We start from the raw sequence: 57671 nt of genomic DNA, 5'->3' as shown, positions 1-57671 counted from the left end.
CGAAGATGATCAGCAGGCCGCCCGCCGCGATCGGCAGGAGCTCGCCCAGCGCCTCCTGCTCGTCGGCCGCCGACTGCACCGCCGTCGTGGCGGCCGCCACCGTCTCGCCCAGGACGATGATCGTGAACAGCCCGTAGCGCTCGGAGATATGGTGCGGATGCCAGGCCGTCGGGCGGCTGAGCTCGGCCCAGACCGGCACGGCCATCTCCAGCAGGGCCATGGCGAGAAACACCCACGGCCTCGCGGGACCCGGCAGCACGACCAGACCCAGCCAGCCCACCTGGCACAGGCACACCCCGATCGCATACCGCCGGGCGGTACGCCGCTCGGAACCCGTGGCGCCATGGGCGGCGCGCAGCCACTGGGAGACGAGGGCGAGCCGCATCACCAAGTAGCCGAACCACACCATCGTGAAGTCGCTCGCGGAGAAGGCCCGGGGGACGCCCGCCGCGAGGACGAGCACCCCGGCGATCTGCACCAGCGTCACCACGCGGTAGAGCGCGTCGTCGGTGTCGTAGGCCGAGGAGAACCACGAGAAGTTGACCCAGGCCCACCAGATCGCGAAGAAGACCATCAGGTAGCCGGGGATGCCGTGCCCCGGATGCCCCTCCGCGAGCGCGTGCACCAGCTGCCGCCCGGCCTGGGCCACCGCCACCACGAAGCACAGATCGAAGAACAGCTCGAGCGGGGTGGCCGTGCGGTGCTCCTCCTCGCGCCCGCGCTCGGTCATCCGGCGCAGCACGCCCGACGAGTCCTGGCTCATAGCTGCGATTGTCACCGCAGCCCGGGCCCGTCGCGCGCCGGACGGCGCAGCGGGGACACGCCCGGGCCGCGGGCGGCGGCGCGCCCGTACGCTGGACGCATGAGCACCGACACCCCGAGCCCCCGGCGGGACCCCGCGGCGGCGGCCGCCGCCGCACTGATCTTCGACGATCCGCTGTCACAGCAGTCCTCGGACGATACGGACCGCGGCTGGGGCGAGCGCCCGAAGGCCGACGAGAGCGGTGCGGATCTCGCCCGCTTCCTGGACGAGAAGCCGCCGCACCACGTCTGAGACGGCCCGGGGCGGCGCCGATCTGCGGCTGCCGCCGCCGCGTGGGCGCGATCGGCCGGTGACGGCCCGCAGCCGACGCGCCACCCCGAGGCCGACTGCGGGCGCGTCGTGGCTCGTCGCGCAGTTCCCCGCGCCCCTGATGGGGCGCTCGTGGTGGCGTGTGACGAAGATCCGTCGGGCGCGCCCCGCGCCCCCATGGGGCGCTGCGTGATCCGCCGGGCAGGCCCTAGCGCTGGGCCGGGACGGAGTCCGAGCCGGGGCCGCGGCGCTGCTCGATCAGGGTGTCGCGGATCTGCGCCAGCAGCTCGATCTCGGTCGGCTCCGCGGGCTTGTCGGACACCGGCGCCTTCGCGGCCTGCCGGTCCTGCCAGCGCTTCATGGGCAGGAGCATCAGGAAGTAGACCACCGCCGCGGTGATCAGGAACGTCAGCGAGGCGCTGAGCACCGAGCCCCACTGGATGTAGACGCCCTTGGTCACCTCGCCCGCGGCGTTCCGGGCGCAGGGGCCCTTCAGGCACGAGGCGTAGTGCTCCAGGTCCTTGGTACCGAAGGCGCCGACGACCGGGTTGATGATCCCCTTGACCACGGAGTTCACGATGTTGGTGAACGCCGCGCCGATGACGACGGCGACGGCGAGGTCCACCACGTTGCCCCGCATCAGGAATGCCTTGAAGCCGCCCAGGACTCCCGTCTTCTTCTCGCTCCCGGAGCTCACAGAACAGCCTCTCCCTGCATACCTCTGTCATGGAATGGTCGATTCCATACGATACGAGAAAGTCGGACGGCCCCGTCCGCTCCGAGACCACCGTCACCCGTCCGGGGAAGGTCAGCCGAGGTGCCAGTGCGTCAGTGCGGGCGAGCACAGTGTCACCACCCCTCCGGCGGCGGCCGTCGCTGCGACGGCGAGCACGAGGGGCCGGGCGCGCCCCCGCCGCCCGTACCGCCAGCGGCCCCGGCGCCCCGCCTGCACCGGCGGGAACAGCGGGACCCGGCACCCGGGCGGTGCCCATGGCGCCGAGGGCGCCGAGGGCGCCGTGGTGCCGTACGTGGTGCCGTACGAGGAAGGAGCCGGGTGCGCGGGACGTGCGTAGGACATCGGGACCACCGCCTGTCGTGAGGAGCGCCGAGTGACGCCCCTCACGATCCCGGTTTCCGTCCGGCCCCGCTGAGGGCTGTGGACTACTGGCCGGTTGTGGAAAAACCCGCCACCCGCGCCGGCCCCGTCACCCCCGCCGGCGGCTACGGCAGCTCGATCCCCAGGTCCCAGCCGTCGTGCGCCCGCGCGCACAGGCAGGCGCGGTCCTCCGTCTTCGGCAGGGCCGCCACCGCGTCGAAGAGCACGCCGCGCAGCCGGTCCACGTTCTGCCCGAAGACCCGCAGCACCTCCTCGTGGGAGACGCCCTCGCCCGTCTCCGCGCCCGCGTCCAGGTCGGTGACCAGTGACATCGAGGTGTAGCAAAGGCCCAGCTCGCGCGCCAGGACGGCCTCCGGGTGGCCGGTCATGCCCACCACCGACCAGCCCTGCGCCGCATGCCAGCGGGACTCCGCCCGCGTCGAGAAGCGCGGGCCCTCGATGACCACCATCGTCCCGCCGTCGACCGGCTCCCAGTCGCGCCCGCGCGCCGCCGCGAGCGCCACCGCGCGTCCCGTGGGGCAGTAAGGGTCCGCGAAGGTCATGTGGGCGACGTTGGGCACGTTGCCGTCCGCCAGCACCTCGCCGTCGAAGAAGGTCTGCGCGCGGCTCTTGGTGCGGTCCACCAGCTGGTCCGGCACGAGCAGCGTGCCCGGCCCGTACTCCGCCTGCAGGCCGCCCACCGCGCACGGGCCCATGACCTGGCGCACGCCCACCGAGCGCAGCGCCCACAGGTTGGCCCGGTAGTTGATGCGGTGCGGCGGAACGCTGTGCCCGCGTCCGTGCCGGGGCAGGAAGGCCACCCTGCGGCCCGCCAGCTCGCCGACGAACAGCGAGTCGCTCGGTGCGCCGTAGGGGGTCTGCACCGTGACCTCGGTCACGTCGTCCAGGAAGGAGTAGAACCCCGACCCCCCGATGACACCGATCTCGGCCCTCACGGCCGGATCCGTCACGGCGACCATCTCTGCCGCCGCCTCCACCGCCTGTGCTGCGCTCGTGTCGACCATACGATCACACTAACCGTCCGCCCCCGGCCGGACAGGACGAAGCGGACAGGACGAAGCCCGGCAGGACGAAGCCCGGCACGAGCACGACGAAGCCCGCCGCCTCGGGCGAGGCAGCGGGCTTCGGAGGGTGCGCCAGGGGGGCGACGGTGTCAGGCGTGCGTCGTACGTCCGTCGTACGTCGCGCGTCAGGCGGCCGAGCTGCTGGAGCTCGACGAGGACGACGACGTCGACGAGGACGACGTGGAAGTCGACGACGTCGACGAGGACGTCGACGACGACTTCGTCGCAGGGGTGCTGCTCGACGTCGAGCCGCGGCTGTCGTTGCGGTAGAAGCCGGAGCCCTTGAAGACGATGCCGACCGCGGAGAACACCTTCTTCAGGCGTCCGTTGCACTGCGGGCACTCGGTCAGGGCGTCATCCGTGAACTTCTGCACCGCCTCGAGGCCTTCGCCGCACTCGGTGCACTGGTACTGGTAAGTCGGCACTTGCTCCTCCTGGCACTCTCACTCATTGAGTGCTAACGACGCTCCATAGTGCAGTATTCCGGTCCGTCAGTCCACCGCAACGGGCTCACGGTGACCGACCCCACGCGCCGCGACCAGTGACTCGCCCCGCGGGGTGAGCGCCTTGCGCAGCGCCAGCAGGACCAGCAGGGCCACCGCCGTGCCGCCCAGCGGCACCAGGAAGCCGGTGCTCGCGTCGTGGGCGTCGATCAGGCGGCCGCCCACGGTGGCGCCGGCGGCCTGGCCGAGGCCGACCGCGCCGGTGAGCCAGGTGAAGGCCTCGGTGCGGGCGCCCGCCGGGACCAGCTGCTCGACGAGCGTGTAGCCGGTGATCAGCGAGGGGGCGATGCACAGGCCCACGACCAGGCCGAGCGCACCGAGCAGCACCATGGAGTGCGCCGCCCACAGCGGGGTGGTGGCCAGGACCAGGGCCGGGTAGGCCAGCAGCAGCCGGCGCTGCGGGCTGGCCTTCCAGGCGATCAGGCCGCAGGCGATGCCGGCGGTCATGTTGCCGGCGGCGAAGGCGCCGTACATCAGGCCGTTCAGGCCGGGCTCGCCCATGGCCTTGGTGAAGGCGGTCATGGACACCTGCATGCCGCCGAAGACGGTGCCGATGCCCAGCATGACGACCGCCAGCACCCGCACGCCGGGCACCGACAGGGCGGAGACGCGCTTCTCGCCGGCCTCGGCGGCGCCGGCCGCGGCACGGCCGTGCTCGGGCTGCGTCTTTCGCTGGGCGGCGAAGAGCAGGCCGCCGACGAGGGTGAGTGCGGCCTCGGCGATCAGGCCGGCGGCCGGGTGGACGCCGGTGCACAGGGCGGTGGCCAGGACGGGGCCGATGACGAAGGTGAACTCGTCGGTGACGGACTCGAACGCCGCCGCCGTCGCCATCAGCGGCTGACCGCTCAGCCGCGCCGCCCAGCGGGCCCGCACCATGGGGCCGATCTGCGGGGTGGACGCGCCCGCGGGCACGGCGGCGGCCAGCAGCGCCCACAGGGGGGCGTGCCCGAGGGCGAGCGCCGTGAGCAGGGAGATCGCCGCCGCGTGCACGACGACGCCGGGCAGGAGCACGGTGGCCTGCCCGAAGCGGTCGGCGAGCTTGCCGCTCTGCGGGGCGAACAGGGCCATCGCCACGCCCGCCGTCGCCGAGACGGTGCCGGCCGTGCCGTAGGAGCCGGTGGTGTGGTTGACCAGCAGCAGGATGCCGATCGTCAGCATCGCGAACGGCTGCCGCGCCAGGAAGCCGGGGAGCAGGAACGACAGCGCGCCGCGCGTGCGCAGCAGACTGCCGTACCCGGGACGGGCCCCGGTGGTGTCCTCGACCGTGGTCGCCACGGTCCGCGCCTTTCCGCCGCCTGGTAGCACGCCCCGGACGGGAGGGAAACCCAACGGAGCGCGCCGAGAGCTGTCCTCTCGCGCAGGACCGTGGTAGATACCGATGTGGCCGCCTCCTGCGGCCACGGCCGCCGTGCGGTCGCGCCAGCTCTGCATCAGGCAGAGTTGGTTCGGTGTTTTCGGGAATTCACTCGCGTGACGCACCGGGGCCTCGGACGGACGTGCCGCGGTCGGGCAGGGCCGCCGAGGCGTGCCGATACGCACGCGAATAGGTGAATAGCTTACTTAACCAACTTCTTCTTTACCAGACCCCACTTTGCTCCGGCCTTTGCTCCGGGCTTCGCAGCTGCGGCCTCCAGGGCCGGGGCGGAGCCCAGCCAGCCGGCCAGCTTGCCGCCCTCGGAGACCGCGCGCAGCCGCCGCTCGGCGGCGTCGCGCACCGGGTCGGTGGCCACGACCAGCAGCTCGTCGCCGTGCCGCAGCACGGTCGTGGGGCCGGGGACGAAGCTGGAGCCGTCCCGGACGACCAGGGTGACCGCGGCGCCGGCGGGCAGCCGCAGCTCCGAGACCTCCACACCGTGCATCTTCGAGCCCTCGGGCACCGCCACGGACAGCAGGTGCCCGCGCAGCCGCTCCAGCGGCGCCGACTCGATGCCCAGGTCCTGCGGCTCGCTCTCGCCGAGGTCCAGGCGGCGGGCCAGCCAGGGCAGGGTCGGGCCCTGGACCAGGGTGTAGACGATCACCAGCACGAAGACGATGTTGAAGATCCGGCGGCTGTCGTCGACCTGGGCCACCATCGGGATGGTGGCCAGCACGATGGGCACCGCGCCGCGCAGGCCGGCCCACGACAGCAGGGCCTTCTCCTGCCAGGGCGTGCGGAAGGGCGCCGTGCTCAGCAGGACGGACAGTGGCCGGGCCACCACGGTCAGCACCAGTCCCACGATCAGCGCGGGGACGATGTCGTCGCCGAGCTCGTGCGGGGTGACCAGCAGGCCGAGCAGGACGAACATGCCGATCTGGGCGATCCAGCCGAGCCCCTCGGCGAAGCCGCGGGTGGCCGGCCAGTGGGGCAGCTTGGCGTTGCCGAGGATCAGCGCGGCGAGGTAGACGGCGAGGAAGCCGGAGCCGTGGGCGAGCGCGCCGGCCGCGTAGGCGGTGACGGCGAGGGCCATCACGGCGATCGGGTAGAGGCCGGAGGCGGGCAGCGCCACGTGCCGCATCGTGTAGGCGCCCAGCAGGCCGATGGCGAGGCCGGCGGCGGCGCCGATGGCCAGTTCGAGGGCGATCTTGCCGAGCAGCAGGTACCAGTGCTCGACCGGGCCGGCGGCGGAGAAGGCCACCACCAGGATGACGACGGGGGCGTCGTTGAAGCCGGACTCGGCCTCCAGGACGCCGGTGAGGCGCGCGGGCAGCGGGACGTTGCGCAGGACGGAGAAGACGGCGGCGGCGTCCGTGGAGGACACGACGGCGCCGATGATCAGTGACTGGCGCCACTCGACGCCGGCGAGGTAGTGCGCGGCCGCGGCGGTCACGCCGACGCTCACGGCGACGCCCGCGGTCGACAGGACGGCGGCGGCCGGCAGGGCCGGTTTGATCTCGTGCCACTTCGTGCCGAGGCCGCCCTCGGCGAGGATGACGACCAGGGCGGCGTAGCCGATGACCTGGGTGAGGCCGACGTCGTTGAAGGAGACGCCGATGCCGTCCTGCCCGATGGCGACGCCGATGCCCAGATAGATGAGCAGACTGGGGAGCCCGCTGCGCGAGGAGACGCGTACCGCCGCGACCGCCACGAGCAGGACGAGCGAGCAGATCAGCAGGAGTTCGTTGAGGTGGTGGACAGTCAGGGGCCGGTCCTTTCACGAAGGGTGGGACGGATGGCTGCCACGGGACGCCGGGTGCACCGGCTTCGTCGCGTTTCGGCCGAAACGTTCCTCCAGTTCTGGAAACAGGTCATGAACACGAGGAAGTTAATTTCCTCATCTAATATTTTACGGGTTCTTGACGCCGGCTCCTCGCGCCGGCGGTCGCCGCATGCTCTCCGGGCGGTCCCCGAGCGATCCATGAACGGCACCGAGTCCGGGCGTCCGCCGCCCTGCGCCTATGGTTGCTTCCAGCATTCCAGGACCACCTGCCCCTCTAAGGACAGCGATGCCCGCCAACAAGAACGGCCCCGGCAAGAAGAAGAAGGGGCGACGCGCCCGCCTGCTCGTGATCACCATCGTGCTACTGCTCGTGGCGGGCGTCGCCTTCGGCGCGTACTGGAGCGTCAGCACCGTGCGGGCCTCCTTCCCGCAGACCGAAGGCACCCTGCAGCTGAAGGGTCTGACGGGGCAGGTGAAGGTGGCCCGTGACGACCACGGCATTCCGCAGATCTACGCCGACAATGCCGAGGACCTCTTCCGCGCGCAGGGCTTCGTGCACGCCCAGGACCGCTTCTGGGAAATGGACGTGCGCCGGCACCTGACGGCCGGCCGGCTGTCGGAGATGTTCGGCTCGGGGCAGGTGGAGACCGACGCCTTCCTGCGCACCATGGGCTGGCGCCGCGTCGCGCAGCAGGAGTACGACACCAAGCTCTCGCCGGCGACGAAGAAGTACCTGCAGGCGTACGCCGACGGTGTCAACGCCTATCTGAAGGACCACAAGGGCAAGTCGCTGTCCGTCGAGTACGCGGCCCTGTCCTTCCAGAACGACTACGAGCCCGAGCCCTGGACGCCGGTCGACTCCGTCGCCTGGCTCAAGGCGATGGCCTGGGACCTGCGCGGCAACATGCAGGACGAGATCGACCGCTCCCTGGCCTCCTCCCGGCTGAAGCCGGAGCAGATCGAGGACCTGTACCCGGCGTACCCGTACGACCGCAACAAGCCCATCGTCGAGGGCGGCGCCCTCGACAACGGCAAGGCCTACGACCCCAAGGGCGGTGCGGCGGCCGGTGCCGCCGGCGCCCAGGCCGGCCAGAACGCCCCAAGCGGCGCCGCCGGCGGCGCGGGCGCCACCGGCGGGCTGCGCAGCAGCCTGTCCTCCCTGGCGAGCACCCTGGAGAAGGTCCCGGCGCTGCTGGGCCCGAGCGGCAACGGCATCGGCTCCAACTCCTGGGTCGTCTCCGGCAAGTACACGACGACCGGCAAGCCGCTGCTGGCCAACGACCCGCACCTCGCCCCGCAGATGCCCTCGCTGTGGTACCAGGTGGGCCTGCACTGCAACACCACCGGCCCGCAGTGTCCCTTCGACGTCGCCGGCTACTCCTTCTCCGGCATGCCGGGCGTGGTCATCGGCCACAACAAGGACATCGCCTGGGGCATGACCAACCTGGGTGCCGACGTCTCCGACCTGTACCTGGAGAAGGTCACCACCGACTCCTACCTCTACGACGGCAAGCAGGTGCCCTTCACCACCCGCAAGGAGACCATCAAGGTCGCGGGCGAGGACAGCCGTGAGATCACCGTCCGCGAGACCAACAACGGCCCGATCGTCTCCGACCGCAACGACGAGCTCGTCAAGGTCGGCGAGAAGGCGCCCGTGAAGGACCCGGCGCCCGACCGTGCCGAGGGCTACGCGGTGGCCCTGCGCTGGACCGCCCTGGACCCGGGCAAGACCATGGACGGCCTGTTCGCCCTGGACCAGGCGGGCGACTTCGCCGCCTTCCGCAAGGCCGCGGCCGACTTCGAGGTCCCCTCGCAGAACCTGATCTACGCCGACACCAAGGGCAACATCGGCTACCAGGCCCCCGGCCGCATCCCGGTCCGCGGCGGCGCCAAGGCCGGCGAGAGCGAGGCCCAGGCCGGCGCGACGACCGGTACGGCCGGGACGGGCGCGGGCACCCCCGGCGCCGGTCTGCCGAAGACCGACGTCAACGGCGACGGCAGGATCGACGCCAAGGACAGGCCGAAGAGCGACGAGCAGGCCGCCGCCCCCGACGGCCGCCTCCCGGCCCCCGGCTGGGACCCCGCCTACAAGTGGACCGGCTGGGTGCCGCAGACGGCGCTGCCCTGGGACTACAACCCCGAGCGCGGCTACATCGTCACCGCCAACCAGGCCGTCGCCGACAAGAACTACCCGTACCTGCTCACCCAGGACTGGGGCTACGGCGCGCGCAGCCAGCGGATCAACGAGCTCATCCAGTCGAAGATCAAGGACGGGGGGAAGATCTCGACCGAGGACATGCAGAAGATGCAGATGGACAACACGAGCGAGATCGCCCGTCTGCTGACGCCCTACCTGCTCAAGATCAACCTCAAGGGTGCCAACGAGCGCGAGACCAAGTACGTCCGCGAGGCGCAGAAGCTGCTGAAGGACTGGGACTACACCCAGGAGCCGGACTCCGCGGCCGCCGCCTACTTCAACGCCGTCTGGCGCAACACCCTCAAGCTGGCCTTCGGCAACAAGCTCCCCAAGGAGCTGCGCGTGAAGGACCAGTGCCTGCGGGTGCGCCCGGCCGGCGGCTCGGGCCCCCAGGAGGACCTCAGCGGCCGCACGCCGCTGGTCGTCGAGTGCGGCGAGCGCGAGCCCGACAACGCGCAGCCCGACGGCGGCGACCGCTGGTTCGAGGTCGTCCGCAAGATCCTCGACAAGCCCGACAACGACTGGTGGAAGACGCCCGGCAGCCGCCTGACCCCGGGCGCGAAGAACCGCGACGAGCTGCTGGCGCAGGCCATGAAGGATGCCCGCTGGGAGCTGACCTCCAAGCTCGGCAAGGACGTCACCCAGTGGAGCTGGGGCCGCCTGCACCAGCTGAACCTGAAGAACCAGACCCTCGGCAAGGAGGGCCCCGGCATCGTCCAGTGGATGCTCAACCGCGGGCCCTGGAACCTCGGCGGCGGCGAGGCCGCCGTCAACGCGGCGGGCTGGAACGCGGCCGGCGGCTACGACGTGGTGTGGGTGCCGTCCATGCGGATGGTGGTCAGCCTCGCCGACTTCGACAAGTCGCGCTGGATCAACCTCACCGGCGCCTCCGGCCACGCCTACAACGCCCACTACTACGACCAGACCGACAAGTGGGCCAAGGGCGAGCTGCTGCCGTGGGCCTACAGCGCGGACGCGGTCAAGAAGGCGGGCGGCCCGGTGCTGACCCTCAAGCCGTAGGCGTCAGGGCCTGCCGAAACGGCGCACCCCGCCAGGGGTGACCACCGCGTGCACGGGGTGGTCGTGCGGTTCCACGGGGACCTGCGCGACCACCTCGTCGTCGTAGAGGAGGACCACGCGCGCCGGATCGGCGCCCGCCCGCTCCAGCCGGGCCAGCACCCGGTCGTACGAGCCGCCGCCGCGGCCCAGCCGCAGGCCCCGCTCGTCGACCGCCAGGCCCGGCAGCAGCACGGCATCGGCCTGCGTCACGGCCTCGGGCCCCAGCCGCTCGCCGTCCGGCTCCAGCAGGCCCTTGGCGGCCCGCACCAGGTGCCCGGCCCCGCGGTAGGGCGCCCAGTCGAGATCGTTGTCGGGCAGCAGGACCGGCAGCAGCACCCGCGTGCCCCGCGCGCGCAGCGCGTCCAGCAGGGCGCGGGTGCCCGGCTCGGTGCCCACGGAGACATAGGCCGCCACCGTCCCCGCCCGGGCCAGCTCGGGCAGCGCGAGCGCCCGGCGCGCCAGCGCCGCCTCGCGCTCCCCGACGTCCTCGCTGGTCAACGTGGCCCTCATCGCGAGGAGCGCACGGCGCAACCCGGCCTTGGTACCGTCGGGGAGATGTGCTGACCGGCTCATGTTTCCTGTGCACTCCTTGTAGGGGGACATACTCGGCTGAGTCACATCTTCCGCCCAATCTCAACGGATAGTGTTCGGCCCATGACTCACTCGCGCCCTCGGATCAGCAAGGCTGTCATCCCTGCCGCCGGGCTCGGTACCCGTTTCCTTCCGGCCACCAAGGCCACGCCCAAGGAAATGCTGCCGGTCGTGGACAAGCCCGCGATCCAGTACGTGGTGGAGGAGGCCGCCCTCGCCGGCCTGTCGGACGTCCTGATGATCACCGGCCGCAACAAGCGGCCGCTGGAGGATCACTTCGACCGCAACTACGAGCTCGAGGAGGCCCTGCGCCGCAAGGGCGACGACTCCCGGCTGGCGAAGGTCCAGGAGTCCAGCGACCTGGCCACCATGCACTACGTGCGCCAGGGCGACCCCCGGGGCCTGGGCCACGCGGTGCTGTGCGCCGCGCCGCACGTGGGCGACGAGCCCTTCGCCGTCCTGCTGGGCGACGACCTGATCGACGCGCGCGACCCGCTGCTGTCGCGCATGGTCGACATCCAGCGCAAGCACGGCGGCAGCGTGATCGCGCTCATGGAGGTCGACCACGCCCAGATCGGCCTGTACGGGTGCGCGGCCGTCAAGCCCACCGACGTCACCGACGTCGTCGAGGTCACCGGCCTGGTCGAGAAGCCCGACCCCGACGAGGCACCGAGCAACTACGCCGTCATCGGCCGCTACGTGCTGGACCCGGCCGTCTTCGACGTCCTGCGCGAGACCCCGCCCGGCCGCGGCGGCGAGATCCAGCTCACCGACGCCCTGCAGGCCCTGGCCGCCGAGCCGGGCCTGGGCGGCCCCGTGCACGGCGTGGTCTTCACCGGCCGCCGCTACGACACCGGCGACCGCGGCGACTACCTGCGTGCCATTGTCAGACTCGCGTGCGAACGTGAGGATCTGGGACCGGAGTTCCGGTCATGGCTTCGACGGTTCGTCACCGAGGAGATGTAGCGCCTTGAGCAGCAGCGCCGGCGGCACCACCACGGCCACCGACCCCGACGCGGCGGACGACGGCCGCACGTGGTCGGTGCAGGAGCACCTGGACGACATCCTGGCGAGGATCCGCCCGCTGGAGCCGATCGAGCTGCAACTCCTCGACGCCCAGGGCTGCGTGCTCGTCGAGGACGTCACCGTCCCGGCCGCCCTGCCCCCCTTCGACAACAGTTCCATGGACGGCTACGCGGTGCGCGTCGCCGACGTGGCGGGGGCCGGCGAGGAGTTCCCGGCGGTGCTCACCGTCGTCGGCGAGGTGGCGGCGGGCAGCAGTGAGCTGCCCGCCGTGGGCCCCGGCGAGGCCGTGCGCATCATGACCGGCGCCCCGCTGCCGCCCGGAGCCGAGGCCGTCGTCCCCGTCGAGTGGACCGACGGCGGCAAGGGCGGCGCGCCCGCCGACGCCATGACCGCCGGCGAGGCACAGGCGGGCGGCGAGGTGCGCGTGCACCGCCCCGCCGCCGCCCGTGCCCACGTCCGCGCCCGCGGCAGCGACGTGGCCGCCGGCGAGATCGCCCTGAGCGCCGGCACCGTCCTGGGCCCCGCCCAGATCGGCCTGCTCGCCGCCATCGGCCGCGCCACCGTGCCCGTACGGCCCCGCCCCCGCGTGGTGGTGCTCTCCACCGGCAGCGAGCTCGTGCCGCCCGGCGAGCCGCTGGCCAGGGGGCAGATCCACGATTCCAACAGCTTCATGCTCACCGCCTGCGCCCGCGACGCCGGCGCCATCGCCTACCGCGTCGGTGCCGTCGACGACGACGCCGCCTCCTTCCGCGCCACCTTGGAGGACCAGCTGGTGCGCGCCGACGCCGTCGTCACCACCGGCGGCGTCAGCGTGGGCGCCTACGACGTCGTCAAGGAGGCCCTCACGCAGCTCAGCGGCGACGAGGGCAGCGTCGCCTTCCGCCGGCTGGCCATGCAGCCCGGCAAGCCCCAGGGCTTCGGCCGCCTCGGCCCCGACGGCATCCCGCTCTTCGCCCTGCCGGGCAACCCCGTCAGCGCGTACGTCTCCTTCGAGTTGTTCGTCAGACCCGCCCTGCGCGCCCTGATGGGGCTCACCCCCACCGCCGGGCGGGAGCCGGTGCGCGCCCGCCTGACCTCCCGCGTCGGCTCCTCGCCCCAGGGCCGCCGCCAGTACTTGCGGGGGAGCTACGCCGACGGGAAGGTCGAGACGGTCGGCGGGTCCGGCTCGCACCTGGTCAAGGCGCTCGCCGACGCCAACGCCCTCGTCGTCGTCCCCGAGGAGACCACCTCCCTGGCCGCGGGCGCCGAGGTGGACGTGATCCTCCTGGACCGCAGCGCCTCCTGACGCCGCTGCGTCGCGCCGCCGTCCCTCTGCGCGCGCCCGCGGGGCGGGTACGGTGGCTGCCCACAGGCACCGGACCGGGAGAACGATGAGCAGCGGCCAGGAGCACCTCACCCATCTCGACGCCACGGGCGCGGCCCGCATGGTCGACGTGTCGGCCAAGGAGGTCACGGCCCGCACCGCCCGCGCCAGCGGGCGCGTGCTGGTCTCCCCGCGGGTGGTCGCCCTGCTGCGCGGCGAGGGCCTGCCCAAGGGCGACGCCCTCGCCACCGCCCGCATCGCCGGGATCATGGGCGCCAAGCGCACCCCCGAGCTCATCCCGCTGTGCCACCCGCTCGCCCTGTCCGGCGTGAGCGTCGAGCTCGCCGTCGCCGACGACGCGGTCGAGATCAGCGCCACCGTGCGCACCACCGACCGCACCGGCGTGGAGATGGAGGCCATGACGGCCGTCTCCGTCGCCGCGCTGACCGTCGTCGACATGGTCAAGGCCGTCGACAAGGCGGCCGTCGTCACCGACATCCGCGTGGAGGAGAAGACGGGCGGCAAGTCCGGCCGTTACCTGCGGGAAGGCGGCGCGCGGTGAGCCGGCGGGCCCTGGTCGTCACCGCCTCGAACCGCGCGGCCGCCGGGGTCTACCCGGACAAGGGCGGCCCGCTGCTCGCGGCCGGGCTCACGGCCCTCGGCTTCGCCGTCGACGGCCCCCGCGTCGTCCCCGACGGCGAGCCGGTGGCGGCCGCCCTGCGCGAGGGCCTCGCGGGCCCCGAGCCGTACGACGTGATCGTCACCACCGGCGGCACCGGCCTGACGCCCACCGACCGCACCCCGGAGGCCACCCGGCAGGTGCTCGACTACGAGATCCCCGGCATCGCCGAGGCCATCCGCGCCGAGGGCCTGGCCGCGGTGCCCACCGCCGCGCTCTCCCGGGGCCTGGCCGGCGTCGCCGGCCGCACCCTGATCGTCAACCTGCCGGGCTCCACCGGCGGCGTACGCGACGGGCTGGCCGTCCTGGGGCGGCTGCTGGTGCACGCGGTCGACCAGATCCACGGCGGCGACCACCCCCGGCCGTCCACGGGTGCCCCTGCATGAACGTCTGGCCGGTCGAGCTCGCGGACGGCGACGTGGCCCTCCGCCCCATAAGGCTGCGCGACCAGCGCGCGTGGCGCGAGGTGAACCGGCGCAACCGCGACTGGCTGCGCCCCTGGGAGGCGACCGTCCCCCCGCCACCGCCCGGCGCGCCCCCCGCCCAGCGGCCCACGTACCGGCAGATGGTCCGTCATCTTCGGGCCGAGGCGCATGCCGGGCGGATGCTGCCGTTCGTGATCGAGTACCGCGGCGAGCTGGTGGGCCAGCTGACCGTCGCGGGCATCACCTGGGGCTCGATGTGCTCGGCCCACATCGGCTACTGGGTCGACGAGGCCGTCGCCGGCCGGGGCGTGATGCCCACCGCCGTCGCCCTGGTCGTCGACCACTGCTTCCGCACCGTCGGGCTGCACCGGGTCGAGGTGTGCATCCGCCCCGAGAACCTGCCCAGCCGGCGCGTGGTGGAGAAGCTCGGTTTCCGCGAGGAGGGGCTGCGCCCGCGCTATCTGCACATCGACGGGGCCTGGCGGGACCACCTGGTCTACGCGCTGACCGCGGACGAGGTGCCCGAGGGACTGCTGGCGCGCTGGCACCGCTCGCGCACCTCTCCCCAGAAATGAATAAGCGAATAAACGTTCGAATTTCTGGTCGGAAACGAGAGTTGCGACCTCAACAAATCACAAAAAAAGTTCGAGATATGAGCCGGTTCGTGCGACACACCGCGCCAATTGGCGGAATCCCCCGTGCGCACCCCTCTACCGTGTGAGGGTGAGCAGCAGCGGCCTGATCTACGCAGTCATCGTCGGGGCATGGGCCGCCTACTTGGTGCCGATGTGGCTCCGTAGGCAGGACGAGCTCAACGAAGCCCGTCCGACGGAACGCTTCAGCACGGCCATCCGGTTGTTGTCCGGACGGGCGGGCATGGAGCGCCGTTACGCCAAGGACCTCGAAGAGCGCGCCTCCACGGAGGTGCCGGGCCCGGTGGAGCCGGAGCCCCGGGCGAGCGAGCCGGACGCGGCGACCAAACAGGTCGACGTCCGGTCCTTCGCCGCGCCCGAACCCGCCGCCCCGGCGGCGAGCGCCCCCGCGGCGAGCGCTCCGGCGGCGAGCGCCCCGGCGCCCGCCGCGCCGCCCTCGCCGAACGCGGCCGAGCGTGCCCGCCGCTCCAAGGTCCTCGCCCGCCGCCGGCGCACCACGGTGCTGCTCTTCGTCGCCTTCACCCTCGGCGCGGTCGTCGCCGGCGTCGGCGGGTTGGCCCTGCTGTGGGTCCCGGCCGTGCCGGCCGCCCTGCTGAGCGCCTACATCTGCTACCTGCGGGTGCAGGAGCGGCGGCGGTTCGCCTTCACCATGGACCAGCGCCGCGCCGAACAGGCCGCCCAGCGGCTGAAGGAGGGCGCCCGCCGCGCGGCCGCGGAGCCCCCCGAGGCCGCGGCGGACGCGGCCACCGCCGCTGACACCGTTGTCCATCGCCCGGCGCCGGCCGCCCCGCCCTCCCGCGGCGCCGCCCACCGGGCCCTGGTCGAGCAGACCGACCACGCCGAGTGGGTCGACCAGCAGCGCGAACGCGGCACGGGTGCCGGCTGGGAGCCGGTGCCGGTGCCCCTGCCCACGTACGTCTCCGCGCCGGTCGCCCCCCGGGCGGGCGGCGGGGCCGGCGACGCCTGGAGCTCGGCGCGCTCCTCGACCGCCGAGCCGGCGGCCGAGGAGCGCCGCGCGGCCCGCTCCCGCCGCCGCCCCCGCGAACGCGGCCGCACCCCCCTCTTCGACCAGTACGCCGACGACGACCGCCCCCGGGCCGCCAACGAGTGACCCGCGCCACTGCCCTGCCGCCCGCGCCCACCAGCGGGGATCGGATTTCCTGGCAGGGCGATGGGGATGCTAGAGTTTCACTCGTTGCAAGGGCCTGTGGCGCAGTCCGGTAGCGCACCTCGTTCGCATCGAGGGGGTCAGGGGTTCAAATCCCCTCAGGTCCACAACAAAGCCGTTCCCCACCGGAAGGGGATGGCGACGAAGATCCCGTCCGATCATTGATCGGGCGGGATCTTTGCGTTGTCCCGTGGTGGCGCGGGCAGTTGGGCCCCGATTGATTGAACGCGCGACTTATTAAACCTTGTTGCGTAAATTGTGATCCAGATCATGTTTCTCCCGGTAGAGAAACGGTTCTGCGGGCGCGGTGGCGCATGGCACGATCATCCGGATCGCTGATCGCGACGATCTCGCGCAGCACGGCGATCGCCTTTCTTCCCCTTCCCCTTGCCGTGTGATGCGGCCCGGCGGCTTCGTGCTGCCCGGGGCCGCCCCCACCTCACGCTCACGAGGACGAATTTGCGCAAGCCCATCAAGTACGCCAGATACGCGGCCGTTTTACCTGCTCTGACCGCCGTCTCCCTGTTCGCCACGGGGTGTTCGGCAGGCAGCCCGTCCGCAGCCCCCGACGCCGCTGACGCCGCGCCCGTCGCCGCCACCGCACCGCAGCTCGCGGTGGCCGCCGCACCCGCCGGCGCCGGTGCGCCCAGCGCGGTGGCCCGTTCGTCCGGCAATGCGTCCGGGGGCGACCTGCCCAAGGCCGTGAAGTCCGGGCTCAAGGTCGCCTCCTTCGACCAGCGCAGCGGACGTGCCGTGCTCTCGGGCGCCACGACCCCTGCCGCCCCCAAGGGCAAGGCGGCTGACAAGCCGTCGGACAAGCCGGCTGACAAGCCGTCGGAGAAGCCGGCGGGCAAGGCCAAGGGCATTGCGCCGCAGGCGCCGTCGTCCGCGGAACCCTCCGCGGCGCCCAGGAACGGCGTGGCCGTCGGTGACGTCATCGCCAGCGCGCCCGCGCCCGGCGCACCCCACGGTGTGCTGGCCAAGGTCACGCAGGTGCTGGGCACCACCGACAAGGGCACCGAGGTCAACACCGCCCCGGCCACCCTCGACGCCCTCCTCGGCGCCTCCGAGGCCAAGGGCGACGTCCCGGTCGACCCCTCCACCGTGAAGGTCGAGCCCCTCGTCCCGAACGTGAAGGTCTCCTGGACCAAGCCCGGCGGCGTCCACGTCGGCCCGCAGGGCGCCAAGGTGCCGCTGGGCAACCTGCGGCTGGACGTGGGTGCCTCCATACCCACGCCCAAGGGCTCGCCCGTCACGGCCGAGGCGTCGGCGTCCGGATTCGTCCAGCTGGCCCCCGAGGTCGAGTTCGCGTACAGCGGCAAGGGCATCGGCTCCAGCGGCGGCCCCGGCACCGCGTCCCTGGCGCTGTCCGGTAACTGGTCCTCCCAGTGGGAACTGCGCGGCCAGGCCGCCGCCACGACGGCGGACAAGCCGCTGCGGCTGCCGTTCGCCAAGCTGCACGCCGACCCGGTCGTCCAGGTCGGGCCCGTGCCGGTCGTCATCAACCTCGACCTCACCTGCTACCTGCAGGTCGATGCCGACGGAAAGATCGGCGTCGAGGTCAAGCAGGACATGAAGGGCGACTTCAAGGTCGGCGGCGCCTACACGTGGGGCAAGGGCTGGAGCGGCGTCAGCAAGGCCGACATGACCGCCAGCCCCGTGCGGGCCACGGCCACGGCCTCCGGCCGGGTCAAGGCCACGCTCGGCGCCGAGGCGTCGGTCGGCCTGTACGGCGTGGCCGGCGTGAGCGCCAACCTCGCGCCGTACCTGCGGGCGGAGGCCGAGGGCAGTGCCACGGCCGCCAGCGACGGCTCGGCGTCGGCCACGGGCAAGTGGGCGGCGTACGGCGGCGTCGATCTGACGGGGGCGCTGTCGGCGCACCTGAAGATCTTCGGTACGCCGGTCTTCGAGCGGAGCCTTCCCTTCGACATCCTGCACCGTGAGTGGAAGCTCGCGGGTGGGGAGGGGACCGTCAGCCGCGGTGCGGCTGGCGCCGCGAAGAAGCGATAGCGCTTGGCGCGCTGCGCCGTTGGGCGGGGCTCCGGGGTTTCCCCGGGCCCCGCCCTCGTGGTTTCCGCGGGGTGGTGCAGGCCGGTGGGCCGGCTTGTGCCCACCCGTCCCTCCCCCAGCTACCGCTGGGAGGTGCCCCCAGCGGGACGATTGCCCACAAGCCGGCGCTACAGCCTCGACGCCACCGTTCTTGCCAGGGGGATGATGTCTCCCGTTGGGCGGGTGCGGGTTGCCGGGGGGTTGTGGAGCCAGCGGGATTCCAGGGTGTACCAGTCGATGGGGTTCGGGTCGCGGTCGGCCGTCAGGGACGCCGTCAGTTCGTCGAAGTACGTTTTCCAGCGCAGCCGGTAGAGGCCGCCCACCAGGCCCGACCATTCGCGGTTGGCGTAGTCGTGCAGTTTGCCGCCGTCCGCCGCCGGGCGGGGGCCCCAGACGGTGAGCAGGGTCAGGGCGTCCGCCTGGAGTTGGTCGCGTTCGGCGTCCGTCGTGCCCCAGGCGCGGGCGGCGGCGGTCCAGCGGCCCAGCAGGTGGCGTTCGTCGGTGGCGACGACGGAGTCCAGCAGGTCCATCCAGTCCAGCCACTGCCGGGTCAGGGCCGTGAAGCGCTCGTGGTCGCGGTCCTCGTAGGCCGCCTTGATGCGCGGCAGCAGCAGGCGGCTGCGGTTGGCGATGCACTGACGGGTGATGTCGACGAGGTCGGTGCGGTAGGCGGTGCTGCCGCGCAGGGCGGGGGCGACCGAGAGCAGGGCCGGCAGGGCCTTGTCGAACTCGGCGGCGTCGTAGCGCAGGGCGCGCGGCGACCAGGTGGCGCCGCGGTCGGCGGCGAGGTCGGGGCGGGCGCCGAAGAGGCCGTCGGCCTGTTCGCTCCAGCTGTCGGCGCGCGAGGTGCCGTACGCGGTGCGGCGCAGGACGTCCCAGGCGCGTGCGGCCCCGGCGTCGTGGGCGCCGTAGCGGGTGACGGCCCACTGGCCGAACCATGCGTCCAGCCGCACCGGGCCGTCCGTCCAGGCGAGGTCGGAGAAGAGGGCGAGGGCGGCGGGGTCGTTGTCGGCGGCCTCGGGCATCACGGCGATGCCGCGCAGGGCGCTGCCCGGTTTGGTGCGCCAGCGGTGGTAGAGGGCGGCCCAGTCGGGGGCGTTGGCGCCGAGGGCGGTGTGGCCGCCGAAGTTCCAGATGGTGCCGAAGGCGTAGGGGGCGCCGCCCCAGTCCGCTTCCCGGTCGGTGACGTGCGGGAAGCGGTCGGAGATGCCGTCGAGGACGAGGATCCGCGTGTGGTCGACGGCGTCGACGATCTCGCGCCGGGGATTGCGCTGCCAGCCGAGGATGGCCCAGACGGCGTCGGGGTGGGCGGTGCGCAGGGCCTTCTCCACGGCCCGGGCGGCGTCGCCGACGGGCACGTCGCCGGGGGTGCCGCCCTCGTGCAGCAGGTCCATCTTGTACATGGACGTGGCCCCGTACAGCTCTTGCTGCACCCGGTAGAAGGTGCGGGCGACGGCGGCGAAGCGGGGGGTGCGCGGGTCGAGCCAGTCGGGGCGGGCGAAGCCGCCCCAGTCGCCCTGCGGGACGGTGCGCGCCCCGGGGTTGCGGCGGGCGAAGTCCGGGGGGACGGTGCCGAAGTAGCCGGGGAGCACGGGGGTCATGCCGAGCTCGCGCAGGCGCCGGACGATGCGGCGGGCGAGGGCGGTGCGGCGCGCCAGCAAAGAGGTGGAGACCGGCCCGCCGAAGGCGGACATGTTCTGCATGAGCCACCAGGGCTGGTGGGCCGGCCCGGGAACCCACCGGCGGATCTCCGCGTCGCTGTAACCGTGTTCGATGAAGGTGCGGTGGTAGACGGCGTCGGCGCCCGCGTAGACGAGGACCTCGTTGAAGCCGTGCAGGGCGAGGACGTCGATCTCGCGTTCCCAGTAGTCCCAGTCGTGGTACGGGCCGGTGTAGCCGTCGTTGGTGTCGTTGAGGACGAAGCGGTGGGCGACGTTGGCCGTGCCGGTGACCGGGGTGCGGGCCGCCGGCAGGCGGGCGGGCAGCGCCGTCTGTTCGCCGCGCCAGGAGAGGTGGGCGTGCGCCACCTGCCGCAGGTAGTGGTGGAAGCCGGTGAGCTGGACGGCCGGGGTGGTGCCCTCGACGACGATGCGGCCCGCCTCGCCGCTCACCCGGAACGCGTCGTGCCCGCCGCGCCGGGCCACGGTGCGGAAGGCGACCTGGTGGTGATGGCGGGGCAGCAGGCGGGCGAGCGCGGCCGCGGCGGCCCCGGCCGGGGCCGCGCCGGCGACCCCCGCGCCGGTCGTGCCGAGCGCGGCGGAGCCCGCGAGGGCGGCGCCGAGGAGCGTACGACGGGCGATGGGCATGGCTGACCTCCACCGTGGCGCTGCGGCGGCCGCCGGGCACGCGGCCGGCCGGCGCGGACGACCGGGCCGCGATCCTATGAGCCGGCGCGGGAATCCGGTCAAGGGCACGGGCGCCGAACCAGCCACGCCGGTTACATTTGGCACGAATGGCCCCGCGGACCGCTCTCGACCTGCTAACGCCGCGTCCGTCCCACCGGCCCCGACGGCATGAGGAACCCCGTGCGCTCACTCCTTGCGACGCCCGGCACGGTGTCCCTCCTCGCCGTGGCCCTGCTGGCCTGGCCGCTGGCCGGGTGCGCCGAGCCCGGCGGCCTGCACGTCGCGGGCCCGGCCGGCACCCCGCCGGTCACGGCGGACGCCGTCTACGTGCTGGAGGGGCCGGGGCAACCCCTGCTGCGGCGCCCGGCGTCCTTGACGGCGAGAGGCGGCCCCGGGCGCGGGGTGCGGCTGAGCGGGCTGCGCTGGCGGTCCTGGGGCGGGCCGACGGCCGAGGCGACGGGAACGGCGACGGAGGTCTTCGCGGGAACGGCTCCACGTCCGACGGGCACGACGGGTACGACGGGTGCGACAGGTACGACGGGTACGACAGGGACGGGTGCGACAGGTACGACGACGGGGACGGTCCCCGGGCCGTGGCGGGTGAAGGTGGTGCTCGCCGGCCTGGTCCGGCAGGAACGTTCCTCCTATTACGGGCGGGCCACCGTCGTCCTCCTGGACGCCGCCCCCGGACCGGGCCCCGCCAAGGGCCCCGAGGAGCTGCGCGACCTGCGGCTCTTCGTCCCCGCCGAGCACCGGGAGCCGTACGGCCCGGCGCCCTGGTAACCGACCGAGTCGATCGTCAGCCGAGGAGACCACGAGCCGATGGGCCTGCGCACGAAGATCGGGGTGGCGATCACCGCCACCGCCGCACTGGTCGCCGTCCTCATTGGCCTCGTCGTCCACCACCGCACCGCGCGCACCCAGCTGGAGACCGCGCGCGAGACCATGGACCAGCGGCTGGTCGCCGCCGCCGAGGACCACGCCGCGGGCGTCGACCGCTCCCGCGTGATCGTCAACCCCGACCGGATGCCCGCACCCCTGCGCCGCGCCGTCGACGACGGCAAGCGCGCCACCTACCTCGACCGCTCCGGCGACGTCCCCCTGCTGTGGGCCGGCATGCGCTCCGGCGACGACGTCATCGTCCTGCGGCACTCCTACCGCAAGCAGGTCCGCGACCTCCAGCAGCTCGACGAGGTGCTGTGGCTCGCCGGCGGCGCCGGCACCGCCGGGGCCTGCCTCGTCGGCATCGGCCTCGCCACCGTCGCCGGACGCCGGCTCAACGCCTCCGCCCGCACCGCCGAGGCCATCGCCGACGGCGACCTGACCGCACGCCTCGCACCCCGCGGCGGCAAGGACGAGATCGCCCGCCTCATCCACGCCGTCAACACCATGGCCGACGCCCTCGCCGCCCGCCTGCAGGACGAGCGCGAGGTCACTGCCAACATCGCCCACGAACTGCGCACCCCCGTCGCCGGACTGGTCGCCGCCGCCGAACTGCTGCCCGACGGCCGGCCCGCCGAGATGGTGCGCGAACGCGCCCAGCGGGTGCGCTCCCTCGTCGAGGACGTCCTGGAGGTCGCCCGCCTCGACGCCGACGCCGAACGCGCCGACACCGACGTACGCGCCCTCGGCGAACTGACCCGGCGGGCCGTGCGCGCCGCCACCGCCGGCGACCCGGCACACGCCGCCGGCGTCCGGGTCGTCCGCGACTGCCTGGTCGAGACCGACGCCCGCCGCGTCGAACGCATACTCGCCAACCTCGTCAGCAACGCCTTCCGGCACGGCGCCGGACCGGTCGTCGCCGAGGTCGACGGCGGCCTCGTGCACGTCACCGACCAGGGCCCCGGCTTCCCCGAACCCCTCCTCGCCCACGGGCCGCAGCGCTTCCGCACCGGATCGAAGGCCGGCCTCGGCCTCGGGCTGACCATCGCCACCGGCCAGGCCAGGGTCCTCGGCGCCCGGCTGACCTTCACCAACACGCCCGGCGGCGGCGCCCGCGCCACGCTCGACCTGACCGCCGCCGTGCACGGGACTCCGCCGGAAGACGGCGACTGACGTGCGCGGCGGGCCCGCAGGCCCAAGAGTGGAAGCCGTGAACGACAACGTCCTCTTCCTGAGCGTCCACAGCCCCGCCAAGGGCCACAAGGCCCTGGACGCCCTGCGCCGCGCCCACGCCGACGGCGAGGTCTCCCTGCGCGAGGGCACCGTCATCGCCCGGGACGCCGAGGGCACCCTCGACTTCCCCGACGCCGTCGACGACACCGGCACCGGGCAGGCCTTCGCCATGGGCGGCATCCTCGGCGGGCTCCTCGGCATCCTCGGCGGCCCGCTCGGCGTGATGATCGGCTTCGGCGCGGGCGGCCTGATCGGCGGCATGCACGAGGCCCGGCAGGCCACCGCCTCCAACGCCGCCCTGGAGATGCTCGCCGCCGAGGTGCCCCCCGGCAGCACCGTGCTGATGGCCGAGGTGCGCGAGGAGGACCCCGGCCCGGTCGACCGCGCCCTCGCCCCCTACGGCCAGGTGCGGCGCTACCCGGCCGAACGCGTCCGGGCGGAGGTGGAGGAGGCCATCGCGGCCGGCCACGGCAAACCGGGCTGACCGCCGCAGCGCCCCGTAGGGGCGCGGGGAACTGCGCGACAAGCCACGACGTACCCGCAGTCGGGCCCGGGGCGGCGTGCCAGCTGCGGGCCGTCGCTGGCTGATCGCGCCGTTCCCCGCGCCCCTTACGGGGCGAGCGGCTTGGCGAAGCACCGGCTGGAGTCGTAGTCGCGGTACAGCCCGAACTTCGGCACGGCCGGCCGGTAGCCGCTGGAGAGGTACAGCGCGATGGCCTCGGGCTGCTGGTCGCCCGTCTCCAGCACCATCCGGATGCGCCCCGCCGCGAGCGCGTCGCCCTCCAGTGCGGCCAGGATCCGGCGCGCGAGCCCCAGCCCGCGCGCCCGGGGTATCACGTACATCCGCTTGAGCTCGGCGTCCCCGTCCGCGTACCCCTCGCCGTTGCGGTCCATCGCCCGCCACCCGCCGGTGGCCACCGGCAGGCCCTCGGGGTCGTACGCGATGAGATACAGGCCACGCGGCGGGGCGAAGTGCTCCGGGTCCAGCGGGGTGCGATCCCCCTCGCCGCCGTACCGCCGGGCGTACTCCACCTGCACTTCGTCGGCCAGCCTCACCGCATCGGGATGGTCGTAGGCGACCGGGACGATCTTCATCTCCATTCCGGGATGGTAGGACCGCACAGGTAGGGTGCCCTGGTGCTGACCGTAACCTCCGCAAATGTGAACGGTCTGCGTGCCGCCGCGAAGAAGGGCTTCGTGGAGTGGCTGGCGCAGACCGAGGCCGACGTCGTCTGCCTCCAGGAAGTCCGTGCCGAGCCCCACCAGCTGCCCGACGAGGTCCGCGACCCCGCCGGCTGGTACGCCCACCACGCCCCGGCCGCCGCCAAGGGCCGCGCCGGCGTCTCGGTGTACTCCCGCCGCGAGCCGGACGCGGTGCGCACCGGCTTCGGCTCGGCCGAGTTCGACGGCTCCGGCCGCTACCTGGAGATCGACCTGCCCGGGGTGACGGTCGCGAGCCTCTACCTGCCCTCGGGCGAGGTCGGCACGGAGCGGCAGGACGAGAAGGAACGCTTCATGGCCGAGTTCCTGCCGTACCTGGTGGGCCTCAAGGCCCGCGCCGCGGCCGACGGCCGCGAGGTCCTGGTCTGCGGCGACTGGAACATCGCCCACACCGAGGCCGACCTCAAGAACTGGAAGGCCAACCGCAAGAGCGCCGGCTTCCTCCCCGAGGAGCGCGAGTGGCTCACCAAGGTCTTCGCGGAGTACACGGACGTCGTCCGCCGCCTGCACCCCGGCGTGGAGGGCCCCTACTCCTGGTGGTCCTACCGCGGCCGCGCCTTCGACAACGACTCCGGCTGGCGCATCGACTACCACGTCGCCACCCCGGGCCTGGCGGAGCGCGCCCTGAAGGCCCACGTGGAGCGCGCCGCGACCCACGCCGAGCGCTGGAGCGACCACGCACCGGTGACGGCGGTGTACGACCTGCGGGGCTAGCGGTACGGGCGCGGGCGCGGAGCGCCGGCTCGGGCCCGGCCGCCGGGGCCTCCTGGGCATGGGCCCCTGTGAACCCACGCGCCCACTACTGCCGGTAACTTCCGTGCTGCACAGGCCCTACCGCGCGGCAGGTTCCCTGGCCTACCCTCCCGACTGTGCCAGTGAACGCTGGCACCATCGAGCGTGGCTTCTCCGGGAGGCGGCGGCATGGTCGAGCACGTACGCGTGGCGGTGATCGGTTCCGGGTTCGGGGGGTTGGGCGCGGCCGTGCGGTTGCGCCGGGAGGGCGTCACGGACTTCGTCGTCCTGGAGCGCGCGGACGCCGTGGGCGGCACCTGGCGGGACAACACCTATCCCGGTTGCGCCTGCGACGTGCCCTCCCACCTGTACTCCTTCTCCTTCGCCCCCAACCCCGAGTGGCCGCGCAACTTCTCCGGCCAGGAGCACATCCGGGCGTACCTGGAGCGCGTCACGGACGCCTACGGGCTGCGGCCGCACCTGCGCTTCGGCGCCGAGGTGCAGGAGATGCGGTGGGACACGGACGCGTTGCGGTGGCGGATACGCACGCCGAGCGGGGAGTACACCGCCGACCTCGTCGTCTCGGCCACCGGCGCGCTCTCCGACCCCAGGATTCCCGACATCCCGGGCCTCGACGGCTTCCCCGGGGCCGTCTTCCACTCCGCCCGCTGGGATCACGGCACCGACCTGCGCGGCAAGCGCGTGGCCGTCATCGGCACCGGCGCCTCCGCCGTGCAGATCGTGCCCGGCATCCAGGCGGAGGTGGAGCGCCTGACCCTCTTCCAGCGCACCCCCGCCTGGATCCTGCCGCGCGCCGACCGCCGCATCAGCGCCGTCGAGCAGTGGCTGCACGGCACGGTGCCCGCCAGCCGTCAGCTGCGGCGCGGAGTGCTGTGGGGGATACGGGAGTTGCAGGTGGGGCTGTTCACCAAGTGGCCCGAGCGGCTGGGTCTCATGGAGCGGGTGGCCGCCGTGCACCTGCGCCGGGCCGTCAAGGATCCGGTCCTGCGCGCCAAGCTCACGCCCGGCTACCGCATCGGCTGCAAGCGCATCCTGCTCTCCAACGACTTCTATCCCGCCCTCACCCGCCCCCACGTGGACGTCGTCGCCTCGGGTCTCGCCGAGGTGCGCGGTTCGACGCTCGTGGCGGCCGACGGCACCACCGCCGAGGCGGACGTGATCGTCTTCAGTACCGGCTTCCGGGTCACGGACATGCCGATAGCCGACCGCGTCACCGGCGCCAACGGCACCACGCTCGCGGAGCATTGGCACAAGGAGGGCGGCATCAGTGCGCTGCGCGGCGCCAGCGCCGCTGGCTTCCCCAACTTCCTGACGATCGTCGGCCCCAACACCGGCCTCGGCAACAGCTCGATGATCCTGATGATCGAGTCCCAGCTGAACTACATGGCCGACTTCCTGCACCAGCTCGACACCCTCGGCGGCCGGGCCGCGCTCGACGCCCGCCCCTCGGCCGTACGGGCCTGGAACCGCACCCTGCAGCGCCGTATGACGAGCACCGTGTGGAACACCGGCTGCAAGAGCTGGTACCTCGACGAGAACGGCCACAACGGCACGCTGTGGCCGGGCACGACGGCGGAGTTCCGCAAGGCCACCCGCCGGGTGGACCTCGCCGAGTACCAGGTGCTGCGCACGGCACGGGTGCGCGCGACCGCGGGGGCCGGCCGATGAGCGCGCGCGGGAGCCTGGCCGGGCAGGTCGCCGTCGTCACTGGGGCTGCCCGTGGGGTGGGGGAGGCCCTCGCCCGCAAGCTGGCCGCGCGCGGGGCGTCGGTGGCGCTGGTCGGGCTGGAGCCCGGCGAACTGCGCCGTGTCGCCGCCTCCCTCGGCCCCACCGCCGCGTACTGGCACGCCGACGTCACCGACCACGAGGCGATGACGCGCGTCGCGGCCGAGGTGAAGGAGCGCTTCGGCAAGGTGGACGTCGTCGTCGCCAACGCCGGTGTGGCCACCGGCGGTCCGCTCGACGACTGCGACGCGGACGCCTGGCGCCGGGTCGTGGAGGTCAACCTCATCGGCAGCGCGGTCACCGGCCGCGCCTTCCTGCCCCTGCTGGCCGCCGGCCGCGGCTACCTGCTGCAGATCGCCTCCCTGGCCGCCCTCACCCCCGCGCCGCTGATGACGGCCTACTGCGCGTCCAAGGCCGGCGTGGAGGCGTACGCCCACAGCCTGCGCGCCGAGGTCGCCCACCGGGGCGTACGCGTCGGCGTGGCGTACCTGAGCTGGACGGACACCGACATGGTGCGCGGCGCCGACCGCTTCGACGTGATGCGCGAGCTGCGCCGGCGGCTGCCCTGGCCGATGAACCGCACCTACCCGCTGGAGCCCGCCGTCGACCGGCTCGTCGCGGGCATCGAGCGCCGCTCGGCGCACGTCTACGCCCAGGGCTGGCTGCGGACGCTGCAGCCGCTGCGCGGCGCGCTGCCGGCCCTGGTGGCCGTGGGCGGCCCGCGCGAGATGCGCCGCGTCGAGGGCCGGCTGGCCGGGATGCGCCCGGGTCTGGTGGGCGCGGGCGGCGCGGCGGACACGCAGCGTAACTGATCGAAATGCGGGGTTGGTCCCGGCGTGTGAGGCTGGTCGCGGCCCGATTCCCCACACCCACCGAGGAGTGAACCCCCCATGGGCATGAAGGACGAGATGCAGAACAAGGCGCAGCAGGCGAAGCAGAAGGCGCAGCAGGCCAAGCAGCAGGCCCAGCAGAAGGCTCAGCAGGGGCAGGACAAGCTGCAGCAGAAGGGCCAGCAGGGGCAGCAGCGTGGTCAGCAGCAGGGCCAGCAGCGCGGCCAGCAGGGTCAGCAGTCCCTGGACGACATCCAGGACGAGTTCGACGACCGCAGCTGACGCGGCGCGAACGCCCAGAAGGGCCTGTCCGGTTGCCGGACGGGCCCTTCGACCGTACGCGTACGGTCCGTGTCAGCCGCTGCGCGGCGGCAGCTTCGGCCGGCGCAGGTCGGGCACGTCGGAGTAGTCCGGCGGACGCGCGTGGCCGTGCCGTTCCAGCAGGTCCAGGGCCAGGCGCACCGCGTCGTCCAGTTGCTTGTGCCGGCCCTCGGCCCAGTCGAGCGGGGTGCGGTCGACCTCGATGTCCGGCTCGACGCCGTGGTTCTCCACGCCCCAGCCGTACGCGTCGAACCACGCGGCGTTCATGGGCACGGTGATGTGCGTGCCGTCGCCCAGCCGGTGCCGCCCGGTCATGCCGACGACACCGCCCCAGGTGCGCAGGCCCACCACCGGGCCGATGCCCTGCAGCCGGAACGCGGCGGTGATCATGTCGCCGTCGGAGGACGTCATCTCGTCCGCGATGGCCACGACGGGCCCGCGGGGGGCGTTGCTGGCGTACGAGACGGGCTCGGCGTCGCGCGTGAGGTCCCAGCCGACGATGGTGCGGGTGAGCTTCTCGACGACGAGTTCGCTGATGTTGCCGCCGGCGTTGCCGCGCACGTCGACGATGAGGGCGGGGCGGGCCATCTCCATGCGCAGGTCGCGGTTGAACTGGGCCCAGCCGGAGCCGCCCATGTCGGGGATGTGCAGGTAGCCGCACCTGCCGTCGCTCAGTTCGTGGACGACGGCGCGGCGCTTGGTGACCCAGTCCTGGTAGCGCAGGGGGCGTTCGTCGATGAGCGGGACGACGGCGACCCGGCGCGGGTGCCCGTCCTCGCCGGGCGGGCGGAAGGTGAGTTCGACGGTGGTGCCGCCGGCCGCGGCCAGCAGCGGCGAGGGGCCCGCGACCGGGTCCACGGGCCGGCCGTCGACGTGGGTGAGCGCCCAGCCCTCGCGGATGCCGGAACCGGCCAGCGGGGAGCGCGCCTTGGAGTCGGAGGACTCGCCGGGCAGGACGCGTCGCACCCGCCACGTGCCGTCCTTGTGGGGCGTGAAGTTGGTGCCCAGCAGCCCGATCGCCCGCTGGTAGTGCGGCGGCCCCTCGTTGCGGCGGGCGGGCGTGACGTACGCGTGCGAGGTGCCGAGCTCGCCGAGGACCTCGCGCAGCAGGTCGGCGAACTCGTCGGGCGAGGCGACGCGTTCGACCAGCGGCCGGTACTGCTGCAGCACCCCGTCCCAGTCGACGCCGCACATGCCCGGCTCCCAGAAGTACGCGCGCACGATGCGCCCCGCCTCGTCGTAGGACTGCCGCCACTCGGCCGCGGGGTCAGCCTCGTGCAGGATGCGGCGCATGTCGACGTAGACGGTCGAGTCGAGGTCGGCGACGTCGGAGGCCGGCACCACCCGCAGGTCGCCCTCGTCGTTGAGGACGAGCCGGGTGCCGTCGCCGCTGACCGCGTACCAGTCCAGGGAGCTGCTCAGTTCGGTGCGCTTGGCCTTGCACAGGTCGAAGTGTTCGAGGGTCGGGCGGCCGGAGGTGTCGGTGGGGTTGGCGAAGGTCTCGCCGAGCGCGCCCGAGATGGGCCAGCGCAGCCACACCAGGCCGCCGCCGGCGACCGGGTGCAGCGAGGAGTACTTGGAGGCGGCGACAGGGAAGGGCGTCACCCGGCTCTCCAGCCCCTCCACCTCCACCACCAGCGCCCCCTCGTGGTCGCCGGTGTCGTCCAGGTCCAGCCCGCCGCCCGGCGGGCGGCCCTCGATGGTCAGCGCGAACGGCGAGGGCGTGGCCGACGACAGCGGGACGAGGTAGGGGCGGCAGCCCAGCGGGAAGGACAGGTCGCCGGTGTGCACGTCGTAGACCGGGTCGAAGCCGCGCCAGGAGAGGAAGGCCAGGTAGCGGCCGTCGCGCGTGAAGACCGGCTGCTCGTCCTCGAAGCGCCCGTTGGTGACGTCCACGACGTGCCCGTCGGCCAGGCGCGCGATCCTGATCTGCCGCAGCGAGCGGCCGATGCCCGGATGCGACCAGGTCAGCCAGCCCGAGTCGGGCGCGAACGCCAGGTCGCGCACCGGGCCGTTGGCCGAGCGCACCAGCTCGCTCACCTCCCCCTCGCCCTCGGGCGAGGTGTCCACCAGCAGCAGCCGCCCGTCGTGCGCGGCCACCGCCAGGCGCTGCCCGTCGGGGGAGGAGACCATCTCGTGCACCCGCCCGAGCCGGCCGGCCGCCAGGCGCCGCGGTTCCCCCGTCCCGGCGGCCCGCGGCAGTCCGGCGATCTCGACGGCGTCCTCGCCCTCGGCGTCGGTGACGTAGGCGATGCGGCCGGTCGAGCCCAGCATCTCCGGCAGCCGCACCCGTACCCCCGGGGTGTCCGCGATCGTGCGGGCCGGGCCGTCGCGGTGGGTCAGCCAGTACAGGCTGCCGCGCACGCCCACCGCGCTGGCCCGCCCGGTGGTGTCCACCGCCAGCGCGCCCACGTGCTGCCCGGCCTGCACCTGGTACGTGCGCCGGCCGGCCCGCGAACCGCCCAGGCGCACCTCGATGCGGCGCGGCACGGCGTCCGGCGCGAGGTCGTCGACCAGCCACACCTCGCCCGCGCACTGGTAGACCACGCGCGTGCCGTCGGTGGCGGCGTGGCGGGCGTAGAAGTCGTCGTGGTCGGAGTGGCGGCGCAGGTCGGAGCCGTCCGGACGGCAGGAGTACAGGTTGCCGACGCCCTCGTGGTCGGAGAGGAACGCGATCCGGTCACCGACGAACATCACCGAGTCCAGATGGCCGCCGATGTCCGGCACCAGGCGGGTGCCGTGCAGCCACAGCCGTCCCGTCGCCCCGCCGCGGTAGCGCTTCCACGACGCCGGCTCGTGCGGCGGCTTGCCGGCCAGCAGCAGCGTGCGGTGCTCGCCGCCGACCTCGCCCATCGCGATGTCGGAGACCGGCCCCCACGGCAGCCGCAGCCCGGGGCTGCCGTCGGTCGGCAGCCGGTAGGCCCAGGAGAAGTACGAGAAGGGCTGGCCGTGCGAGGAGACGGCGAGGATGTCGTAGCCGGGATCGCCCCGGTCGGAGGGGGCCCAGCCGCACACCCGGGTGTCGGTGCTGCCCCAGTACGTCAGGCGGCGGGCGGCGCCGCCCTCGACGTCCACGAGGTGGATCTCCGGGTCGAGGCTGCGCCAGTTGGTGTACGCGATCGTCCGGCCGTCGGGGGAGAAGCGCGGGTGCCCGGCCCGGGTGCGGTCCACGGTCAGCCGCCACGGCCGCGCGGCACCGGTCAGCGGGGCCAGCCAGAGGTCGTCCTCCGCCACGAAGCAGAGCAGATCGCCGTGGAGGTGCGGGAAGCGGATGTACGCGTCGCTGCTCACGGAGCTCACCCCACCCATGGTTTCGGGCCACCGGGGCCCCGGCAACTCCTGCCGTGACGGAGAACACGATCGAAACGACGCCGTTTCGCTGTTCGCCGGACGTACGCTCGTACGGTACGAAACCGTTTCGTACGGACGCCCGGAGCGTTGGAGGAGGCGCGGCATGCCCACGGAACCACCCAAGCCGGCGGCACGCCGCACCCGGCTGACCCCCGAGCGCGAGGCCGAGCTCTACGAAGCCGTCCTCGACATCCTGCGCGAGGTCGGCTACGACGCCCTGACCATGGACGCCGTCGCCGCCCGCACGCACGCCAGCAAGGCCACCCTCTACCGCCAGTGGAAGGGCAAGCCCGAGCTGGTCGCCGGCGCCCTGCGGCACAACAAGCCGGTCAGCCTCGCCGACATCGACACCGGCACCGTGCGCGGCGACTTCCGCGCCATGCTCTGCGACACCGACGAGGAACGGATGGAGCGCGACGCCGCCCTCATGCGCGGGCTGCAGCGAGCCGTCCACGACAACCCCGACCTCCACCGGGCGCTGCGCGAACTGCTGGTCGAGCCGGAGGTCGCCGCGCTGGACGCCATGCTCCGGCGCGCGGTCGACCGCGGCGAACTCGCCGCGGACAACCCCGCCCTCGGCTTCGTCGCCCACGCGATGCTCGGCGCCTTCATGGCCCGGCCGATGGTCGACAACCGGCCCGCGGACGCGGAGTACCTCTCCGCCTACATCGACGCCGTGATCCTCCCCGCACTCGGCGTCCGACCGTGACCGGCTTACCCCCGACAACCGACTGACAAGGCTCCACCTGACGCACCGCTCTCGTCGGGACGGGCCCGAACCGACCCACGATCCACACGATCCGACGGGAGAACAACGCCTCGTGGCCACGTTCCTCTACAAACTCGGCCGGCTCGCCTACCGGCGCCGCTGGTACGTCGCCCTCATATGGGTGCTGCTGCTCGTCCTCGCCGGCGCCGGCGCCGCGACCGCAGGCAAGTCCAACGACAACTTCTCCATACCCGGCACCGAGGCCCAGAAGGCCTTCGACCTGCTGGAGAAGCGCTTCCCCGGCCAGAAGGCCGACGGCGCCACCGCCCGCATCGTCTTCCAGGCCCCCGAAGGCCAGAAGATCACCGAGCCGAAGAACAAGGCAGCCGTCGAAAAGGTCGTCGCCCGGCTCGGCGGCCCCCAGGTCGCCTCCGTCGCCGACCCCTTCACCTCGCAGGCCGTCAGCAAGAAGGACGGCCGCACCGCCTACGCGTCCGTCACCTACAAGGTCAAGCCCAACGAGCTGACCGACGACACCCGCGACAAGCTCAAGGCCGCACCCGCCGCGGCCCGCGACGCCGGACTGACCGTCGAAACCGGCGGCAGCGCCCTGCAGGCCATGCCCGAGACCGGCAACACCGAGATCATCGGCATCGCCGTCTCCGCCGTCGTCCTCGTCATCACCTTCGGCTCGCTCGTCGCCGCCGGACTCCCCCTGCTCACCGCCATCATCGGCGTCGGCATCGGCGTCTCCGGCATCACCGCCATCGCCGCCGCCCTCGACCTCGGCAGCAACACCGCCACCCTCGCCACGATGATCGGCCTCGCCGTCGGCATCGACTACGCCCTCTTCATCGTCTCCCGCTACCGCGCGGAGCTCGCCGAGGGCCGCGAACGCGAGGAAGCCGCCGGACGGGCCGTCGGCACCGCCGGCTCCGCCGTCGTCTTCGCCGGCCTCACCGTCGTCATCGCCCTCGCCGGCCTCGCCGTCGTCAACATCCCCATGCTGACGAAGATGGGCCTCGCCGCGGCCGCCACCGTCGCCATCGCCGTCCTCATCGCCCTCACCCTCATCCCGGCCCTGCTCGGCTTCGCCGGCCGCCAGGTGCTCGCCCGCAAGATCCGCAAGGGCAAAGCCGGCACCGACGACGACAAGCCCAACATGGGCACCCGCTGGGCCCGCCTCGTCCTGCGCCGTCCCGTCGTCGTCCTCCTCCTCGGCGTCGTCGGCCTCGGCGCCGTCGCCGTCCCCGCCGCCTCCCTCGAACTCGGCCTGCCCGACGAGGGCTCCGCCGCCAAGAACACCACCCAGCGCAAGGCCTACGACCTCATCTCCGAGGGCTTCGGCCCCGGCTTCAACGGCCCGCTGATGGTCGTGGTGGACGCGGCGGGCGCCAAGGCCCCCCAGTCGGCGGCCGACGCGGTGGCCAGGACCATCCAGTCCCTGCCCGGAAAGCCGATCGTCACCCCGGCCCACTTCAACCAGGCCGGCGACACCGCCATCATCACGGTCATCCCCGCGTCCAAGCCGTCCGGCACCGAGACCGAGGACCTGGTCCACGCCATCCGCGACAAGGGCGCGGCAGCCGCCGCCGACAAGGACGCCAAGGTCCTGGTCACCGGCAGCACCGCCGTCAACATCGACGTCTCCCAGAAGCTCAACGACGCGCTGCTGCCCTACCTCGCGCTCGTCGTCGGCCTCGCCTTCCTGCTCCTGATGGTCGTCTTCCGCTCGGTGCTCGTGCCGCTGAAGGCCGCCCTCGGCTTCCTGCTGTCGGTGGTCGCCGCGCTCGGCGCCGTCGTCGCCGTCTTCCAGTGGGGCTGGCTCGGCAGCGTCTTCGGCGTCGAGGAGACCGGCCCGATCATGAGCATGATGCCGATCTTCATGGTGGGCGTCGTCTTCGGCCTCGCCATGGACTACGAGGTCTTCCTCGTCACCCGCATGCGCGAGGCGTACGTCCACGGCGAACGCCCCGGCCAGGCCGTCGTCACCGGCTTCCGCCACGGCGCCCGCGTCGTCACCGCCGCGGCCGTCATCATGATCAGCGTCTTCGCGGGCTTCATCGGCTCCACCGAACCCATGATCAAGATGATCGGCTTCGGCCTCGCCATCGCCGTCTTCTTCGACGCGTTCATCGTCCGCATGGCCATCGTCCCGGCCGTCCTCGCCCTCCTGGGCAAGGCCGCCTGGTGGCTCCCGGCCTGGCTCTCCAAGCTCCTGCCCAACGTCGACGTCGAAGGCGAGGGCCTGCAGCAGCAGCTGGCCGCCCCGGCGGAGAAGACCCCGGAACCGGCCGGCGTCTGACCCCGCCCCTCGGCTGACGGCCCGGGCCCCCGCGCGTGATGCGCGGGGGCCCGGGCCTTTTTGCGTCTACCCGGGCGTTGGATATATTCGATCTTGTATATTGATATAAGCCGGGATGTGCATCAAGGAGGCGCCATGAGCCGCACCGTCATCGACCTCGACGACGAAGCACTGGAAGCCGCCGCCAGAGAACTCGGCACCACGACCAAGCGCGACACCATCAACACCGCCTTGCGCGAGGTGACGGCCCGCTACCGCAGGCTGCGCGCGCTCGAAGAAGCCCGTGCATTGGTGGCCGACGGCGCACTGGACATGGACGTCCTCCTGGACAAGAACAAGTACCGGCCCACGAACCCGGCGGGCGGCGCCGGTGCTGCGGGAGCGGATGAGTGAGCGTCGCCGACTACCTCATCGACACGTCCGCACTCGCCCGCGTCCTCCTCGGTCAGAACACCGCGGAGTGGGACGACAGGATCGCTGCCGGGCTCGTGGCGATCTGCGACATCACCGAACTCGAGGTTCTCTGCTCCGCCCGCTCGGCAACCGACCGTACGCGGATGAAGGCCGCGCTCGATGCCCACTACGTGTGGTGCCCCATGCCGGACGGCATCTACCGGCGCTCGCGTGTCGTCCAGGAGCAACTCACCGCCAAGGGCGAGCATCGCAGCGCCGGCCCCCTCGATCTCCTCGTGGCAGCGGCCGCCGAGGAGGCCGGGCTCACCCTGCTCCACTACGACCGGGACTTCGAGACGATCGCCCGGACGACGGGACAGCCGGTACGCATGATCGACCTCAGGTGTTAGAGCGGGTTGCCGGTCACCGGGCCGGTTGGATCAGATCCCAGCGGTTCCCGTACAGATCCCGGAAGACGGCAACCGTGCCGTACGCCTCGCGCCGTGGCTCCTCCTCGAAGACGACGCCGGCGGCGCGCATGCGCGCGTGGTCCCGGTCGAAGTCGTCGGTGTTCAGGAACCACCCGACGCGCCCCCCGGTCTGATCCCCGACCCGCGCCTCCTCGTCGGCGTTCCCGGCCCGGGCCAGCAGCAGCCCGCCCTCCCGCGCCCCGGGCGGCGCGACGACGACCCAGCGCTTGCCGCCGGGCAGCGCGGTGTCCTCGCGCAGCTCGAACCCGAGGGCGTCGACGTAGAAGGCGATGGCCTCGTCGTAGTCACGCACGACGAGAGCGGTCAGTCCGATGTGGGGCATGGGTCGATCCTGCCACCGGCGGCGCGCTCCGACCTTCCAGGTGCCCAGTTGTTCTACTACCATGCAAACAACTGGAGGTCGCCATGTCAGCTGTGCCGCCCGTGTCCCGTACCGCTCGCCGCATCCTCGTCGCCACGCTTCCCGCCGTCGCCGGCTGTGTCGCGTTGCTGGCCTCCTATCTCGCCCTCCGGCACCGGCTGCCGGAGCGGTTGGCCACGCATTTCGGGGTGGACGGGCGGGCCGATGCGTTCGATACCGCCGGGACCTTTCTCGCCGTCGGCTTCGGCGTGGTGGGCGGGGTGGGGGTCATGTCCGGGGTGCTCGTGCACGTGATGCGGGCGGGGCCCCGGCAGCAGCGGGTGATGGCCGTGCTCGGGGGTGGGGCCGCCGTGTTGCTCGGGGTGGTCGTGGTCGACGTGTTGCGGGTCAACGCCGGTGGGGGCGAGGTGCGGTTGCCCGCGTGGCACGTGCTCGTCGGCCTCGGGGCCGCCGTGGCGTACGCGGGGCTGGGATGGGCGGCGTCCGGGGCGTACGAACCGCCCGCCGCCGCGTCGCCGGAGCCCCCCTCCGGCGTGCCGCGGCTCGAACTCGCCGTCGGCGAGGTCGCGTCGTGGTCGCACGTCGCCGGGTCGCCCCTGCTGCGGGCGGTCGGGGTGATGACGGCCGTCGCCGGCCTGGCGCTCGGGTTCGCCGCCGGCTGGGCGGGCGGGGTGTCGTTGCTGGTCGCGGGCGTGGTGACGGCGCTGTGCAGTGGGGCGCGGGTGACCGTCGACCGCAACGGGCTCACCGTGCGGCCCGTGGCGCTGCCCCGGCCGCGGGTGCGGCTGCCGCTGGAGCGGATCACCGCGGCCTCCGCCCGGCACGTCGAACCGCTGCGCGACTTCGGCGGCTGGGGCTACCGGGCCGTGCCCGGGGCCAGCGGTGTCGTGCTGCGCGCCGGGGACGCGGTGGCCGTCCGGCTCGCGCACGGCAGCGAGTTCGTGGTGACCGTCGACGACGCCGGTACGGCGGTGGGGCTGCTCAACGCCCTGCGCGAGCGGCAGGCCGGGTAGATGCTGTTCCGGGTCGACCCCGCCTCGTCCGTGCCGCTGGGCGAGCAGATCGCCGGCTGCGTCCGCGCCGCCATCGCCGACGGCGTCATAGCCACGGGGGAGCGGCTGCCCCCGGCGCGCGAGCTCGCCCGGTCCCTGGGCGTCAACATGCACACCGTCCTGCGCGGTTACCGGCAGCTGTGCGAAGAGGGCCTGCTCGAACTGCGCCGCGGCCGCGGGGCCGTCGTCACCGGCGGGGCCTCGCCCCGGCGGGCCCGGCTCACCGAACGGGCCCGGGAGTTCGTGGCGGAGGCGCGGGCGCTGGGGATGAGCGACGGCGAGGTGCTGGATCTGGTGCGCAAGTCCCTGGCCGGTTCGCAGGGTCTGTCCGGCGGATCTTTGTCGGGCGGTCACCACGGCGCCCCGTGAGGGGCGCGGGGAGCTGCGCAATCCGCCCGAGGGGCCCGGTCTGCGGCCTGTCTCCGGCCCGTCCGCTTCGGTGTGCGAACGTTCGCCACCGACGGTATCGTCCATAAGGTGCGATCCGCCCATATCGCCGCAGCGTTGTCCCGTCGGGCGGCCGTCGTCGCCGCCCTGGTCCTCCTGGCAGCGAGCGGCCCTGCACCGGGCGGCCTCGCGTCACCCCGCACCCCCGCCGACCGGTCGAACCGGCCGGCGGTGCCGGCGCGGTTCGTGCCCGGTCGGTGTCCGGCGACGCCGGAGCCGATTGCGGCGCTGAGCACCGCGCGGTGCGGGTTCCTGGAGGTTCCCGAGAACCGCGCCCGCCCCGGCGGCCGGACGATCCGGCTGGCCGTGGCGGTCCTTCGGGCCGCGTCGGCGAAGCCCGCCGCGGACCCGGTGGTGTTCATGGCGGGCGGGCCCGGCGGGGACGCGTTCGACGACATTCCGATCCTGGTCGGCGCCGGCGTCAACCGGGACCGCGAGCTGATCGTCATGGCCCAGCGTGGGAACCTCCATTCACAGCCGAACCTGGCCTGTCCGGAGGTGGACCGGTCCACCGCGACGGCCGTGGGCCTGCGCTACGACGCACCGTCGGCGCGGCGGCTCCTGCTGGACGCGGTGAAGAGCTGCCGGCACCGCCTGGCGGCCGACGGCACCGACCTGAGCGCGTACAACACGACCGAGAACGCCGCCGACTTCGCCGATCTGCGCACCGCCCTGGGGATTGCCCGGTGGAACGTCTACGGCTACTCCTACGGCAGCGACCTGGCCCTCACCTACCTGCGCCGGCACCCCGGCGGCATCCGTGCGGTGGCGCTCGACTCGGTCACGCCGCCCGCGGTGGCGAGCCTGCCGTGGACCTGGAGCAGCGCCCGGGAGGGGATCGACGGCATCCTCGGCGCCTGCGCGGCCGAGCCCCGCTGCCACAGCCGCTACCCGGACGTCCGCCGCACGCTGACGCAGCAGGTGCGCAGACTGCAGGCGCGGCCCCTGACGGTCGACGCCGCGCCGCCGCAGGGCGGGAAGCCGGTGAAGGTCGTCCTCGACGGCGGCGCGCTGGTGAACCTGGTGGTCGGCAACGGCGTTGCGGCCGCCGACGTCCCGGCGGCGCTCGAGGAGCTCGCCCACGGCCGTGCGCAGCGGTTCGCGCGGGCGCGCGCGGCCGACGCGGCCCCCGTCGTCGGCCGGACCGCCCACGGGCTGACGGAGTCGGTGGCGTGCAGCGAGTGGGTGCCGGGCCGTTCGCCGGCCGACGTGCTCAATGCGGGGCGCCGGGCCTTTCCCGGGTGGCCGGATGCGGTGCTGGCCCAGGCCCCGCAACTCCCCTTCCAGTACGAGGTGTGCCGCATCTGGGACGTCCCCGACCGCACCGCCGAGCAGCGGGTGGCCACCGTCAGCGCGGTGCCGGCGCTCGTGGTCTCGGGGACGTTCGACACGAAGACCGGCGCGAGCTGGGGGCGGTACGCGGCCCGTACGCTCTCCCGTTCGACCACCGTGCGGATCCCGGGGATCGGGCACTGGGTGGTCCCGCAGTCGCCCTGCGCGCAGCGCGTGCTGGCCTCGTTCCTCGACCGCCCGACCGCGCCCGACACCGGGTGTGCGGCCGGTGTGACGCCGAAACCGTTCACCATCGTCCCGAAGTAACGTGACCGGGAGGGCACATGGCGCCTCACCGTACGTCCCTCTGCCGCCGTGCGGCGGCCGGGCTCCTCGCCACGGGGCTCCTCCTCGCCCCCGCCCACGCCGAGCACGCCACCGGCCCCGGCACGGGCATCGGTACGGTCGCCCGGACGGTGGGCGACGCCCACTTCGTGCCCGGTCCCTGCCCGAGGACCGCGGAACCGGTCCCCGCCCTCAAGGGGGCCCGCTGCGGCACGCTCACCGTGCCCGAGAACCGGGCCCGGCACGACGGCCGGACGATCACCCTGGGCGTCGCGATCGTGCCGGCGGCCACGAGCAGACCGCACCCCGATCCGATCGTGTGGCTCGCCGGCGGCCCGGGCGACGACGCCGTCGGGGAGGCGACGATGGCGGTCGACGGCGGCCTGAACCACGACCGGGACGTGATCTTCATGTCCCAGCGGGGGACGTACTCGGCCGACCCCGCGCTCACCTGCCCCGTCGTCGACGAGTTCAACGCCCGCGCGGTCGGCCTGGTGTACGACGCGCCGTCCACCGGGCGCCTGCACGTGGAGGCGACGCGGGCCTGCCGCGAGCAACTGGCGGGGCGCGGGGCCGACCTGCGCGCCTACGACGACACCCAGAGCGCCGCCGACTACGCGGACCTGCGTACGGCGCTGGGCATCGACCAGTGGAACCTGTTCGGCATCTCCTACGGCACCCACCTGGCGCTCGTCACCATGCGCGAGCACCCGCAGGGCATCCGGTCGGTGGGGATCGACGGCGTCCTGCCGCCGGCCAGGGCGGGTGGGGCCCTGGCCTGGCGCAGCGCCCGGCAGGGCATGGACGGCGTGTTCCGTGCCTGCGCGGAGCAGCCCGACTGCAACCGCCGGTATCCGCACCTGGCGGCCACCTTCGAGCGTCTCGTCCGGAACCTCGAAGCCCGTCCGGTCACCACCACCGTCACGGTGCCCGGCCGCTCCGAGCCCGTGAAGGTCGTCCTCGACGGCGGAGCGCTGGTGAATTGGATGACCTCCGCAACCCACGTGGCGCCCGGGGTGCCCCGCTCCCTGGACGAGCTGGCCCACGGCAAGCCGCAGCGGATCGCCGAGCAGTGGGCGGGCGGCAAGGTCGCCCCCCAGGCCGTCGGCAGGGTCTCCCACGGGCTCGCCTACGGTGTCTTCTGCCGGGAGTGGGTGCCGTACGAGAGCCGGGACGAGGTGATCCGGGCGGGGCGGGAGGTCTTCCCGTCGTTCCCCCGCCCGGTGCTGGCCCAGGCTCCGCAGCTGACCTTCCTCCACGAGGACTGCGCCGCCTGGGACGTCCCCGCGGCGCCGCGGGCGATCCGGGACGTCACCCGCAGCGCCATCCCCACCCTGGTCGCGTCGGGCGGGTTCGACGCCCAGACCGGGGCGGACAGCGGGGCGTTCGCGGCCCGTACGCTGAGCCGGGCCACCGTCGTGACCGTTCCCTACGTGGCCCACGTGACGTTCGCCGCGTCACCGTGCGCGCAAGCGATCACCCGCTCGTTCTTCGACGACCCGACCGCGCCGGACACCGGGTGCCTGGGGGGCCTGCAGCCGCCCCGGTTCGAGACTGGGTCGTGAACACGACGGGTGCCGTTCACTCCCCCCGCAACGCCCTGCGCAGGCCCACGTTGCCGACGAGGATGCCGCCGTCCACCGGCAGCGTCACCCCGGTGATCCACGCCGCGTCGGGGGAGGCGAGGAAGGCGACGGCCGCCGCGACGTCCTCGGCCCGGCCGACGCGGCCCAGCGGGTAGTGCGCCGCCGCGCGCTCCAGGGCCGCTTCCCGGCCGTCCCAGTTGGGGGTGGCGACGGTGCCCGGGGCCACCAGGTTGACGCGGACGCCCCGCGGCGCGCACTGGCCGGCCAGCGTACGGGTCAGGCTCGCAAGGCCCGCCTTGGCGGCGCTGTAGGCGTGGTTGCCGAAGTCCTGCTCGCCGTTGACGGAGCCGATGTTGACGACCGCCCCGCGGCCGCCGGCCGCGGCCAGGTGGGGCATCGCGGCGCGTACGCAGCGGAACGCGCCGGTGAGGGTGACGTCGAGGTCGCGGGACCATGCCTCGTCGGGGTAGTCCTCGATGCGTGCCGGGTCGGGGTGGCAGGACAGGGCGTTGTTGACCAGCACGTCCAGGCGGCCGAAGCGCTCCACCGCGTACGCCGCGGCGGCCCGTACCGCCTCCTCGTCGCTCACGTCGCACGCCGCGGGCGCGGCCTCGGCCCGCAGCCCGTCGGCGCGCAGGGCCGCGGCGGCCTTCGCCGCGCGCTCGCCGTCCGCGTCGGTCAGCAGGACGTCCGCGCCCTCCGCCGCCAGGCGGCGGGCCGTGGCCGCGCCGATGCCCCGGCCCGCGCCCGTGATCCACGCCGCGTATCCCTCGAACCGCTCCACGCGGCCAGGACTACCCCGCCAGGGACGTGGCAACCGCCTTCACCAGCGCCTGGGCGCGCGGGTCGGCGGTGACGTTCTTCTGCATGCCGTTGGTGACGTAGCCGAAGGAGATGCCGGACTCGGGGTCGGCGAAGGCCAGCGAGCCGCCGCGGCCGGGGTGGCCGAAGGAGCCGGGGGCCAGCAGCGGGCAGGCCGGGCCGTGGAGCATGTAGCCCAGGCCGAAGCGGGTGCCGGCGACCAGGACCCGGTCGGGGCCGGCCGACTCCTCCGTGCGGGCCACGGTCAGCGTGGCCGGGGCGAACAGGCGGCGGCCGCCGTCGACGACACCGATGAGGGAGGCGTAGAAGCGGGCGAGCGCATCCGCGGTGGCGATGCCGTTGGAGGCGGGTAGCTCCGCGGCGCGGTAGGCCGCGTCGTTCTCGTCGGCGGCCGGCTCGATGGCGCCGAAGGCGCGGCGCGTGAGGGAGGCGGGGTCGGCGTACGCGGCGGCGACCGACGCCTTGGGGCGCACGCGCAGCCCGGCCGAGGCGGGCGCCGGCGCGGGCTCGAGAGCGGCGAGGCGGCCGACGCGGTGCTCCTCGGTCGCGGGCAGACCTATCCACAGGTCCAGGCCGAGGGGGCCGGCGATCTCCTCGGCCACCCAGGTGCCCAGCGTGCGGCCGGTGATGCGCAGGACGAGCTCGCCGAGCAGCCAGCTGAAGGTCTGGGCGTGGTAGCCGTGGTCGGTGCCGGGCTCCCAGGCGGGGGCCTGGGCGGCGAGCGCCGCCGGGCCGCTGGTGCCGTCCAGGGCCTCGGCCGGGGTCAGCGGGGTGTCGAGGGCGGGCAGCCCGGCCCGGTGGGCGAGCAGGTGGCGCACCAGCACCCGCTCCTTGCCGGCCGCCTTGAACTGCGGCCAGTACGTGCCGACGGGGGCGTCCAGGTCGACCTGACCGCGCTGGTGGAGCAGCAGCAGGACGGCCGCGGCCACGCCCTTGGTGGCGGAGCGCACGACCTGGGCGGTGCCGCGGGTCCAGGGCTCGGCACCGCTGCCGGGGCCGTCGGCGTCGCGGTCGCCGCCCCACAGGTCGGCGACCTTGCGGCCGTCCCGGTAGACGGTCACGGCCGCGCCGCGCTCACCGCGCCGCGCGAAGTTGTCCGCGAAGGCGTCCCGGACCGGCTCGAAGCCGTCCGCCACCGTGCCCTGGACGTCCACCACTGTTGCCCGCTCCCACTGTCCCGATCGCTACAAATCCATCCACCATGGTGCAACGCGGCCGCGGGTGCCCCGGACCGGGGGTCACCCCCGCACGGCCACCGAGCGGGGGTCGAAGCCGAAGGGCAGCTCCAGGCGGTGCGAGCGCATCAGGCCCTCGTCGCACAGCAGTTCCCGGGTGGGGGCGTCGGCGGCGATGACGCCGCCGCTGAGGATCACCGACCGCTCGCACAGCTCCAGGGCGTAGGGCAGGTCGTGCGTGACCATCAACACAGTCACGTCCAGCGAGCGCAGGATGTCGGCCAGCTCACGGCGCGAGGCGGGGTCGAGGTTGGAGGAGGGCTCGTCCAGGACGAGGATCTCCGGCTCCATGGCCAGCACGGTCGCCACCGCCACCCGGCGCCGCTGCCCGAAGGACAGGTGGTGCGGGGGCCGGTCGGCGTGCTCGGCCATGCCGACGCGCTCCAGCGCCCTGCGCACGCAGTCCTCCAGCTCGGCGCCGCGCAGGCCGGCCGCGGCCGGGCCGAAGGCGACGTCCTCGCGGACGGTGGGCATGAACAGCTGGTCGTCGGGGTCCTGGAAGACGATCCCGACCCGCCGCCGGACCTCGGCGAGGTGCGCCTTGTCCACCGGCAGCCCGGCCACCCGCACCGTGCCCGCGCCGCCGCCGAGGATGCCGTTGAGGTGCAGGACGAGCGTGGTCTTTCCGGCGCCGTTGGGGCCGAGGAGTGCGACGCGCTCGCCGCGGCCGAGGGTGAGGTCGACGCCGAAGAGGGCCTGGTGACCGTCGGGGTAGGCGTAGGCGAGGCCGGACACCTCGAGGGAAGCGACGGGGGAGGTGGTCATGGCGTGGTCCATCCGGTCGGGGGACGTCCGCGGACGTCGGGCGGGCGTCAGAAGTACAACAGTGCCGTCAGGCACACGGCCAGCGCGGCCAGCGGCAGCGCGGCCGACTGCGCCCACTGCGCGCGCGAGGCCGTGACCTCGTCGATGACGGGCATCGTCCCGGTGTAGCCGCGGCTGACCATGGCCAGGTGCACGCGCTCGCCGCGCTCGTAGGAGCGGATGAACAGCGCGCCCGCCGACTTGGCCAGCACCCCCCAGTCCCGTACGCCGCGGGCGGTGAAGCCGCGCGACTCGCGGGCGATGCGCATGCGGCGCATCTCGTCGGTGACGACGTCGCCGTAGCGGAGCATGAACGAGGCGATCTCGACCAGCAGCGAGGGCATCCGCAGCCGCTGCAGGCCCAGCAGCAGCGAGCGCAGTTCGGTGGTGGCGGCGAGCAGGACGGAGGCGGCGACGCCCAGGGTGCCCTTGGCGAGGATGTTCCAGGCGCCCCACAGGCCGTTCCCGCTGAGCGCGAGGCCGAGCACGTGCACCCGCTCGCCCTGCGCCACGAACGGCATGAGCAGCGCGAACGCCACGAAGGGCACCTCGATCAGCAGCCGGCGCAGCACGAAGCCGGCCGGCACCCGTGCCGTCGCCGCCACCGCGGCGAGCAGCAGCGCGTACAGGGCGAAGGCCCACAGCGCCTCGCGCGGGGTGCACACCACGACCACGACGAAGCAGAAGGCCGCCGCGATCTTGCAGTGCGGGGGGAGCCGGTGGACGGGGGAGGAGGCGTGCCGGTAGAGCTTGTGGACGTGGCCCGCGCCCATGTCAGGACGTCCCGGTGCCGGCGGGGACCGCGGCGGCGGACTCCTCGGCGCGGCCGCGCCGGCGCCGGACGACCACGAAGACGCCGGTGCCCACGGCCAGCGTCGCGCCGACGCCGATCACACCGGCCAGACCGCCGGACAGGCGGGCGTCGCCCACGTCCTCGACCCGGTAGTCGGCGAGCGGGGAGTCCTTGGCGGCGTGCTCCTTCTCGCGGGAGTCGATGCCCTTGTCGTGGGCGACCTTCTCCAGGCCGTCGGGGCTGGTGGAGGCGTAGTAGCTGAGGAAGCCGGCGAGGACGACGGCGACGGCGAGGCCGACGGCGAGCACCCGGCGCAGGGGCGCGGGGGAGGCGGGCGCGGCGGGCGCGGCCTCGGGCACGACGGTGGTGCCCTGCGCGGTGCGCAGCTGCAGTGGGCGGCGCAGGTCGCGGGCGCCGTGGACGAGGTCGGGGCGCACGGCCATGACCGCGCCGACCGTCAGCGCGGTGATGACGGCCTCGCCGATGCCGATGAGGACGTGCACGCCGACCATGGCCGTGAAGACCTTGCCGGGGGCGACGTCGGTGGTGCCGCCCAGCGCGTAGACGAGGGTGAAGGCGCAGGCCGCCGCCGGGACGGAGGCCAGTGCGGCGACGAAGGCCGCGGCCGTGACCGAGGAGCGGCGCCGCGGCAGCGCCTTGGCCAGCAGCCGGAAGAGCCCGTAGCCGATGGCGATGGTGACCACGGCCATGTCGGTGATGTTGACGCCGAGCGCGGTGAGCCCGCCGTCGGCGAACAGCACGCCCTGCATCAGCAGCACCACGGATATGCACAGCAGGCCGGTCCAGGGCCCGACGAGGATCGCGGCCAGGGCCCCGCCCAGCAGGTGGCCGCTGGTGCCCGCGGCCACGGGGAAGTTCAGCATCTGGGCGGCGAAGACGAAGGCCGCCACCAGGCCGGCGAGCGGCGCGGTGCGCTCGTCGAGCTCCCTTCGGGCACCGCGCAGGCCGGCCGCGACGGCGGTTGCCGCCACGGCTCCGGTGGCCAGCGATACCGGGGCATCGATGAATCCGTCGGGTACGTGCATGACGGCGCTCCGTCCGTGTCGCTCGTTCAGTCGCTTGTTCAGTCGTGAACCGCTCGATGATAGGGGCTCGCTGCAAAAAGGTCGCAAGAGCGTGCGGAATGCTTCTGCGCGCCCCTCGTCCCCCGGCTGCCTCCCCGACTGCCCGGCCTCCCCGGGCTGATCGGGTGAATTTTCATCACCTGCGGATTATGTCCGTAAATGTGGCGCACTCAGGGAGTCGGCCATGCCACTTCCGTCCCCGAAGGGACCCGAAGGGAGACGTCATGCGACGGTTCCGGGAGCTGAGGACGACCACGGTCGTGTCCGCCATATCCGCCGCCGCCCTGCTCGCGACCCTGCCGGGCGCGGCCCGCGAGGGCGTGCCGGCGGCCGCGCGGCCACCGGGTGCGGGTGCCGCGATGGCGCACAAGGCGCCGCAGGCCCCGCAGGACTACGAGGAGACCGCCTGCGAGGGCTCGCCGCCGGAGGAGGGCGACATCTACTCGCGGCCGCCGAAGACCGGCCCGGACTCCTCGCGTCCCGGCGGCGACCGGCCGCAGACGACGCCGTCCAAGGCCCCCGACCGCCCGCCGCACGGCTCCTCGGCGGCCGCCGGAGCCGCCGAGGTCGCCTCTGTCGCCGCCTACGAGCGCCCCCTGCCCCTGAAGTGGCCCCGGAACATGCCGGACCGTGACGAGGCCGTGCGCATGCTGGGCGAACTGGACGTCAAGCCCTTCGACAGCAAGGGCTACGACCGCAAGTACTTCGGCGCGGCCTGCTGGGTGCAGCACGGCGTGGACCGGTGCACAACCCGGCAGGTCGCCCTCAAGCTGCACTCCGACGTCCCGGCCACGCTCGACGGCCCGTGCCGGGTCGTCGCCGGGCAGTGGCACAGCGAGTACGACAACAGGACCATGGCCGACCCGGTGCACGTCGACCTGGACCACGTGGTGTCGCTGCGCAACGCCTGGGGCTCGGGTGCGCGTAACTGGACGCCGCAGAAGCGGCTGGAGTTCGCCAACGACCTGACCGCCTCCCCGGAGCTGATCGCGGTGTCCACCTGGACCAACCGCCGCAAGGGTGACAAGTCGCCCGACCAGTGGATGCCGCAGCTGCCCGAGGCCCAGTGCAAGTACGGCCAGGCGTGGGTCGCGGTGAAGGACTACTACGGGCTCTCCGTCACCGCGGCCGAGAAGGCCAGGCTGCAGGAGGTCCTGGACAAGTGCTGAGCCGCACGCGCGGCCGGGCGGCTACAGCGCCGCCCGGCTGCCCGTGCCGACCGGCGCCGTCGCGGTCGCCGCCTGCCGGGCGGCCTGCTCGACCTGGGCGGCCGTGAGCACGTAGCCGGTCTCGGAGTCGGCCGTCGAGCGGGCGAAGACCACCCCGTACACCTTCCCCGACGGGGACAGGAGGGGACCGCCGGAGTTGCCGGGGCGGACGGTGGAGCGCACCGACAGGACGTCGCGCGTGGTGATGCCGTCCCCGTAGATGTCCTGGCCCTTGGCCCGCACCTCGTTGGCCACGACCGCGGCGCGCAGGTCCAGGCCGCCGTTCTCGGGGAAGCCGGCGACGACGGCGGCGTCGCCGCGCTTGGCGCTCTTGTCGAAGGGCAGCACCGGCGCGGTCAGGCCGGGCACGTCCAGGACGGCCACGTCGGTGTCGGGGTCGAAGTAGACGACGTTCGCCTTGTAGGCGCGGCCCACGCCGCCGACGCGCACGGTGGGCCGGCTGACGCCGGCCACCACGTGGGCGTTGGTCATCACGTGCTCCTCGGAGGAGACGAAGCCGCTGCCCTCCTGGCCGCGCCGCCCGCCGCCGACGTCCGCCACGCCCTCGATCTTGACCACGCTGGTGCGCGCGGCCCGGGTGACGGCCGGGGTGACCGAGTCGCCCGAGGGGCGGGCGACGCTGGTGGCGGGCTCGTGCTCGAAGGGGTTGAAGACCTGCGGGAAGCCGGCCCCCGACAGTGCGTCGGTCGTCCGGCTGAACCAGGTGGGCGCCTGCTCCGGCATGGCTTTTTGCACCGCGCCCAGCAGCGTGGACTCCTTGATCTCGCGGGTCAGCAGCGTGGAGTTCGCCGAGACGAGCACGCTGGCGGCCACCCAGCCCACGAGCAGCACCGCCAGCGAGGCCGCCGCCGCGCCGCCGATGCCGTCCAGGCCGCGCACCGGGGCCCAGGTCAGCCGGGAGCGCAGCCGCCAGGCGAAGCGCGCGGCCAGCGCGTGGCCGACGGCCGCCGGCAGCAGCACGACCAGGACGGCGACGACGGCCGCGGTCACGGTGCCGGGCTCGAAGGGCCGCAGGGCGTACGGCAGCGCCCACACGCCGACGACCGCGCCGCCGAGGAACCCGGCGAACAGCACGACGCTGGCCACCAGGCCCCGGCGGTAGCCGGAGACGGCGTAGCCGACGACGACCAGCAGCAGAAGCAGATCGATGAGGTTCAACGCGGAGCCCTTCCCTTGCACACGCGTCCCCCGGTCGCGCCCACGGGTGTGGACCTGTAAGAACGCCGGAACGGCCGGGGGCGGTTCCCCGGCGTGCCGCGGTTGTGCGCTCGTGTGACGTTTTGCACGTTTGGGGAGGCGCGAGGCGGGATCGGCGCACGCCGGCCGCAGGTTCCCGGCGCGGGCGGGCGCGCGGCCGCCGGCGGGTGCGGCGCGGGGTGCGGCCGGCGATCCGGCCTGGATGCGGGCTTGCGCGACGGCCGGCCGGCGCCCCCCGGAAGAAACCGGAAGTATTGATTCCGAACTCTTTATCTCCCGCCCAAACCAACAAGCGAACACCATGGCCGCCAATCGCCTCCAAGCGGTGCTTTCCCGGCAATTCCCAAGCATTGCACGGGCCATGGGGCTGCTGCAGACTGGGCACCGCGGAACCATGTTCAAGGATTCGGGGAGATTCATGTCGAGCAATGCGTCATCCGCGGTGTCGGTGCACAGGATAGAAACCCCCAACGGCGATGCGTGGGTGGCCTGGGACGATCAGCAGCACACCGACTACGCCTACGGCGGCAGCCGGATGGTCCCGTTCGGAACGCCGGACGAGGAGGCCGTCTCCGTCCTCAGGAGATTAGCCGTCGGCGAGAGCAAACTGAAGAACACCCTCATCAACACCGCTTTCGAGGAAGGCGTTCTCGACGCATTCTCCGAGCGTTTTCCGCAGGGATTCCTGCAGAGCCGCGTCGGTGGTGGCCGCTGCATCATCAGGCCCCGCGACGCCGACATCGAAAACATCCTCGCCGACCCGCTCTCGCCGGAATTCCGGCGCACGATCGAGCCGATATTCGCGGGCATCGGCGCCTTCCTGAACGAGATGGACGGCAGGATCAAGCTCACTCCCGACTTCGGGCGCTTCGCCGGTCTGGCCGACCTGCTGCTGGAGCACACCCCGCACGTCCTGGGCGTCCGCCGGGAGGTGGGCGGCTGCGGAGGCAAGTCCTCCTTTTCGACAACCGGTGTGATCGCCGCCTTCGAGGAGCTCAAGCCCGGCCCCGCCGGCCCCGTCACCCTCATCGGCTCCGACGGCGCCATGGGCAGCGACTTCTTCGACTACCTCAAGCGCTCCGACCTCCCGGACGTCGCCGTCGCCGACATCGCGTACGCCGCCGGCACCACCGCCCGCGACGGCTACCCCGTGCTCCCCTCGCGCCCGGGCACCTTCACCACCGAGTGCCTCGGCCGCGGCGGCTCGGTCGTCGCCAACACCTGGGGCAACGAACTGGAGAACGCCGACGTCGACGCCCTGCGGCCCGGCACCCTCCTGCTGCTGGCGCACAACCACTCCGTCCCCGAGGGGCAGGCCGGGCTCGACCTGATGCGGCGCGTGGCCGGGCGCGACGTGCTCGCCCTGCCGGGCCAGGTGCTGACCCTGGGCGGCGCGCTCACCTCCCGCCTGGAGTGGTTCTCCCGGCAGGCCCGGCCCGGCGAGCTGTTCGACAAGCCGCTGGCGCACGACGTGGTGCGCACGGTGATCAGGTACTGGGTCCGGCGCTGCGTCGACTCCGCGGGGGCCGACGGCACCACGCCGTACGAAGCGATGCTCTCCGCCGCGTGAGGCGCACCCGCGACGACGTGAGGTCCCCGTCCGGCCCGGTCGGCCTCGCCGACCGGCCACCGGCCGGGGACGCCGGCGGGCGCGGGATCACCCCCGCGCTCGCCGGCGGCATCGTGCTGGCCTCCGCCTCCGGCTACCCCGTCGGCGCGCTGGGCGTGGGCGCCGCGCCGCCGTTCCTGCTCACCGCCGGCCGCATCGCGCTGGCGGCGGTCCTGATGACCTGCATCGCGGTGGCGGTACGGGCCCGCAGGCCGCGCGGGAGGCTGCTGGCGCACACCGTGGTCGTCGGTGTGCTCGGCCACTGCGTGCACTTCGCGGGCCTGTACGGGGGCCTGGCCGTGGGCGTGCCGCCCGCCGTCTCGGCGCTGGTCTTCGGCCTGCACCCGGTGCTGACCGCGGTGCTGGCCGGGCTCGTCCTGCACGAACGGCCGCGCGCCCGGCAGCTGGCGGGGCTCGTCCTCGGCGTGCTGGCCGTGCTCCTCGCGCTCGGCGGCCGTCTGCTGTCCGCCGGCGGCCTCGACGCCGGCAGCGCCCTGACCCTGGTCGGCCTGATGGGCCTGGTCTCCAGTGCGGTGTGGCAGCAGCGCTTCTGCGCCGGCGTCGACCTGCGCGCCGCGACCGCCGTCCAGCTGAGCGCCGCCGTCCCGCCGCTGCTGGTGCTGGCGGTGCTGGAGGGCGGCCAGGTGCACGACTGGCGTACCGCGGGCTGGGTCGCGCTGTGGCTCGTCGTGGTCAACTCCATCGTCGGCACGCGCCTGCAGCTGGAGGCGGTCCGGCGGGCCGGGGCCGCCCGCACCAGTACGGTCTTCTGCCTGGTGCCCTCGACCGCCGCGCTGCTGTCGTGGGTCATGGGCAACGGCACGCTGAACGCCGGCGTCCTGGCCGGGCTCGTCCTGGGCGCCGCCGCCTCCGTCCTGGGCCTGCGGGCCACCCCCGCCGCCCGTACGACGACCGCGCCGGAGCGGACGGAGAGCTGACGCGCAACCGGCGGCCGGCCGGCGCCACCCGCGCGGCGGGCCCGCGACGCGCACAGGGTCGTTCCCTACGATGGCGCGGTGACCAGTGACACCGCGACGCCCGCCCCCGGAGGCCGAACGACGACGGACGAGCAGCCGCCCCCCTGGCAGCGCAGACTCCGCCGCTTCGGCTACGCGGGCGGCGCGGCCGGCCCCGGCGCGCGGGAGCGGCTCGTCCCGCCGTTCCCCGAGCCCGGCAGCCGGCTGTGGGAGGCGGCGGGGGCCTCGCCCCACCTCGCCCGGCGGCTCGCGGCGTCCATGGGGTGGGCCGGCCCGCTGGTCGTCGCCCTGTTCGCCGGACTGATCCGCTTCTGGAACCTCGGCAGCCCCAAAGCCGTCATATTCGACGAGACGTACTACGCCAAGGACGCCTGGGCGCTGTGGACGTACGGCTACGAGGTCGAGTGGCCCAAGGACGCCAACGACCAGATCATCGCCGGGCACAGCGCGGTCGGGGACGCCGCCTCGTACGTCGTCCACCCGCCCGTCGGCAAGTGGGTCATCGGCATCGGCGAATGGCTGTTCGGGCTCAATCCGTTCGGCTGGCGCTTCATGGTCGCCGTGCTCGGCACGCTGACCGTCCTGATGCTCTGCCGCATCGGCCGCCGGCTGCTGCGCTCGACCTTCCTCGGCTGCCTGGCCGGCCTCCTGCTCGCCGTCGACGGCCTGCACTTCGTCATGAGCCGCACCGCGCTGCTCGACTCGGTGCTGGTCTTCTTCGTGCTCGCCGCCTTCGGATGCGCCCTCGTCGACCGCGACAAGGTGCGCGCGAAACTCGCGGCCACCCTGCCCGAGGACCCCGACACACCCCCTGACCCGGTCGCCGGCGACCGCACCCGGCTGGGCCTGCGCCCCTGGCGGCTGGCCGCCGGCGTCTTCCTGGGGCTGGCCTTCGCCACCAAGTGGAACGGCGGCGTCTACCTCGCGGCGTTCGCCGTGATGATCGTCCTGTGGGACATCGCCTCCCGCCGCCTGGCCGGCGCCCGGCGCCCCTGGCTCTCCTCGCTGCTGCGCGACATGCCGTGGACGTTCCTGTCGACCGTGCCGGTCGCGATCGGCGTGTACGTGGCGTCCTGGACCGGCTGGTTCACCCACAGCGGCACCTACAGCCAGGCCAACGGCTGGCGCCACAGCGGCTACAACCGGCACTGGGCCGAGACGGAGGGCGGCGCCAGCCCCGACGGCTTCCTGGCCGGCGTGCTCAACCCGCTGCGCAGCCTGTGGCATTACGAGACGCAGGTGTGGGACTTCAACACCAACCTCACCTCGCCGCACACCTACCAGTCCAACCCCTGGAGCTGGCTGGTGCAGTCCCGGCCGGTCTCGTACTTCTACGAGTCGCCCGGCGCAGGCAACGGTGGCTGCCCCATGGACTCCGCCGACAAGTGCGCCCGCGAGGTCCTGGCCCTGGGCACCCCGCTGCTGTGGTGGACGGCGTGCTTCGCCCTGCTGTACCTGCTCTACCGCTGGGCCTTCCGGCGCGACTGGCGCGCGGGCGCGGTGCTGTGCGGCGTCGCGGCCGGCTACCTGCCCTGGTTCATGTACCAGGAGCGCACCGTCTTCGTCTTCTACGCCGTGGTCTTCGTGCCGTTCCTGTGCCTGGCGGTGGCCATGCTGATCGGGGCGATCCTCGGGCCGTCCGGATCCTCCGAGCGGCGCCGGGTCGTGGGCGCGGTCGGCGCGGGCACGCTCGTCCTGCTCATCATCTGGAACTTCATCTACTTCTTCCCCCTGTACACCGGGCAGGCCATCCCCATGGACGCCTGGCGCAACCGCATGTGGCTGGATACGTGGATCTGACGGGTTGTTGATTGACAGGGTCCCGTAGAGTTCCTCCCCGAGGTTTTAATCAGGTGATTAAAACCAGGAGGGGGCAAGGGACATGCGCACTGGCGCAAAGATCGCAACGGGCGTCGCCGTCACCGTCGTGGTGGGCGCCGCCGGCCTGGGGGCATACAACCTCGTCGACGCCGTCGCCAACGGCAACGCCGGCACACAAGCCGACGCCGCACCCGTCAGAACCGGGCCGCCCACGGCCGACGAGACCTCGCGCACAGCCCGCGAGTTCCTCGACGCCTGGGCGGCCGGCGACACCGCGAAGGCCGCCGGCCTGACCGACAACATCCCGGCGGCCACCGCCGCCCTGACCGCCTATCGCGACACCGTGCACGTCCGGAAGGCCACCTTCAAACAAGGCGCCGCCACCGGCACCAAGGTGCCCTTCACCGTCACCGCCGAGATCGTCCTCGACAAACAGCACTCCACCTGGACGTACGACTCCTCGCTCGACGTCGTCCGCGGCGGCGACGGCGGACGCGGCCGGGCCCTCGTCGGCTGGCACCCCACCGTCGTCCACCCCGGCATCGACTCCGCCCACACCCTGCGCACCACCGCGACCGAGTCGCCCAAACTCGTCGCCGTCGACCGCAACGGCACCGAACTCGACCCCGGGAACAACCCCTCGCTCGCCCCCCTCCTGACCGAACTGCGCAAGCGCTACGGCCAGAAGGCCGGCGGCGAACCCACCGTCGCCGTCCGCCTCGAAGGCGCCGAGGCCAAAACCCTCCACGTGGTCGCCGAAGGCAAACCCGGCAAGCTGCGCACCACCCTCGACGCCGGCGTCCAGCGCGCCGCCGAGGCCGCCGTCGCCCGCCGCTCCGACGCCTCCGTCGTCGCCGTCAAACCCAGCACCGGCGAAATCCTCGCCATAGCCGACGCCAAGAAGACCGAGTTCAACCCGGCCCTCTCCGGCCAGACCGCACCCGGCTCCACCATGAAGGTCATCACCGCCGCCATGCTGCTGGAAAAGGGCGTCTCCGCCCCCGGCAAGCACCTGCCGTGTCCCAAGAACGCCACCTACGGCATGACCTTCCACAACGTCGAACACAGCGAGAACCCCGACGCCACCTTCGCCCAGGACTTCGCCGCCTCCTGCAACACCGCCTTCATCTCCTTCGCCGGCAAGATCCCCGACAGCGCGCTCGCCGACGAGGCCCGCGACGTCTTCGGCATAGGACTCGACTGGAAGACCGGCGTCAGCACCTTCGACGGCCGCGTACCGGCGGACACGGGCGCCGGCAAGGCCGCAGCCCTCATCGGCCAGGGCCGCGTGCAGATGAACCCGCTCACCATGGCCTCCGTCGCGGCGACCGTACGCACCGGCAGCTTCCACCAGCCGTACCTCGTCGCCCCCGACGTCGACGGCCGCCAACTCGCCCGCGCCCCGCGGTCCCTGCCGGCGGGCGTGGCCCGCGACCTGCGGGCCATGATGCGGCTGACCGCCGTCTCCGGCACGGGCGCCCACGCGATGTCCGGGCTGGGCGGGGACATCGGGGCCAAGACCGGCTCGGCCGAGGTCGACAACCAGACGGCGCCCAACGGGTGGTTCACCGCCTACCGCGACGACGTCGCCGCGGCGGCGGTCGTCCCCCAGGGCGGCCACGGCGGCGACTCGGCGGGCCCGATCGTGGCGGCGGTCCTGCGCGCCGGCTGAGGCCGCCTGCGAGGACACGGCGCGGCACCGCGCGGTGTCCTCGCAGGCGGTTCACGTGACCGGCGCGACAGCGCCGCGCCCCAACGCGCACTAGCGTCACCGCACATGACCCCCCTCGTCGCCGTCGCCGTCCTCATCGCCGCCGTCACGCACGCCACATGGAATGCCATCGCCCACGGCATCAAGGACCAGCTGATCGCCTTCACGCTGGTCGGTGGCGGCGGTGCCGTGGCCGGGCTGCTCGTGGCGCCGTTCACGGCGCTGCCGGCCGCCGCGGCCTGGCCGTACCTGGTCGCCTCGGCGCTGGTGCACATCCTCTACCAGGCCCTGCTGATGCGGTCGTTCAGCCTGGGCGACTTCGGGCAGATGTATCCGATCGCCCGCGGTACGGCGCCGCTCGCCGTCACCGTACTGGCGGCGGCGTTCGCCGGGGAGAGCACCGGCGGCACGCAGCTGGCCGGGGTCGCCGTGGCGTCCACCGGGCTGGTGGGCCTGGCCCTGTGGGGCATCCGCGGTGCGGGCGCCCGGCCGCACTGGCCGGCGATCGCCGCGGCCGTCGCGACGGGCCTGTCCATCGCCGGGTACACGGTCGTCGACGGCCTGGGCGTGCGGGCCTCCGGCACCCCGCTCGGCTACATCGCCTGGCTGATGATCCTGGAGGGTCTGGCGATCCCCGCCTGGGCGGTGGCGGCCCGGCGCGGCCGGCTGGGGGCGCAGTTGCGGCCGTTCCTCGCCCGGGGGCTGCTCGGCGGGCTGCTGTCCGTCTGCGCCTACGGGCTGGTGCTGTGGGCCCAGACGCGGGCCGCGCTCGCGCCCATCGCGGCGTTGCGGGAATCCTCGATCCTGGTGGGGGCCGCTATAGGGGCGGTGGTGATGAAGGAGCGTTTCGGTGCGCCGCGCATCGCCGCGGCGGGGCTGATGGTGCTCGGTATCGGACTGATGCTGCACGCGGGCTGACGTGGCCGCGTGCGGGTGAGGTTCGCCCACCGGAGCGGTTGATTCCGGTAAGCCTGGCCGGCATGCGCAACCGCTTCCGCTTCCGCCTCTGCTCCCGCCTCTGCCTTCCGGCGGCGCTGCTCGCCGCCGCCGCGACGACCGTTGCCGCCGCGCCCGCACCACCCGTCGCCCCGGCCAACAAGCTCGTCATCGATCCCACCGGCACCCTCGCACCCGACGGCACCATCACCCTCACCGGCACCTACCGCTGCACGGTGCAGCCTCCGGCGGGCACCGTCGTCGTGGCCACCAACCTCGTGCAGCACGGCGCCACCAGCGGCATCGGCGGCTCCCAGGCCACCTGCGACGGCCGGCTGCACACGTGGCGCAATTCCGCCCGCCCCTCCCGCATCCCCTACCGGCCCGGAGCCGCCGAGGCGGACGGCACGCTGCTGCAGTTCCGGCGGGACAAGATGGGCATCACCCTGCCGCATTTCCTCGCCGTCGCCCCTCTCCGCCCCCTGACCCTGATCGCCCGGCCGTAGCCCGTGCCCGACGGCTCATGCGGTGCTCCGTCTGCGGGTGCGTCGTGGCTTGTCGCGCAGTTCCCCGCGCCCCTGACGGGGCACTGCGCCAGCCCACGGCGCCCCGTCAGGGGCGCGGGGAACTGCGCGATCGGCCACCGACGGCCCGCAGTCGACGCGCCCACGCGGCGGCAGCCGCCCGGCGGGCCCCGGCCGTACGGGCCGGGGCCCGCGGGCCCTGCGAGGATGGGGGCGTGACTGGAACTCTCGTACTCGCAGGAACCCCCATCGGCGACGTGGCCGACGCGCCCCCGCGGCTGGCCGCCGAGCTCGGCACCGCCGAGGTGATCGCCGCCGAGGACACCCGGCGGCTGCGCCGGCTGACCCAGGCGCTGGGGGTGCACACCACCGGCAAGGTGGTCTCCTACTTCGAGGGCAACGAGTCCGCCCGTACCCCCGAGCTGGTCGAGGCCCTGGTGGGCGGGGCGCGGGTGCTGCTCGTCACGGACGCCGGCATGCCGTCGGTCTCCGACCCCGGCTACCGCCTGGTGGCCGCGGCCGTCGAGCGCGGCGTGCGGGTCACGGCCGTGCCGGGCCCCTCCGCGGTGCTCACGGCGCTGGCCCTGTCCGGGCTGCCGGTGGACCGGTTCTGCTTCGAGGGCTTCCTGCCGCGCAAGGCCGGCGAGCGGCTCGGCCGGCTGCGGGAGGTGGCCGAGGAGCGGCGCACCCTGGTCTATTTCGAGGCCCCGCACCGCCTCGACGACACCCTCGCCGCGATGGCCGAGGTCTTCGGCACCGACCGGCGCGCCGCGGTGTGCCGCGAGCTGACCAAGACGTACGAGGAGGTCAAGCGCGGTCCGCTGGGCGAGCTGGCGGCCTGGGCGGCCGAGGGCGTCAAGGGCGAGATCACCATCGTGGTGGAGGGCGCCGCCGAGCGCGGGCCCGAGGAGCTGGACGCAGCCGAGCTCGTCCGCCGGGTGCGGGTGCGCGAGGAGGCGGGGGAGCGCCGCAAGGAGGCGATTTCGGCCGTGGCGGCGGAAACAGGTCTACCCAAGCGCGTCGTGTTCGATGCCGTCGTGGCGGCAAAAAATGCCACTTTCAACGGTTGACAATAAGGTAAAGCGCTAACCTGAAAAGCAAAGCCCAGGCATGGTGACCTGCGGCTTCGGACATGGAGCCGCCAAGTTTGCCCCAATTCGCGGGCCGGGCTGCTGCGCCGGCGGCGGGATGGGCGTTCCCTGGATGTGGGGACGTTCCGGTCCCCGTGAAGCGCGTCCAGAGCTTGTCCCGACGGACAAGAGGAGCTGCCATGAGCGAGATTGCAGGAGCTTCGAGCGGTGCCCGGCCCGTGACCCGCGTCCGTACGATTCCCGAACAGAGCGCCGGCGCTTTTGAGCCGGCCCACGAGTCCTACTCGTTCGCCTGCATGCGGTGCGGGCACGCGTGGGAACAGTCGTACGAAATACGGCACCACGTCGACGCGAAGGGCGAGCCGTTCGTCGTCTACTACGCCGACGGCGAGCGCGTCCCCTCGCCGCTGACCCGGCCCACGTGCCTGAACTGCGGCGCCCACGTCGTGCGCATCATGCGTTCCGGGCAGGTCTCGGTCGTCGCCGAGGCCCTGCACCTCTCCAGCCGCAACGCCGTGCCCGTCGACGAGCAGTCGCCCGCCGGCCCCATCCACGACGGCGGCGAGCGGGCGGCGCGGCGCGAGCGTAGCGGGCACCACTGGCACCTGTCGGACCTGCTGCACCCCTTCCACCGCAAGTAACGCGATGCGAGCGGCGCCGCGAGGTCCCTAGAATCGCGGCCATGGCGGCAACAGCATCGAACAGCAGTCCGGCGGATGGCGGGCGGAAGAAGAACGACGACAAGAACGTCCCCCCGCCGCTGCCGGCACCGCTGTCCGTGCCCGTCGCCGACGCGCACACCCACCTCGACATGGCCCCCGACAGCGTCGAGGACGCCCTGGCCAAGGCCGCCTCCGTCGGAGTCACCACCGTCGTCCAGGTCGGCTGCGACGTCGCCGGATCCCGCTGGGCGGCCGAGACCGCCGCCGCCCACGAGGCCGTGTGGGCCGCCGTCGCCCTCCACCCCAACGAGGCGCCCCGCATCGTCCACGGCGACCCCGACGGCTGGTCGCGCCAAGGCGCCCGGCAGCCGGGCGGCGATGCCGCCCTGGAGGACGCCCTCGCCGAGATCGACCGCCTCGCCGCCCTGCCGCACGTCCGCGGCGTCGGCGAGACCGGCCTCGACTTCTTCCGCACCGGGCCCGAGGGCAAGGCCGCCCAGGAACACTCCTTCCGGCGCCACATCGACATCGCCAAACGCCACGGCAAGGCCCTGGTCATCCACGACCGCGACGCCCACGACGACGTCCTGCGCGTCCTGCGGGAGGAGGGCGCGCCCGAGCGGGTGGTCTTCCACTGCTACTCCGGGGACGCCGAGATGGCGAAGATCTGCGCCGAAGCCGGCTACTACATGTCCTTCGCCGGCAACGTCACCTTCAAGAACGCCCAGCACCTGCGCGACGCGCTCGCCGTCGCCCCCCTCGACCTCGTCCTCGTCGAGACCGACGCGCCCTTCCTGACCCCCGCCCCGTATCGCGGACGGCCCAACGCGCCCTACCTCATTCCGGTCACCTTGCGCGCGATGGCCGCGGTGCGCGGCATCGACGAGGACGCGCTGGCCACGGCGGTCGCGGCGAATACCGCACGGGCATTCGGGTACTGACACCGGAATTCGCGACACCGTGTGACGGTATGACTTTGGTCCGTGATGGCGGCTCCGCTACAGTCCGGGCCTAGCCGGACCCAGTGGAGTGTCGTGAGCCAAGCACCGGGCAGCCCCCACTACGGGGAGTACACCCCGTACGCCGAGCCGTACGAACCCTTCGGCCAGCCGCACCTGCCGCGCCAAGGCGCGGCGGACGACGCGGCCGCGACACCCTGCCCCGCGCCCGACGAGACCCCGCCCCCGGGCGGCCGGGCGGCGGCACGGCGCAGCCGTGGCCGGCGCGGCCGCCCGGAGGACGAACCGCCCGCCCCGGGCGGCCGCGCGGCGGCCCGCCGGGCGGCCGCGGGCGGCAAGGACTGGTGGAAGCGCGGCGAAGCACCCCCGGCCGCCGAGCCGCCGTCCCCCACCGGCCGGGCAGCCGCCCGCCGCGCGGCAGCCGCCGCAGCCGCCGCAGGCGGCAAGGAGCGACGGAAGCGGCCGGAGACGCCCCCGGCCGGCACGGCCGCCTCCGGCGAGACGGCGACCCCGGGCGGGCGCGCGGCGGCCCGGAGGGCAGCCGGCGGCAG

At 73.5% G+C, this 57671-nt stretch carries 52 protein-coding genes, 1 tRNA gene and 1 pseudogene (1 of these 54 running past the window's edge); 36 read left to right on the top strand and 18 right to left on the bottom strand.

The genetic code is table 11. The annotated features are described in order from the left end of the window. On the bottom strand, positions 1-763 hold the 5' portion of the coding sequence (locus AC27L3_RS22855; RefSeq protein WP_487235917.1) for a low temperature requirement protein A. 473 nt of this gene lie to the left of the window's left edge; only the first 763 of its 1236 coding nucleotides appear in the window; its start codon is at positions 761-763; the stop codon falls past the left edge of the window. Between the two features lie 99 nt (positions 764-862). Here AC27L3_RS22855 and AC27L3_RS22850 point away from each other — a divergent pair, with 99 nt between their 5' ends. Then, complete coding sequence (locus AC27L3_RS22850) at positions 863-1054, top strand: hypothetical protein (protein WP_487235916.1); 192 nt, start codon at positions 863-865, stop codon at positions 1052-1054. A 226-nt stretch (positions 1055-1280) separates the two neighbouring features. Here AC27L3_RS22850 and mscL read toward each other — a convergent pair whose 3' ends face one another. The 6 genes from mscL to AC27L3_RS22820 all read right to left on the bottom strand — a co-directional run bounded on the left by mscL (position 1281) and on the right by AC27L3_RS22820 (position 6827). Continuing rightward, entirely contained in the window at positions 1281-1769 is a 489-nt protein-coding gene (mscL, locus tag AC27L3_RS22845; protein WP_487235915.1) for a large conductance mechanosensitive channel protein MscL, read from the bottom strand. 111 nt (positions 1770-1880) lie between these two features. Then, positions 1881-2150 (bottom strand): hypothetical protein, encoded by a 270-nt coding sequence (locus tag AC27L3_RS22840; RefSeq protein ID WP_487235914.1) that lies wholly within the window; start codon positions 2148-2150, stop codon positions 1881-1883. A 143-nt stretch (positions 2151-2293) separates the two neighbouring features. Beyond that, positions 2294-3148, bottom strand: a complete 855-nt coding sequence (locus AC27L3_RS22835; protein ID WP_487235961.1) for an S-methyl-5'-thioadenosine phosphorylase — start codon at positions 3146-3148, stop codon at positions 2294-2296. Positions 3149-3378: 230 nt separating this feature from the next. Then, the gene (locus AC27L3_RS22830; RefSeq protein WP_487235913.1) at positions 3379-3678 is read right to left on the bottom strand and encodes an FmdB family zinc ribbon protein; all 300 of its coding nucleotides are present in this window, start codon (positions 3676-3678) and stop codon (positions 3379-3381) included. Between the two features lie 66 nt (positions 3679-3744). After that, positions 3745-5031, bottom strand: a complete 1287-nt coding sequence (locus tag AC27L3_RS22825) for an MFS transporter (protein ID WP_487235912.1) — start codon at positions 5029-5031, stop codon at positions 3745-3747. 281 nt (positions 5032-5312) lie between these two features. Next, positions 5313-6827 (bottom strand): potassium/proton antiporter, encoded by a 1515-nt coding sequence (locus tag AC27L3_RS22820; protein WP_487235960.1) that lies wholly within the window; start codon positions 6825-6827, stop codon positions 5313-5315. Positions 6828-7179: 352 nt separating this feature from the next. Here AC27L3_RS22820 and AC27L3_RS22815 point away from each other — a divergent pair, with 352 nt between their 5' ends. After that, the gene (locus tag AC27L3_RS22815) at positions 7180-10110 is read left to right on the top strand and encodes a penicillin acylase family protein (RefSeq protein ID WP_487235911.1); all 2931 of its coding nucleotides are present in this window, start codon (positions 7180-7182) and stop codon (positions 10108-10110) included. Between the two features lie 3 nt (positions 10111-10113). On the opposite strand, the gene AC27L3_RS22810 is transcribed toward AC27L3_RS22815, so the two are convergent. Further along, positions 10114-10722: a 5-formyltetrahydrofolate cyclo-ligase gene (locus AC27L3_RS22810; RefSeq protein WP_487235910.1), complete on the bottom strand. Its 609-nt coding sequence runs from the start codon at positions 10720-10722 to the stop codon at positions 10114-10116. Between the two features lie 81 nt (positions 10723-10803). On the opposite strand from AC27L3_RS22810, the gene galU reads away from it, so the two are divergent. The 8 genes from galU (at position 10804) to AC27L3_RS22770 (ending at position 18004) form a co-directional block, all read left to right on the top strand. Further along, a complete protein-coding gene (galU, locus tag AC27L3_RS22805; protein WP_487235909.1) occupies positions 10804-11706 on the top strand; it encodes a UTP--glucose-1-phosphate uridylyltransferase GalU in 903 nt (300 codons plus the stop codon). 4 nt (positions 11707-11710) lie between these two features. Next, entirely contained in the window at positions 11711-13051 is a 1341-nt protein-coding gene (gene glp / locus AC27L3_RS22800) for a molybdotransferase-like divisome protein Glp (protein WP_487235908.1), read from the top strand. Between the two features lie 85 nt (positions 13052-13136). Next, positions 13137-13631: a cyclic pyranopterin monophosphate synthase MoaC gene (gene moaC / locus AC27L3_RS22795; protein ID WP_487235907.1), complete on the top strand. Its 495-nt coding sequence runs from the start codon at positions 13137-13139 to the stop codon at positions 13629-13631. Next, positions 13628-14134, top strand: coding sequence for a MogA/MoaB family molybdenum cofactor biosynthesis protein (locus AC27L3_RS22790; protein ID WP_487235906.1), 507 nt, complete (start codon positions 13628-13630; stop codon positions 14132-14134). Before moaC ends, AC27L3_RS22790 begins: the two co-directional genes overlap by 4 nt. Continuing rightward, positions 14131-14748: a GNAT family N-acetyltransferase gene (locus tag AC27L3_RS22785; protein WP_344435022.1), complete on the top strand. Its 618-nt coding sequence runs from the start codon at positions 14131-14133 to the stop codon at positions 14746-14748. The genes AC27L3_RS22790 and AC27L3_RS22785 overlap by 4 nt, the downstream gene beginning before the upstream one ends. A gap of 148 nt (positions 14749-14896) precedes the next feature. After that, the gene (gene sepX, locus AC27L3_RS22780) at positions 14897-15937 is read left to right on the top strand and encodes a divisome protein SepX/GlpR (RefSeq protein WP_487235905.1); all 1041 of its coding nucleotides are present in this window, start codon (positions 14897-14899) and stop codon (positions 15935-15937) included. A 90-nt stretch (positions 15938-16027) separates the two neighbouring features. Further along, positions 16028-16101: transfer RNA gene (locus AC27L3_RS22775), tRNA-Ala, on the top strand. Positions 16102-16453: 352 nt separating this feature from the next. Then, positions 16454-18004: a hypothetical protein gene (locus AC27L3_RS22770; RefSeq protein WP_487235904.1), complete on the top strand. Its 1551-nt coding sequence runs from the start codon at positions 16454-16456 to the stop codon at positions 18002-18004. 167 nt (positions 18005-18171) lie between these two features. Here the strand turns inward: AC27L3_RS22770 and AC27L3_RS22765 are convergent, their stop codons facing one another. Further along, a complete protein-coding gene (locus AC27L3_RS22765) occupies positions 18172-20349 on the bottom strand; it encodes an alpha-N-acetylglucosaminidase (RefSeq protein WP_487235903.1) in 2178 nt (725 codons plus the stop codon). A 219-nt stretch (positions 20350-20568) separates the two neighbouring features. On the opposite strand from AC27L3_RS22765, the gene AC27L3_RS22760 reads away from it, so the two are divergent. From AC27L3_RS22760 to AC27L3_RS22750, 3 genes are read left to right on the top strand one after another with little or no spacing between them, the layout of a single operon-like run. Beyond that, entirely contained in the window at positions 20569-21171 is a 603-nt protein-coding gene (locus tag AC27L3_RS22760) for a hypothetical protein (protein WP_487235902.1), read from the top strand. Positions 21172-21210: 39 nt separating this feature from the next. Continuing rightward, the gene (locus AC27L3_RS22755) at positions 21211-22443 is read left to right on the top strand and encodes a sensor histidine kinase (protein ID WP_487235901.1); all 1233 of its coding nucleotides are present in this window, start codon (positions 21211-21213) and stop codon (positions 22441-22443) included. A gap of 37 nt (positions 22444-22480) precedes the next feature. Beyond that, the gene (locus tag AC27L3_RS22750) at positions 22481-22987 is read left to right on the top strand and encodes a DUF1269 domain-containing protein (protein WP_487235900.1); all 507 of its coding nucleotides are present in this window, start codon (positions 22481-22483) and stop codon (positions 22985-22987) included. A 125-nt stretch (positions 22988-23112) separates the two neighbouring features. Here AC27L3_RS22750 and AC27L3_RS22745 read toward each other — a convergent pair whose 3' ends face one another. After that, positions 23113-23598 (bottom strand): GNAT family N-acetyltransferase, encoded by a 486-nt coding sequence (locus tag AC27L3_RS22745; RefSeq protein ID WP_487235959.1) that lies wholly within the window; start codon positions 23596-23598, stop codon positions 23113-23115. A 42-nt stretch (positions 23599-23640) separates the two neighbouring features. On the opposite strand from AC27L3_RS22745, the gene AC27L3_RS22740 reads away from it, so the two are divergent. The 4 genes from AC27L3_RS22740 to AC27L3_RS22725 all read left to right on the top strand — a co-directional run bounded on the left by AC27L3_RS22740 (position 23641) and on the right by AC27L3_RS22725 (position 27314). Then, positions 23641-24438 (top strand): exodeoxyribonuclease III, encoded by a 798-nt coding sequence (locus AC27L3_RS22740; RefSeq protein WP_487235899.1) that lies wholly within the window; start codon positions 23641-23643, stop codon positions 24436-24438. Positions 24439-24645: 207 nt separating this feature from the next. Further along, the gene (locus AC27L3_RS22735; protein ID WP_487235898.1) at positions 24646-26145 is read left to right on the top strand and encodes a flavin-containing monooxygenase; all 1500 of its coding nucleotides are present in this window, start codon (positions 24646-24648) and stop codon (positions 26143-26145) included. Continuing rightward, the gene (locus tag AC27L3_RS22730; protein ID WP_487235897.1) at positions 26142-27014 is read left to right on the top strand and encodes an SDR family oxidoreductase; all 873 of its coding nucleotides are present in this window, start codon (positions 26142-26144) and stop codon (positions 27012-27014) included. Before AC27L3_RS22735 ends, AC27L3_RS22730 begins: the two co-directional genes overlap by 4 nt. Positions 27015-27092: 78 nt before the next feature. Then, entirely contained in the window at positions 27093-27314 is a 222-nt protein-coding gene (locus tag AC27L3_RS22725) for a hypothetical protein (RefSeq protein ID WP_487235896.1), read from the top strand. A 72-nt stretch (positions 27315-27386) separates the two neighbouring features. Here AC27L3_RS22725 and AC27L3_RS22720 read toward each other — a convergent pair whose 3' ends face one another. Then, positions 27387-30662 (bottom strand): S41 family peptidase, encoded by a 3276-nt coding sequence (locus AC27L3_RS22720; RefSeq protein ID WP_487235895.1) that lies wholly within the window; start codon positions 30660-30662, stop codon positions 27387-27389. A gap of 145 nt (positions 30663-30807) precedes the next feature. On the opposite strand from AC27L3_RS22720, the gene AC27L3_RS22715 reads away from it, so the two are divergent. The 4 genes from AC27L3_RS22715 (at position 30808) to AC27L3_RS22700 (ending at position 34521) form a co-directional block, all read left to right on the top strand. Next, on the top strand, positions 30808-31413 hold the full coding sequence (locus AC27L3_RS22715) for a TetR/AcrR family transcriptional regulator (protein WP_487235894.1): 606 nt from the start codon (positions 30808-30810) through the stop codon (positions 31411-31413). Positions 31414-31525: 112 nt separating this feature from the next. Next, a complete protein-coding gene (locus tag AC27L3_RS22710; RefSeq protein ID WP_487235893.1) occupies positions 31526-33718 on the top strand; it encodes an MMPL family transporter in 2193 nt (730 codons plus the stop codon). Positions 33719-33853: 135 nt separating this feature from the next. After that, positions 33854-34111 carry a type II toxin-antitoxin system VapB family antitoxin gene (locus AC27L3_RS22705; RefSeq protein WP_487235892.1) on the top strand — a complete coding sequence of 86 codons (258 nt, stop codon included), beginning with the start codon at positions 33854-33856 and terminating at the stop codon, positions 34109-34111. After that, the gene (locus tag AC27L3_RS22700) at positions 34108-34521 is read left to right on the top strand and encodes a PIN domain-containing protein (RefSeq protein WP_487235891.1); all 414 of its coding nucleotides are present in this window, start codon (positions 34108-34110) and stop codon (positions 34519-34521) included. Before AC27L3_RS22705 ends, AC27L3_RS22700 begins: the two co-directional genes overlap by 4 nt. 13 nt (positions 34522-34534) lie before the next feature. Here AC27L3_RS22700 and AC27L3_RS22695 read toward each other — a convergent pair whose 3' ends face one another. Next, complete coding sequence (locus AC27L3_RS22695; RefSeq protein WP_487235890.1) at positions 34535-34924, bottom strand: VOC family protein; 390 nt, start codon at positions 34922-34924, stop codon at positions 34535-34537. A gap of 101 nt (positions 34925-35025) precedes the next feature. Between AC27L3_RS22695 and AC27L3_RS22690 the strand changes: the two genes are divergently transcribed. The 4 genes from AC27L3_RS22690 to AC27L3_RS22675 all read left to right on the top strand — a co-directional run bounded on the left by AC27L3_RS22690 (position 35026) and on the right by AC27L3_RS22675 (position 39644). Then, positions 35026-35976: a DUF1648 domain-containing protein gene (locus AC27L3_RS22690; RefSeq protein WP_487235889.1), complete on the top strand. Its 951-nt coding sequence runs from the start codon at positions 35026-35028 to the stop codon at positions 35974-35976. After that, positions 35977-36384, top strand: coding sequence for a GntR family transcriptional regulator (locus AC27L3_RS22685; protein ID WP_487235888.1), 408 nt, complete (start codon positions 35977-35979; stop codon positions 36382-36384). It begins immediately after the preceding gene. A gap of 108 nt (positions 36385-36492) precedes the next feature. Next, the gene (locus tag AC27L3_RS22680) at positions 36493-38061 is read left to right on the top strand and encodes an alpha/beta fold hydrolase (RefSeq protein WP_487235887.1); all 1569 of its coding nucleotides are present in this window, start codon (positions 36493-36495) and stop codon (positions 38059-38061) included. Positions 38062-38078: 17 nt separating this feature from the next. Then, positions 38079-39644: an alpha/beta fold hydrolase gene (locus tag AC27L3_RS22675; protein ID WP_487235886.1), complete on the top strand. Its 1566-nt coding sequence runs from the start codon at positions 38079-38081 to the stop codon at positions 39642-39644. 16 nt (positions 39645-39660) lie between these two features. Here AC27L3_RS22675 and AC27L3_RS22670 read toward each other — a convergent pair whose 3' ends face one another. From AC27L3_RS22670 to AC27L3_RS22650, 5 genes are all read right to left on the bottom strand, one after another. Next, on the bottom strand, positions 39661-40449 hold the full coding sequence (locus AC27L3_RS22670; RefSeq protein WP_487235885.1) for an SDR family NAD(P)-dependent oxidoreductase: 789 nt from the start codon (positions 40447-40449) through the stop codon (positions 39661-39663). Between the two features lie 10 nt (positions 40450-40459). Further along, positions 40460-41644, bottom strand: coding sequence for a serine hydrolase domain-containing protein (locus AC27L3_RS22665; RefSeq protein ID WP_487235884.1), 1185 nt, complete (start codon positions 41642-41644; stop codon positions 40460-40462). Between the two features lie 81 nt (positions 41645-41725). Continuing rightward, positions 41726-42487 carry an energy-coupling factor ABC transporter ATP-binding protein gene (locus AC27L3_RS22660; RefSeq protein WP_487235883.1) on the bottom strand — a complete coding sequence of 254 codons (762 nt, stop codon included), beginning with the start codon at positions 42485-42487 and terminating at the stop codon, positions 41726-41728. A gap of 47 nt (positions 42488-42534) precedes the next feature. Next, on the bottom strand, positions 42535-43299 hold the full coding sequence (cbiQ, locus tag AC27L3_RS22655) for a cobalt ECF transporter T component CbiQ (RefSeq protein ID WP_487235882.1): 765 nt from the start codon (positions 43297-43299) through the stop codon (positions 42535-42537). A gap of 1 nt (position 43300) precedes the next feature. After that, entirely contained in the window at positions 43301-44365 is a 1065-nt protein-coding gene (locus AC27L3_RS22650; protein ID WP_487235881.1) for an energy-coupling factor ABC transporter permease, read from the bottom strand. 263 nt (positions 44366-44628) lie between these two features. Between AC27L3_RS22650 and AC27L3_RS22645 the strand changes: the two genes are divergently transcribed. Then, positions 44629-45573 carry an HNH endonuclease family protein gene (locus AC27L3_RS22645; RefSeq protein ID WP_487235880.1) on the top strand — a complete coding sequence of 315 codons (945 nt, stop codon included), beginning with the start codon at positions 44629-44631 and terminating at the stop codon, positions 45571-45573. A gap of 21 nt (positions 45574-45594) precedes the next feature. On the opposite strand, the gene AC27L3_RS22640 is transcribed toward AC27L3_RS22645, so the two are convergent. Next, entirely contained in the window at positions 45595-46791 is a 1197-nt protein-coding gene (locus AC27L3_RS22640; RefSeq protein ID WP_487235879.1) for a MarP family serine protease, read from the bottom strand. 487 nt (positions 46792-47278) lie between these two features. Between AC27L3_RS22640 and AC27L3_RS22635 the strand changes: the two genes are divergently transcribed. From AC27L3_RS22635 to AC27L3_RS22590, 10 genes and pseudogenes are all read left to right on the top strand, one after another. Next, positions 47279-48400 (top strand): hypothetical protein, encoded by a 1122-nt coding sequence (locus AC27L3_RS22635; protein ID WP_487235878.1) that lies wholly within the window; start codon positions 47279-47281, stop codon positions 48398-48400. Further along, on the top strand, positions 48397-49377 hold the full coding sequence (locus tag AC27L3_RS22630; protein ID WP_487235877.1) for a DMT family transporter: 981 nt from the start codon (positions 48397-48399) through the stop codon (positions 49375-49377). The genes AC27L3_RS22635 and AC27L3_RS22630 overlap by 4 nt, the downstream gene beginning before the upstream one ends. A 78-nt stretch (positions 49378-49455) precedes the next feature. After that, complete coding sequence (locus tag AC27L3_RS22625; RefSeq protein WP_487235876.1) at positions 49456-51216, top strand: dolichyl-phosphate-mannose--protein mannosyltransferase; 1761 nt, start codon at positions 49456-49458, stop codon at positions 51214-51216. A gap of 82 nt (positions 51217-51298) precedes the next feature. Beyond that, complete coding sequence (locus AC27L3_RS22620) at positions 51299-52909, top strand: penicillin-binding transpeptidase domain-containing protein (RefSeq protein ID WP_487235875.1); 1611 nt, start codon at positions 51299-51301, stop codon at positions 52907-52909. Positions 52910-53014: 105 nt separating this feature from the next. Further along, positions 53015-53866 carry an EamA family transporter gene (locus AC27L3_RS22615; protein ID WP_487235874.1) on the top strand — a complete coding sequence of 284 codons (852 nt, stop codon included), beginning with the start codon at positions 53015-53017 and terminating at the stop codon, positions 53864-53866. A gap of 62 nt (positions 53867-53928) precedes the next feature. Next, positions 53929-54390, top strand: a complete 462-nt coding sequence (locus AC27L3_RS22610) for a DUF6299 family protein (protein ID WP_487235873.1) — start codon at positions 53929-53931, stop codon at positions 54388-54390. A 233-nt stretch (positions 54391-54623) separates the two neighbouring features. Next, positions 54624-55478, top strand: coding sequence for a 16S rRNA (cytidine(1402)-2'-O)-methyltransferase (gene rsmI, locus AC27L3_RS22605; RefSeq protein ID WP_487235872.1), 855 nt, complete (start codon positions 54624-54626; stop codon positions 55476-55478). Positions 55479-55678: 200 nt separating this feature from the next. Further along, positions 55679-56140, top strand: coding sequence for a hypothetical protein (locus AC27L3_RS22600; RefSeq protein ID WP_487235871.1), 462 nt, complete (start codon positions 55679-55681; stop codon positions 56138-56140). A 41-nt stretch (positions 56141-56181) separates the two neighbouring features. Further along, a complete protein-coding gene (locus AC27L3_RS22595; RefSeq protein ID WP_487235870.1) occupies positions 56182-57102 on the top strand; it encodes a TatD family hydrolase in 921 nt (306 codons plus the stop codon). Between the two features lie 93 nt (positions 57103-57195). Continuing rightward, a pseudogene (locus AC27L3_RS22590) lies at positions 57196-57671 on the top strand (hypothetical protein); the annotation flags it as partial.

This window comes from Streptomyces sp. PKA51 (genome assembly GCF_057552455.1).
Note: the sequence above shows the minus strand (reverse complement) of the source record. Positions and strands in the feature narration are given on the sequence as shown.

Coding starts and splice junctions, on each gene's coding strand:
- AC27L3_RS22755 (WP_487235901.1), top strand. CDS start 21,211: ATGGGCCTGCGCACGAAGATCGGGGTGGCGATCACCGCCACCGCCGCA.
- AC27L3_RS22720 (WP_487235895.1), bottom strand. CDS start 30,662: ATGGGTGGGGTGAGCTCCGTGAGCAGCGACGCGTACATCCGCTTCCCG.
- AC27L3_RS22815 (WP_487235911.1), top strand. CDS start 7,180: ATGCCCGCCAACAAGAACGGCCCCGGCAAGAAGAAGAAGGGGCGACGC.
- cbiQ (WP_487235882.1), bottom strand. CDS start 43,299: ATGGGCGCGGGCCACGTCCACAAGCTCTACCGGCACGCCTCCTCCCCC.
- AC27L3_RS22715 (WP_487235894.1), top strand. CDS start 30,808: ATGCCCACGGAACCACCCAAGCCGGCGGCACGCCGCACCCGGCTGACC.
- AC27L3_RS22765 (WP_487235903.1), bottom strand. CDS start 20,349: ATGCCCATCGCCCGTCGTACGCTCCTCGGCGCCGCCCTCGCGGGCTCC.
- AC27L3_RS22725 (WP_487235896.1), top strand. CDS start 27,093: ATGGGCATGAAGGACGAGATGCAGAACAAGGCGCAGCAGGCGAAGCAG.
- moaC (WP_487235907.1), top strand. CDS start 13,137: ATGAGCAGCGGCCAGGAGCACCTCACCCATCTCGACGCCACGGGCGCG.
- AC27L3_RS22705 (WP_487235892.1), top strand. CDS start 33,854: ATGAGCCGCACCGTCATCGACCTCGACGACGAAGCACTGGAAGCCGCC.
- AC27L3_RS22735 (WP_487235898.1), top strand. CDS start 24,646: ATGGTCGAGCACGTACGCGTGGCGGTGATCGGTTCCGGGTTCGGGGGG.
- AC27L3_RS22835 (WP_487235961.1), bottom strand. CDS start 3,148: ATGGTCGCCGTGACGGATCCGGCCGTGAGGGCCGAGATCGGTGTCATC.
- galU (WP_487235909.1), top strand. CDS start 10,804: ATGACTCACTCGCGCCCTCGGATCAGCAAGGCTGTCATCCCTGCCGCC.
- AC27L3_RS22595 (WP_487235870.1), top strand. CDS start 56,182: ATGGCGGCAACAGCATCGAACAGCAGTCCGGCGGATGGCGGGCGGAAG.
- AC27L3_RS22745 (WP_487235959.1), bottom strand. CDS start 23,598: ATGAAGATCGTCCCGGTCGCCTACGACCATCCCGATGCGGTGAGGCTG.
- AC27L3_RS22610 (WP_487235873.1), top strand. CDS start 53,929: ATGCGCAACCGCTTCCGCTTCCGCCTCTGCTCCCGCCTCTGCCTTCCG.
- AC27L3_RS22810 (WP_487235910.1), bottom strand. CDS start 10,722: ATGAGCCGGTCAGCACATCTCCCCGACGGTACCAAGGCCGGGTTGCGC.
- AC27L3_RS22730 (WP_487235897.1), top strand. CDS start 26,142: ATGAGCGCGCGCGGGAGCCTGGCCGGGCAGGTCGCCGTCGTCACTGGG.
- AC27L3_RS22850 (WP_487235916.1), top strand. CDS start 863: ATGAGCACCGACACCCCGAGCCCCCGGCGGGACCCCGCGGCGGCGGCC.
- AC27L3_RS22685 (WP_487235888.1), top strand. CDS start 35,977: ATGCTGTTCCGGGTCGACCCCGCCTCGTCCGTGCCGCTGGGCGAGCAG.
- AC27L3_RS22620 (WP_487235875.1), top strand. CDS start 51,299: ATGCGCACTGGCGCAAAGATCGCAACGGGCGTCGCCGTCACCGTCGTG.
- AC27L3_RS22785 (WP_344435022.1), top strand. CDS start 14,131: ATGAACGTCTGGCCGGTCGAGCTCGCGGACGGCGACGTGGCCCTCCGC.
- AC27L3_RS22650 (WP_487235881.1), bottom strand. CDS start 44,365: ATGCACGTACCCGACGGATTCATCGATGCCCCGGTATCGCTGGCCACC.
- AC27L3_RS22840 (WP_487235914.1), bottom strand. CDS start 2,150: ATGTCCTACGCACGTCCCGCGCACCCGGCTCCTTCCTCGTACGGCACC.
- AC27L3_RS22660 (WP_487235883.1), bottom strand. CDS start 42,487: ATGACCACCTCCCCCGTCGCTTCCCTCGAGGTGTCCGGCCTCGCCTAC.
- AC27L3_RS22645 (WP_487235880.1), top strand. CDS start 44,629: ATGCGACGGTTCCGGGAGCTGAGGACGACCACGGTCGTGTCCGCCATA.
- AC27L3_RS22600 (WP_487235871.1), top strand. CDS start 55,679: ATGAGCGAGATTGCAGGAGCTTCGAGCGGTGCCCGGCCCGTGACCCGC.
- AC27L3_RS22675 (WP_487235886.1), top strand. CDS start 38,079: ATGGCGCCTCACCGTACGTCCCTCTGCCGCCGTGCGGCGGCCGGGCTC.
- AC27L3_RS22695 (WP_487235890.1), bottom strand. CDS start 34,924: ATGCCCCACATCGGACTGACCGCTCTCGTCGTGCGTGACTACGACGAG.
- AC27L3_RS22615 (WP_487235874.1), top strand. CDS start 53,015: ATGACCCCCCTCGTCGCCGTCGCCGTCCTCATCGCCGCCGTCACGCAC.